Here is a 56,092-nt window from a genome sequence, read left to right on the forward strand (position 1 = left end):
GCCGCCGCCCGAACGGGAGGCCGCGTCGCGCGCCCCGGACGGCTGCCACGGCAACCTCAACGCGTCCGCCGCGAGCTCACCGGCCGCCGGGTGATAGCGCACCGACGGCAGCAGCGGCTGCGCGGCCACCGCGCCGGGGCCGACCAGCTGCTCGACGTCGAACACGCGGATCGCGTCGGAGCCGGCCTCGACGTATGCGACGACCGTATTGCTCGTGCCGAGGTCGATGCCGACCGTATAGCGCTTCATCGTGCTCAGGCGGCGCCGCGCACGTCGAACTCGACCTTCCAGCGCTCGTTCGTGCCGCTCGGGATCGCCTCGAGTTCGAGCGTGCCGGCTTCGGTCACGCGCGCGTGCAGCTTCACGGGCACGATCTCGCCGACCGTGCGCCCTTCCGCGGGCAGCGTCGCCTGGATTTCCTCGAGCTCCTGAAGTTCTTCCGGCGACCAGTAGTCGAGCAGCGTGCCGACTTGGTCCTGGCGGCGCACCGACGAGCCGAAGAAGCGGAACTGCACCGGTTCGCCGACGACGAGGCCGAACTCCTGCGGCGGCAGCGCCGCGTCCGAGCCTTCCTCCATCCCGAACGGCGCGACGCACAGCGCCTGCACCGGCGGTTCGAGCCCCGGCACCGCGGGCATCGCCGATTCGATCGCGACGTAGTACGCACGCGCCGTGCCGCCGCGAATGCGCACGCCACGGCCGCGCTTCACGTAGCCGTAATAAGCCGCGCCGCGCGCGACCGCGAGATCGAGATCGGCGCCTTCGAGCAGGCGCGCGGGCGGCGCGCCTTCGGCGGCCAGCCAGCTGTTGAGCGTATCGAGCACGCGCTGCGTGAGCAGCGCCGACTTGAACACGCCGCCGTTGAACAGCACGGCCGTCGGATGCAGGAACGTCGCGCCCTGCGGCAGCGTACGCTGCACGCCTTCGAGCGTGTCGAGCGCCGCGACCTGGCGGCCGAGGAACGCCGCGAGATGGCGCGTGATGCCCGCGTCCTGCGCATACGGCAGGCCGAGTTGCGTCAGGCCGACGCGCGCGCGGCTCACCGGGCGCGCGGCCGCATCGACCTGCGGGAAGAAGCCTTCGAGGATCGTCTGCGTGAGTTCCGCGCGCGTGAGCTCCGTGCGGATCGAACCGCCGATCAGCTTCGAGCCGCGGCTCGGCACGACGAGCGGCACCGCGTCGGTCGTCGGGTCGGACAGCAGCGTTTCCTTCGCGGCGCGGCATGCGTAGGTGAGCGCGCGCAGTTGCCACGGATCGGCCTGCGTGCCCTGCTGCGCGAGCTTGCGCGCGACCACGTGCGCGAGCGCGAGGTCCATGTTGTCGCCGCCGAGCAGGATGTGCTCGCCGACCGCCACGCGATGCAGTTCGAGATTGCCGTCGCGCTCGACCACCGCGATCAGCGACAGGTCGGTCGTGCCGCCGCCGACGTCGACGCACAGGATCAGGTCGCCGACCTGCACCTGCTTGCGCCAGCCCCCTTCGCTCTTCTGGATCCAGCTGTACAGCGCGGCCTGCGGCTCCTCGAGCAGCGTCATCCGCGTGTAGCCGGCGGCAAGTGCGGCCTCGGCCGTCAGTTCGCGCGCGGCCGGGTCGAACGATGCGGGGATCGTCACGGTCACGTCCTGGTCGGCGAACGGCGCGTCGGGATGCGCGTGGTCCCACGCTTCGCGCAGGTGCGTCAGGTAGCGGATCGAGCTTTCCAGCGGCGACACGCGCGACACTTCGGGCGGCGCATCGCTCGGCAGGATCGCCGCGCGGCGGTCGACGCCCGGGTGGCACAGCCAGCTCTTCGCGCTCGACACGAGGCGGATCGGCGTGCCGGCGCCGCGCGTGCGCGCCATCTCGCCGACCGCGAAGCCGCGCGAAGTCGTCCACGGCAGCGTCAGGTCGCCCTGCGTCAGTTCGCTTTCATGCGGCAGATAGAGGAACGACGGCAGCAGGTCGCGCGATTCCAGCGCGCCGGGCGCGGTGAGCTGCGCGATCGGCAGCACCTGCTGCGTGATTGTTTCGCCGTCGCTTGCGGCGCTGTCGACATACGACAGCGCGCAGTGGGTCGTACCGAGGTCGATACCGATCGAATAGCGCGGATCGCTCACAGTTCCACCTCCGCCGGTGCGACCACCGATGCGTCGTGGCTGCCCGTCAGCTTCGGCAGGCGCACGTCGGACACGCGCCAGCCGCGATGGCTGACGGTGCCCGTGAACGGCGCCGAGCCGACCACGTTGCCGGTCACGCGTACGGCCGTCGCGTCGAAGCCGGCCGGCAGCGTCACGCGGCTGCCTTCGGCTTCGTCGCGCACCGGCACGATCGTGAAGTGTTCGCGCAGCGCGGCACGGCAGCCGTCGTGCACGAGACGCGCAGCCGCGCCGATGTCGGCGTCCGCGTAGCCGGCGATGTCTTCCTCGACGAAGTCGATGAAGCGCGCATCGCGCTGCAGCAGGCCGAGCAGTTGCAGCGCGGCCTGCGGGCTCGCTTCGCGCAGCTCGGGCGCCGGGGCCTTCACGGGCGCAGGTGCGGGGGCCGGGGTCGGTGCGGCCGCGGGTGCCGGCGCGACCGGTGCCGGGGCGCCGTCGCGCACGCGCAGCACGCCGGCCGCGAACTCGCGGTTGCCGAGCACGGAGAAGAACGTGCCGACGGCAAGCGACAGCCGGCCGAAGAAGGACAGGTTGGATTCGGGCATGGGGTCTGGACTCCTGTGGGCTCGCGACACGGCGAGCAATCTTGCCTGGGCGCCCGGGGGCGGGGTGGGCAATTCGCACAGCCCCCCCCCGGCGCGTGATTCGGACGCGCCCTCGCGGGTGCGGAAAACCCGTATTTTGCCCTGTGGCGGGCGAACCGGGCAGAAGTTGGGGGACAGAACATTGCGGCGCGACGGTTTGGGCCGCGCCGGATCGCGCCGGATTGCACGTCAGGCGCGATCGATCGTGATGCTGCGGCGCGTCAGCGCGTGTAGCCCCGCAGCGCAGCCTTCGCTTCGAAATCGCGCGACAGCATGCCAAGCGTGACTTCGCCGAAGCGCGCCAGCAGCGACGCTTCGGCGTCCTTAAGCGTCGCCGACAGATGCGCGTTGACGGCCTGTTCGACCAGGCATTCGGGCTCGTCCTCCGGCACCAGATCGGAAAACAGCGGCGGCTCGCCCACCGCGCGATAGACGTCGAGCAGCGTGATGTCGTCGAGCGCGACGCTCAGCACCCAGCCGCCGCCGTGCCCTTTCTCCGACTGCACGTAGCCGCAATCGCGCAAGCCGCCGAGCAGGCGCCGCACGACGACCGGATTCGTGGCCAGCATCGTCGCGATCGCCTCCGACGTCAGCGGGCCGTCGGCCTGGTCCATGTGGATCAGCGCATGCAGCATGCGCGACAAACGGCTGTCGGTTCTCACGGGCGGTGCTCCACTCTCTCGAAACTTCTGAAGTTGCATGAATGATACCATCGCCCTATCATGCAACTTCACGTGTTTCATGAGTTGACCGCCATCGGGACACGTCCGTCATTCACGCAGGTTCAGGAAAGGAGCGGATGCATGCATAACCATCATGAAGTGATCGTGGTCGGCGGCAGCTTTGCGGGGCTGTCGGCCGCGATGCAGCTGGCGCGCGCACGACGCCGCGTGCTCGTGATCGACGCCGGCCGGCCGCGCAACCGCTTTGCCGAGCACGCGCACGGCTTTTTCGGGCAGGACGGCAAGCCGCCCGCGCAGATCGTTGCCGAAGCCGTCGCGCAACTGGATGCGTATCCGACCGTGCAGCGGATCGACGGCGAAGTGCGCACGGCCGAGCGCGATGCCGACGGCCGCTTCCACGTGACGCTGTCGGACGGCCGCCGCGCGAGCGCCGACCGGCTGATTCTCGCGACCGGCATCCACGATGAACTGCCGGCGCTGCCGGGGCTCGCGGAACGCTGGGGCATCAGCGTGCTGCATTGTCCGTATTGCCATGGGTACGAGGTGAGTGGCCAACGGCTCGGCGTGCTCGCCACGCATCCGCTTTCCGTGCACCAGGCAATCCTGATTCCGGACTGGGGCCCGACGACGTGGTTCACGCAGGGCGTGGTCGAAGCGAATAAGGAAGAAGCCGCGTTGCTCGACGCTCGCGGCGTGCGCATCGAGCGGTCGCCGGTTGTTGAAATTCTTGGCGATGCGCCGCGTATCGAAGCGCTGCGGCTCGCCGACGGGCAGGTCGTGCCGATCGATGCGCTGTTCGTCGGCGTGCGCACGGTAATGGCGAGCGATCTCGCGGAGCAGCTCGGGTGTGCATTCGACGAAGGGCCGCTTGGCTCCGCGATTCGCGTCGACACGTGGAAGCAGACGAGCGTCGCCGGCGTGTATGCGGCCGGCGACGCGTCGAGCCTGATGACCAACGCGACGTTCGCGTCTGCGTCGGGGGTGGCGGCAGGAGTTGGTGCGCACCGGTCGTTGATTTTCGGGCTGCACGCTTGACGGGAATGCGTGCAGCCGGGTGTGACGCGACGCGCGGCGCTTTCGCCGCGTGACGAAGGTCAACCTGTCGAGCCTGGCACGTGCTCGCACACGGTCGGTCATCGCACGCATTTGCCGCGATCCGCAGCCGCATCGATGGATTCGCGGCGTGATGTGCGGTTTAATGCTCGGCAACACCAGCATTAAGAGACATGAAATGCTCGATCTCGACGACCTTCGACTCGTGCGCGCGATCGGCGCGTCGCGCTCATTGGCCGCTGCCGCGCGCCTGCTCGACCTCACGCCGCCCGCGGTCACGATACGCCTGCAGCGGATGGAGGCGCGATTGAGCGCACGGCTCGCCGTGCGGCAGTCGAAAGGGATCGCGTTGACCGACGAAGGGCAACGGCTGTACCAGGAAGCCGTCGATATTCTCGAGCGCGTGGAGGCGCTGCCGGTCAGCATCTCGGGCGATCACGGCGACGTGCAAGGCACGCTGCGCGTCGTCGCCCCGTTCGGCTTCGGGCGCAAGTACGTCGCGCGGATCGTGCGTGACGTGCAACGCGCGCATCCGAAGCTCGAAATTTCGCTCCATCTGTCGGAGAGCCCGTTGACGAGCGCGTCGGCTGCCGACGTGGTCGTGCACGTCGGCAGCCTCAAGTCGTCGTCGTGGATCGGCTATCCGCTCGCGCCCAACGAGCGTTTCCTGTGTGCAAGCCCCGGCTACGCGCGTCGCATCAAGGAATTGAATCATCCGTCCGACCTCGCCCGATACGACTGCCTGTGCCTGCGCGAGAACGACGAGGACATTCCGCGATGGCGCTTCTCGCCAAGCGGCGACGGTCAACGCGAGTCCGGACGGTCAACCGTGATCCGCGTCACGGGCGCGCTGTCCTCCAACGACGGCACCGTCATCACCGATTGGGCCTTGGCCGGGCTCGGGATCGTGGAGCGCTCGGAATGGGACGTCGCCCCGCTGCTGGCGAGCGGCAAGCTCGTCCGGCTGCTGCCCGACTGGAGCCTGCCGCCCGCGCCTGTCACAGCGTTGTTGCCGTCGCGCACGGGTCGGTCCGCGCGCCAACGCGTTTTTCTCGAAGCGGCACGGCAGTTTCTCGATCCGCCACCGTGGCGCGGCAAGGCATGAGGCGCACCGCGGCCCGCGCGATTCAATCGATTAAATCGCGCTTAATGGTGGATTAGCCATGCGTTAAACACGGTGTCCGCCGGCTGCCCTACTGTGTTCGCTGTCGACAACATCGCAACCCAACGCATCGTGGACATTCAAACCCTCAACACCCCGGCCGCCTTGATCGATGTCGGCCGCATGCGTCGCAACATCGACCGCATGCAGGCACATCTGGACGCACTCGGCGTCAGGTTCCGGCCGCACGTCAAGACCACCAAATGCCGGCAAGTCGTCGATGCGCAAATCGCGGCGGGCGCGCAGGGCATCACGGTGTCGACGCTCAAGGAAGCCGAGCAGTTCTTCGCCGGCGGCGTCCGGGACATCGTCTATGCGGTCGGCATGGTGCCCGCGAAGCTGGGCCAGGCGCTTGCGCTGCGCCGGCAAGGCTGCGACCTGAAGATCGTCGCCGACAGCCTGCAGGCCGCACACGCAATCGCCGAATTCGGGCGGGAGCATGGCGAGCGCTTCGAGGTCTGGATCGAGATTGACGTCGACGGCCATCGCTCGGGCGTCCCGCCCGAGGACGACCTGCTGATCGACGTCGGCCGCGCACTGGTCGACGGCGGAATGGCGCTCGGCGGGGTGCTGGCCCACGCGGGCTCCAGCTACGAGTACGATACGCGCGAAGCGCTGGCGGCGATCGCCGAACAGGAGCGCAGCCGCACCGTGCGGGCCGCGCAGCGCCTCAGGGCCGCCGGGTTGCCCTGCCCGGTCGTCAGTATCGGTTCGACGCCCACCGCCCTGTCGGCGGACAACCTCGACGGCATCACCGAGGTCCGCGCCGGCGTGTATGTGCTGTTCGACCTCGTGATGCACAACATCGGCGTGTGCGAGCTGTCCGACATCGCGCTGTCGGTGCTGACCACCGTCATCGGCCACCAGGAAGAGAAAGGCTGGGCGATCGTCGACGCGGGCTGGATGGCGATGAGCCGCGACCGCGGCACGCAGCGTCAGGCCCGCGATTTCGGCTACGGGCAGGTCTGCACCGAAAACGGCGAAGTGCTCGGCGACTACGTCGTGAGCGCAGCGAACCAGGAGCACGGCATCGTGTCGCGTATCGGCTCGCCCGACACAGGCGTCGCGCAGCGGTTTCCGATCGGCACGCGCCTGCGCATCCTGCCGAATCACGCGTGCGCCACCGGCGCGCAACATCCCGAATATCAGGCCATCGGCGAAGACGGGGTCGTACACACGTGGCCGCGCTTCTACGGGTGGTGAGCGGAGCGTGGCCTCCACGCCCTGTCCGGCCCAGGATTTGACTATTTGTCTAAATATGGACACACTTTAAACCTTCCCGATTCGCCCTGGGCCGGAAAGCCAGACCTGACATGCCGACAGACGCCCGACTCCTTCTTCTCGACCGCGATGCCGTCGAACCCGCCCTTCAGGCCGAACAAGTGATGGCCGCGGTGCGGGAAGCCTTCGTGCTGCACAGCCAAAGGGCAGGACGCGTGTTCCCGGTGGTCCGCGAGAAGCTGCACACCGGCGGCGTATTCGGCATCAAGTCCGGCGACGTCGCGAGCCAGGATCTTCTCGGGTTCAAGGCGGCCGGATTCTGGCCCGGCAACCGGAGCCGCGGCGGCGAGCCGCATCAGGCAACCGTTGCGCTGTTCGATCCGGCCACGGGCCGCCCCGTCTGCATCATGGACGGCAACGCGATCACCACCGCGCGGACCGGTGCCGCCGGCGGCCTCGGGCTGCAACTGCTGGCCCGCCGCGACAGCGCGCGGATCTGCGTGTTCGGCACGGGCGTGCAGGCGCGCGTCCAGCTCGAATACGCACTCAGGCTGCTGCCGCAACGTTGCGCGGTGCGGTACGTGAACCGCAGCGGCGAGCCGGACCCGGTGTTCGAATCGGCCTTCCATGAACGATGCGAAATCCGCGTCGCTCGCGACCGGAACGACGCGGTGGCCGATAGCGATGTGGTCATCACGGCAACGCCGGGCGGCGGTGCGTTGTTCGATGCGGATGCGGTTCAGCCGGGTACCCACCTGACCTGTGTGGGCGCCGACACCGCGGGCAAGCGCGAACTTCCGGCAGGCGTGCTGGAACGTGCGCGCATTTTCGTCGATGACCACGATCAGGCGCGCAGCATCGGCGAGTGCCAGTGGGCGCCGGATCTGCCGCGCACCGAAATCGGCGACCTGCTCGCCGGAACGGTGTCGATCGACCGCTCGCCGAGCGACGTCACCGTATTCGACATGACAGGGCTCGCGCTCCAGGATCTGACCGTTGCGCGTTTCCTGTTTGAGCAGGCCCTTGAAAACGGCACGGGAACCTCAGTACCATGGCCGTGGTGAACGCCCTCCACCCCGCACCGTCATCCGCCATGCGCCTGCCTGACGTATCCGCCCTCTCGTTCGACCTGGACGACACCCTGTGGCCGTTCGGACCTGCCGTCGAACGGGCCGAAGCGGCGCTTCGCGCATGGCTGATCGAGCACGCTCCCGATACCGCGAGCGTGCTGCCCACGCAACAGACGCTGAGCGAGCTACGTGAGGAATACGAACGTTTGTGCCCGGACCTCGTCAGCGACTATCGCGCGTTGCGAATCGGCTCGATCCGGCTTGCGCTGGAGCGCGCGAACGAAGATGTCGCGCTGACCGAGCGCGCCTACGACGTTTTCTATGCCGCTCGGAACAACGTCGAATTCTATGAGGACGCGTTGCCGGCGCTGGCATGGCTGAGCGCGCGGTTTCCGTTGATCGCGGTAACGAACGGCAACGCGGATCTCCGGCTGACCGGCGGCGGCGAATTCTTTCGGGAAACGCTCAGCGCGCGTGCGTTCGGGATCGCGAAGCCGGAACCCGAAATATTCCATGCGGCAGCGAAGGCACTCGACGTGCGGCCGGCGGAATTACTGCACGTCGGGGACGACTTCCACCTCGATATCGTCGGTGCATTGAATGCGGGGCTTCAGGCGGCATGGGTGGTGCGCGACCATCAGCCGGAAGTGGAGCACGATCCGCAGCATGTCGCGACGCCGCACCTCACCCTCCGCAACCTGTCGATGCTGTGTCGCGCGCTCGGCGGGCCCGACAACCTGTCGTGACCGCATGCGCGCGCCGCGCTCACGCTGCGTGCTGCACCGCTGTGAAACGCGGCTGACCACCGGTTGTCCGTTGCGCAAACATCACGGTCGGCCATGCCAATCCAGCGCATGACCGACCACCATCCCGTCACGCCGCCTTGCGCGCCTCCGCAATGCGCTGCGGCGCCTTCGGCCGCGAGTAAAGGCGTTCGAGATACGCCCGCAGTTGCGGAAACGGTTCGATCAGGTTGCATTCGCTGGCCCAGTCGATCAGGTAGGCCGTCACGCAATCGGCCACCGTCAACGTATCGCCGACGATGAACTCGCGCCCTTCGAGGTGCTTGTCGAGGATCGCGGCCATCGTCGCGAAATCCTCGCGCGCCAGTTCGATGTCGGCCGGCGAACGCTTCTCCGGCGGATAGATGAACGAATGCCGCGTGATCCGCCACAGCGGCTGCTCGAGCTCCGTCACCGCGAACATGACCCACCGATAGGCCTGGGCACGCAGCGCCGAATCGACCGGCAGCAGCGCCTTCTCCGGGTACTTGTCCGCGAGATACAGCACGATCGCGGCCGACTCGGGAATCACGAGATCGCCGTCCACCAGCACCGGCACCTTGCCGGCCGGATTGAGGCGCACGAATTCGGGCTGCTTGTGCTCGCCCGTAAGCAGGTTGACCGACACGAACTCGAAATCCGCATCCAGTTCCTTCAGCCCCCACAGCGCGCGTTGCGTGCGGGTGCCGGCAAATCCGTAAAGCTTCATCGCCAGTCTCCATCCAGAATGTCGGGGAAATCTCCGCATGCCGGCCACGGCACATCGACGCAACGCGATGCGCAGCGCGCCGGCATCGTTCACGCGCCGGGAATCGCCAGCACCGGCATCACGTCGATCGTCTCGCCCGGGAAAATCGTGAAATGCGGATGGCCTTCGAACATCGCGGCCGCCGCATCGTGCGAAGCCGCCCGCACGACGGTGAAGCCGCTCAGCGCGTTGGCCGTGTCCTTGATGCCGCCCGCATCGATGGTCTTGGTCTTGCCGAGCGGCCCGCCCAGCTCGACGATCGCATCGCGATGGCGTTCGACCCATGCCTTCCATGCGGCGATGCCTTCCTGCTCTTTCGCGCGCCGCTCCTGGTCCGAAAGCGCGACCCACGCCTTCATCTGCGGGCTGTCCTTGCTGCCGAGGAATACGGCGAGATACAACTGCTGTTGAGCACTCATGCTTTCTCCTCCGGTGACGGGCGCGGCGGGCTGCCGCGCCTCGACCTTGACAAGATAGGTTGATATCAACACAATTGCAACATGGCACGAAAAGAAAAGCTTCCCTTCGAAACGACGCTGATGGTGCGCGATTGCTGCCTGTGCCTGCACATGCAGCGCGCGGCGCGCAATCTTGCGCGGATCTTCGACGACGTGCTGCGCCCGCTGGATCTGACCAACGGCCAGTTTTCGCTGCTGATGTCGCTGAACCGGCCGCAGCCGGCCCCGATGAAATCGGTCGCGTCGCTGCTCGCGATGGACCGCACCACGCTGACCGCCGCGCTCAAGCCGCTCGAGCGGCGCGGGCTCGTCACGATCGCGCAGGATCCGGACGACGGGCGCAGCCGCCTGCTCGAACTGACGCAGGCCGGCCACGATCTATTGGCCGAAGCGTTTCCGCTGTGGCAACAAACGCATGCCGACATCGAACGGCAATTCGTGCCGGGAGAAGTCGATCTGTTGCGCGGCCAGTTGCGCGCGCTGTCGGAGGATCCGGCTGCGCGCGGCTGAACCGGCGCGCGGATCGCGGCCGTGTGCCGCGTTACTTCCTGCCCTTCTTCGGCAGCAGCAGTTGCGCGAATTCCTGCAGGAAATGCACGGGGCCGCGCTCGTGCAGCGCACGCCCGCTGCTCAGCGCACCGTCGATGACGGTCGCGAGCCGCAGCGCGAAAATTTCCGGTTCGTCGATCCGCATCGCGCTCGCCAGCTCCGTCAACCGGCGCCGCAGTTCCTGCTTGTGCGCGACGGCGACCTTGCGGGCCGGATGGTTGTCGTCCGCATATTCGGCGGCGATGTTGATCTGCGGACAGCCTCGATAGCCGGGGCGCGCAATGCGCTCGCCGATCCATCGAAGCTGCGCATCCAGTTCCTCGCGCGGCGTGCGCTTGTACTGCTGCGCCACCGCATCCCAATGCGCCCAGAAATCCGCGTCCTCGCGCAGCAGGAACGCCTCGATCAGATCGTCCTTCGTCGTGAAGTGGCGATAGAGACTCGTCTTCGCGACGCCCGCCTGCGCGACGATCAGGTCCACGCCGACCGCGCGCGTGCCTTCCCGGTAGAACAGCTCGCTGGCCGTTTGCAGAATGCGCTCGCGTGTATCGAGCGCGCCCCCGTGTGTGTCCGTTCCCTTTTTCATCCAAGCCCGGCCGCCGAGGGCCGCCCGTACCGCAACAGTGAACCGATCATAGCATCGCGGAGTTGACGACGCTACAGGTCTGTACTATAAAACAGACCGTTCTGTAGCGGAGTTGATCATGGACGATCGAAAAACGGTTGCGGTCTATGGCGCCACGGGTCATACCGGGCGGTTCGTCGTCGCCGAACTGGCACGGCGCGGTGTTGGCGCGATCCGCATCGGCCGCGATGCCGCGCGGCTCGCGGAAGGCGGCACAAGCGACGCCGCACGTTCGCGCGTCGCGGCGATCGACGATCCGGCCGCGCTCGATGCCGCGTTGCGCGGCGCGGATGCGGTGATCAACTGCGCGGGCCCGTACCTCGATACCGCGCTGCCGCTGGCCGATGCCGCGCTGCGGGCCGGCATCCCCTATCTCGACCTGACCGCCGAACAGCCGTCGGTGCTGGCGCTGGCCGAACAGGTCGATGCCCGTGCGCGCGCGGCAGGCGTGACCGTCGTTCCCGCCGCGGCGTTCTACGGCGGCCTGGCCGACCTGCTCGTCACGGCCGTCGTCGACCAACGCAAGCCGATCGATCGCGTCGATATCGCGACCGGCCTCGACAGCTGGCACCCGACGCGCGGCACGCGCGTGACGGGCGAACGCAATCGCGCGGTGCGGCTCGTCCAGAAGGACGGCACGCCGACGCCGGTGCCGTCGACGGCACGCGAACGCGTGTGGCCGTTCCCGGCGCCGATCGGCAGCGTCGACGTGACGCTGCTGCCGTTTTCGGAAGTGATGACACTGTCGCGCCATCTGCGCATCGATACGATCGAATCGTGGCTCGCGACGCTCGCGCTGCGCGACGTGCGCGATGCCGCCACGCCGCCACCCGAGCCGACCGATGCGCTGGGCCGCTCGGCGCAGCAGTTCGCGATGGACGCGATCGTCGTGCAGGGTGGCACGACGCATCGCGTGACGGCGTCGGGACGCGACATCTACGCGGTCAGCGCGCCGATCATCGTCGAGGCGGCCGTGCGCTTGACGACGGGCAAGGCCGCGGTTTCAGGCGGCGTGCGCAGCCTCGGCGAATTGTTCGATGCGCGTGATTTCCTTGCGGCGCTCGATACGGTGGCAGTATCGTTCGGCACGACCACCGATCCGGTTTTCACAAGGAGAGACAAGCATGACGAGCAATGAGAAAGGCGCGTATTTCCGGTCGCTTCACCGCGCGGGCCAGCCGCTGGCGCTGTTCAACGTGTGGGACGCCGGCAGCGCGCGCACTGCGGCCGACGCGGGCGCCGTCGCGCTGGCGACCGGAAGCTGGTCGGTAGCCGCGGCCAATGGTTTCGGCGATGGCGAGCAGATGCCGCGCGCGCTCATGATGGAAGTGCTCGAGCGGATCGCGCGTGCGACGGACCTGCCCGTCACCGTCGATCTCGAAAGCGGGTACGGCGAGCGGCCCGAGGATGTCGCCGAGACGATCGCGCTCAGCATCGAGGCCGGCGCGGTCGGCTGCAATCTCGAAGACAGTTTCCCGGCGACGGGCGAATTGCGCGACGTCGAAGAAGCGGCAGCGCGTCTCGCGGCGGCACGGCAGGCGGCCGATCGCGCGGGCGCCGACTACTTCATCAATGCGCGCACCGACGTGTTCTTCAAGGCGCCGGCCGACACGCACGACGAACGCCTGCTCGACGCCACGCTGACGCGCGCACGCGCTTATGCGGCGGCCGGCGCCGACGGTCTCTTCGTGCCGGGCCTTCGGTCGCCTGCGCTCATTCGCGCGCTGACGGCCGCATCGCCGCTGCCGGTGAACGTGATGCGCGTCGCGGAAACGCCGACGCTCGCCGACCTCGCGGATTACGGCGTGGCCCGCATCAGCCACGGACCGTATCCGTATCTGCAGGCGATGAAAGCGCTTGCGGCGATGGTCAAGCAAGGCGGCTAGCGGATTCACGGGACGGCCGGGCGTCGAACGATTACATCCGATGTAATCGGCGCACGGCCCGACCGTCCCTACGCTTCCGGTATCGCGCCGCCATTCCGGCGACGCTCGTCGCCCGGCAGACATCACGCCGGCCCGCAACGCTCAGGATGCCTTGATGAAATCGATGAACGCGCGCAGTGCCGGCGGCACGAGACGGCGCCCGGGGTAATAGAGGAAGGGCCCCGAAAACGGCCGCCACCACGGTTCGAGCACGCGTTCGAGTGCGCCGCTGTCGAATTGCGGGCGCAGCCACTCTTCGAAGAGATGCACGATGCCCGTGCCGGCGATCGCCGCATCGACCAGCAGGTCCGTCGCACCGCCGATCTGCACCAGCAGCGGCCCGGGGGCCGGCTCGACCCGCACGACCTCGCCGTCGCGCTCGAACTCCCACGGCGGCATCGCGCCGCTCGCGAAGCGTCCGCGCAGGCAACGATGGTCGAGCAATTCGCGCGGATGCCGCGGCCGGCCGTGACGGTCGAGATAGCCGGGGGCGGCCGCGGTCGCAAACCGCTGAATGCGCGGGCCGATCGGCACCGCGATCATGTCCTGTTCGAGCCGTTCGTCGTAGCGGATGCCCGCGTCGCAGCCGGCCGCCAGCACGTCGACGAAACTTTCGTCGGCGATCACTTCCAGCCGTATTTCCGGGTACGCATCGAGGAAGCGCGGCACGATCGCGGGCAGCACGAGCCGGGCCGCGCTGAGCGGCACGTTGAGCTTCAGCGTGCCGGCCGGTCTGTCCCGGAATTCGCCGATACCGTCGAGCGCCGCCGCCACTTCGGTCAATGCGGGCCCGAGACGCGCGAGCAGGCGCTCGCCGGCTTCGGTGGGCACGACGCTGCGCGTCGTGCGGTGCAGCAGCCGCACGCCAAGCTGCGCCTCCAGCCGGCGCACGGCCTCGCTCAGCCCCGACGCGCTGAGGCCCGTCATGCGTGCGGCGTCGCGGAATCCGCCGGCGCGCGCCACGGCCATGAACGCATTCAGATCGCCCAGATCGGTTTGCATTGTTCGCCTTTTCGTACAACCCGTGCGGATTATGACGGCTTATCGCGCACGCGACCAATGCCTATGCTGGGCGCATTCATCGACAGATCCACAGGAGCACAATCATGTCCGACATTCGGCACACCGCCGCCTTCAGGCTCGGCGATCGCCACGTCAAACGAATCGGCTACGGCGCGATGCAGCTCGCGGGGCCCGGCGTATTCGGCCCGCCGAAGGACCGCGACGCGGCATTGAACGTCTTGCGCGAGGCCGTCGCGTCCGGCGTCGACCATATCGACACCAGCGACTTCTACGGTCCGCACGTGACCAACCGGCTGATCCGCGATGCGTTGCATCCTTATCGCGACGATCTCGTGATCGTCACCAAGATCGGCGCGCGACGCGGCGACGACGCATCGTGGCTGCCCGCGTTCGCACCCGACGAACTCGAACGGGCCGTGCACGACAACCTGCGCAACCTCGGGCTCGATGTGCTCGACGTCGTCAACCTGCGCATCATGTTCGACACGCACGGGCCGGCCGAAGGATCGATCGAGGCACCGCTGAGCGTACTCGCCGAACTGCAGCGGCGCGGGCTCGTCCGCCACGTCGGCCTGAGCAACGTGACGCCCGCGCAGGTCGCGCAAGGCCGGCGGATCTGCGACATCGTCTGCGTGCAGAACCACTACAACATCGCGCATCGCGGCGACGACGCGCTGATCGACGCGCTGGCACGCGACGGCATCGCGTACGTGCCGTACTTTCCGCTCGGCGGCTTCTCGCCGCTGCAGTCGTCGACGCTGTCCGGCGTGGCGGCCCGCGTCGGCGCGACGCCGATGCAGGTCGCGCTGGCGTGGCTGCTGCGCCGTGCGCCGAACATCCTGCTGATCCCGGGCACGTCGTCGGCCGCGCATCTGCGCGAGAATCTCGCGGCAGCCGATCTCGATCTGCCGGACGATGCGCTCGCGGAACTCGACCGCATCGCGGACACCGGCGCTGCCTGACGGACGGACGACCGCCGGCGGGCCGCGAAGCGCGAGCCGCCCGGCAGGTCAGGACACCACCACGCCCACCCGCTTCGGCACGCCGGTCACGATCGTCGCGACCGCGACGGCCAGCACGACGGCCGCACCGACGAACACGCCGGCCGCGCCGTTCGCATCGAACACGACGCCGCCGACCGCCGCGCCCGTCGCGATCGCGAGCTGGATCGCCGCGACGATCAGCCCGCCCGCGCTCTCGGCCTCGTCGGGCACGGTGCGCGTGACCCACGTCGACCACGCGACGGGCACGCCGCCGAACGCCATCCCCCACAACGCGACGAGCACCGCGTCGAGCATCGGCGCGCGGCCGAGCACGACGAGCGCGATGCCGAGCACGACCATCAGCGCGGGCATCCCGATCAGCATCGGCCGCAGCCGGTGTTCGAGCACGCGGCCCGCGAGCGACGTGCCGACGAAGTTCGCAATGCCGTAGCCGAGCAGGATCGCCGACAGCCCGTTCACGCCGACGCCCGCGACCTGTTCGAGGAACGGCCGCAGATACGTGAAGAACGCGAAATGCCCAGTGAACACGAGGATCGTCGCGAACATCCCGAGGCCGACGGTCGGCCGGCGCAGCACGTCGATCAACGTGTGCAGCCGCGTCGTGCCGCTCGGCGGCATCGACGGCAGCGTCATCACCTGCGACACGAACGCGACGCCGCCGAGCCCGGCCGCGATCAGGAACACGTTGCGCCAGCCGATCAGGTGACCGAAATAGCTGCCCATCGGCGCGGACGCGATCGTCGCGACCGCCACGCCGCTGAAGATGATCGACAGCGCGCGCGGCACCATCGCCGTCGGCACGAGCCGCATCGCGGTGGCCGTCGCCATCGTCCAGAAGCCGCCGAGCGCGACACCGAGCACGACGCGGCCGATCAGCAGCGTCGTCAGGTTGGGCGCGAACGCGACCGCCAGATTCGATGCGACGAGCAGCACCGAGAACGCGAGCAGCACGCGCCGCCGGTCGATCGTGCGCGTCAGCGCGGAGATCAGCAGGCTCGTGACGAGCGCGACCGTCGCGGTGGCCGTGACGGCCTGCCCGGCCACGCCTTCGGTCACGCCGAGGCTGTCGGCCATCGGCGTGAGCAGGCTGGCGGGAAGAAATTCGGCCGTGACGAGCCCGAAGACGCCGAGCGCCATCGCGAATACCGCGCCCCAGGCCGGTTCGCGGGTGGCCGCCGTCGAGGCGACCGGGGAAATTCCGGGATTCATGCGTCGTTCCGTTTTCGTCTAGGGAAAGTACTGATGACGACGTATCGTAAGGAACGGCAGCAGGACGGTCTATGACATACAATCCGCTCTTGTTGATCGATCGTCCGAATCTCGCCATGTCCGAGCCGCTGCTTCCCCCCGTCCCCGACGTGCACGACCTCGTCAGCGAGTTGCTGCTGGGGATGCGCCTGAGCGGCGTCCAGTACCGCCGCATCCAGGTCGCGCGGCCGTTCGGGCTGAATTTCGGTCAGGCGCCGGGCCGCGCGCAGTTCCATTTCGTCGGGCGCGGGCCCGTGCTGCTGCGCGATGTGTCAGGCGAAACGATGCGGCTCGAGGCCGGCGACGCGATCCTGCTGCCGCACGGCCGCATGCATGCGCTGGTGTCCGATCCGGATGCGCCGTGCCGCGAGATCAACGGCTTCGAAGTCGCGAAGATCTGCGATACGGTCGCGTCGGTGGCGTCGGCCGGCACGTCGCCCGCGGCCTGCGCGACGACGGAGCCGGGCGCCGGCGATGCGCTGATCTTCAGCGCATGCATGGAGCTCGATCTCGGCGGCATGCAGCCGCTGGTCGGCACGATGCCCGAGTTCATGCACGTCGGCACGCTGCTCGCGCGCTACCCGGAAATCCGTCCGATGCTCGACGCGATGGAGCGCGAATCCTGCTCGGCGCGCGCGGGCTTCGCGGGCATCCTCGCGCGGCTCGCGGACGTGGTCGCGGCATTCATCGTGCGCGGCTGGGTCGAGTGCGGATGCGGCGACGCGTCGGGCTGGGTGCAGGCGCTGCGCGAGCCGAAGCTTGGCCGCGCGATCGTCGCGCTGCATCGCGACCCGGGCCGCAACTGGAGCGTCGCGGAGCTGGCCGCCGAAGCGGGCGTGTCGCGCTCGGTGTTCGCCGAACGCTTTCTCGCGGCGACCGGGATGACGCCCGTGCGCTACCTGACCGAGCTGCGGATGCGGCTCGCCGCGCAGTGGATCGCGCGCGACCGCGAGGCGATCGAAGCCGTCGCGTACCGGCTCGGCTACGGTTCGCTGGCGGCGTTCAGCCGCGCGTTCAAGCGTGTGATCGGAAAGCCGCCGGGCGCCGTGCGTGCGGACGGCGAGGCGCGCGTCGAAGCGTAATGCCTGACGCTTGACGTGCGACGCCGACCCGGCCGCCACGCGTTACTGCGCTCCGCAGTCGCACGCTCGCCGGCGTCGCGCAAGGCGCCGCCGCGTGTGACGCCTTTCCGCGTTCAGCCGCTGAGCGCTTCGAGCTTGTCGACCAGCGCCGTCGCGCACTGCACGGCGAGCGCCGCGCACTGCTCCGCATCCACGGCCGCGCCGTTCGCGACGGTGCCCTGCACGATCCGGCCCAGCAATTCCTTCGAGAGATCGGCGATCTCGTAGTCCCGTTCCGTCATGATGTCCCTCCTGCGCGTCGACCGATGACGGCGACGCGCTCACTGTCGCTGCCCGTTCAACGCCCTTTCGCACGCACGACGATCTGCGCCTGCGTATCGCGCTCGATGCGTTCGAGCGACGCGCGCAGCGCCGTGAATTCGTCGGGCGTGCATACCTGCCGGCCGAAATCAGCCTTCATCCGCCGCGTGACCTGCACGACACGCGCGGCCGCGTCGAACACGTAATGCGACGTGAAATCGACGAAGCGGTCGTGCACGGCCGCGTCGGCCGGCAGGTCGGTCACGACGACGTCGGCCGGCAGCGCGATCTGGCCGGTTTCGTCGAACGCGCCGCCGATGCAGCCCCACGGCTGCGTGCGCACGGGTTCGGCCAGCCAGCTCTCGACCTGCGTCGCGATGCCGCCCGAGAGGCTCGACAGCGCGGGCAACGCGGTCGTGCCGTCGGGCCACACGAAATGATCGAGCGTGCCCGACACCGTCACGTCGAACGGCCCGTCGGTCACGCGCCGGTCGCTGGTCGACAGTTGCGCGCGGCCGCGCAAGCCGCTTTGCCGCAGGCGTTCGGTCGCGAGCTGCTCGATGCGGTCGTGCGTCGCGCGGCGAAACAGGTTGCGTTCGAGTTCGGCGGTCCAGCCGTCGTCCTCGATGTACGCATGAAACCGCGCGGCGCCGGGCTGCGCGGCATCGATCGCGAGCCGGGCGATGCGGCCGCGCGGCTGCGTGGCCGGCGTGCGCGACAGCACGCCCGTGTCGACCAGCAGCGCGGGGCGATCCATCACGATCGGCGGCAGGTAGCCGAACGCGATGCCGGCCGTCGTCGTATCGGCGTAAAGCGCGAGATCGGGCAGCCACGTGATCGCGTGATTGATCGCGCCGCCGCCGTAACCGGGCACGGACGGCAGCGTGTACGCCGAACCGAGATTGATCAGCACCGGTTCGCTGCGGATGCCGACCGCCGCGAGCAGCGCGCCGAACAGCGCGACATGGTCCTTGCAGTCGCCGTAGCGGTTGCGCAGGATGTCCGTCGCACGATGCGGCGCGGCGGCCGTTTCGCCCAGAAACAGCGCGACGTAGCGCACGTTCGCCTGCACCCAGTCGTACAGGATGCGTGCCTTGTCGCGCGGATCGGCGGCAGCCGCGGTGAGCGCGCGCGCCAGCTGCACGACGGCCGGATCGTCCACGCTCGGGTCGACGGCCGCGTTGCGGTAGCGCGCGGCGAATGCCGCGTAGTCGGGCAGCGTCGACACGACGAGCCGGTCGCCGTAGGTCGGGTAGCCGACCGCGCCGTTCTCGATGCGGTCGTACGGGCCGTGCCGGTAGTCGAATTCGTAGCGCGTGCGGCCGTTCGCCGTGACCGGCGGCAGCGCGACATAGCCGCGCGCGTCCGCGTACAGCGGCATGTCGGCCGGCACGTCGAAGATCAGCCGCTGATTGTCGACGGGCTCGCGCGACGGCTCCACGTAGTAGCCGAAGTAGCCGCGATTGACGGGCTTCGTGCGCGTCTTGCGGAACGCCACGCGCGTGCTCGACCCGGCTTCGACGCCGGGAAACACGACGGTGCGCAACAGCCCGTCCTGGAACGTCGGCGCGCCGGCCGAGCGCGGCTCCTGCACGTCGCGGATGCCGTCCGCGCCGACCGGATGCGCGACGCCGTCGCGGTCGATCGTCTCGGCCGCGAGCAGGTCGACCCGCTCGAGATTCTTGTCGAACCACACGTAGCGCTGCGCGACCGCGTCGATGCCGTTCGCGTTGTTCGCGCGCAGCGTCGAATCGTCGTGCTCGTCGAGCGAACCGTCGTGCCGGATCACGAATTCGTGGACATCGCTGACGAGCGTGACGGGCGCTTCGTCGGCAACGCCGTTCGCGCCGTCCGCCGCCGTGCCCGCGCCCGGCGTCGCACCGACGGCGTTCGATGCGACGAACGCGGCAGCGCATGCCAGCATCCAGCCGGCCAGGCCGACAGAAAAGCGCACCACATCGCACCTCGTCGCGGTTCACGGAAAGCGCGGCCGCGCAGCGGACAGGGTCAACCGCGCGACGCTCGTGTCGGCCAGTGTGGGCGACGCATACGCACGCGTCAAGCCGGTGCCCGCCGGCCTACAATGAGGCATGGAAGCATCGTCGCGTGCGGCCGCCGGCATATGCTCGATCGCCGAACGCCGGCGAAGGATCGTCCGTCCGCGAGCGGGAGGCACCATGGAAAACGGGATCGTGGAAGTCGTCGTGCTGCTGGCGTTTGCCGCACTCGCCGTGCTGTTCTTCGCCAAGCGTCCGGGGCGCGACCGGCTGAGGGCCAAATTCCATCATCCGCCGCTGCGGCGGCCCAACCGCCCGCATCGGCATCATCAGCCTTGACGGCTGCTACCGGCAGTCGCCCACGCGCTTGCCGCGCCACGTCCACGCGCGCGTGTGCGCGCCGGCCTGCGCATGCTGCCCGCGCAATAGCCCCTTCGAGTCGTAGCTCGTCGGCGTGACAGCGCCCGTCACGGTGCCGTTGCCGCGCCACCGCTAGCCGACGTTCATCGGCAGCAGCACCATCTGCTTGCCCTCGACATGCAGGCGCGCCTGCAGCTCGACGGGCGTCTGGTTGTGCAGCCACGCGGTCAGGAAATTCACGCGCCGGAAGATCAGCTTGCTCGCGAAGCACACGGCATTCGGATACGCGTCGAGCGTCGACGACGCGAGGTTCATGAATTCCACGACCGGATTCGTGCCGAACGCGATCCGGTAGTCGGCCGCGATGCCGTTGCGGCGGCAATGCGCGACATAGTAGTCGAGCGCTTCGGTGATCGAGTGACGCAGCCGTTCGAGATGTTCGTGCCCGTCGTACGCCTTCGCATCGACCTCGCCGACCGCAAGGAAGATCACGTTGCGGAAGTGCCCGGGAAACAGCCGGTTGACCCACAGCAGCGCATGCATGCTCGCGCCGCGATGCTTGCCGACCAGCAGCACGGCCGTCGGTTGCGACGGATCGGGCTTGCCCGGCGCGCTCGCCTCGTCGACTTCGGGCGGCTTGCCGGAGAACAGCGCATCTTCCTTCGCGAGCTGCGCGCGCGTGTACGCGTAGTGGCGGTTGATCATGAAGCACAGCGCGATCACCGCGCTCGTCACGAGCACCGTGAGCCAGCCGCCCGCCGTAAACTTCTCGACCAGCGTGATGACGAGCACGGTCGCTGTCACGCTCAGCCCGAGCGCGGACAGGAAGAAGTGCTTGAACCAGCCGCGCTCGCTGCGATGGCGCCACCAGTACGTGCACAGCCCGAGCAGCGACATGCTGAACGTAAGGAACACGTTGATGCTGTACAGCACGACGAGCACGTCGACGCTGCCGTGCGTCCACAGCAGGATCAGCAGGCTCGACAGGCCGACGACGATGATGCCGTTCTGCCGCACGAGGCGCGTCGACAGGTCGCGGAAATGGCGCGGCACCCACGAATCCGACGCCATGTTCGACAGCACGGCCGGCCCGTCGAGAAAGCCCGTCTGCGCGCCGACCATCAGCAGCCCGGCCTCGAACGCGAGCACGGCCGCGAGCAACGCATGCCGCGCGAACGCCGAGCCGAGCCCGAGATGGTCGATCACGCTGCCGAACACGACCGCGTTGAGCGTCTCGCCTTCGACGGGCCGCGCATGCCACAGCATGTACAGCAGGATGATGCCGCCGGCCGTGAACGCGAGCGACGTCGACATGTACCACATCGTCACCTTGCCGTTCGGCACGCGCGGATCGGCGAGCATGTTCACGTTGTTCGACACCGCCTCGAGGCCCGTATAGGTGCCGCCGCCGAGCGAGAACGCGCGCATCAGCAGCGCGAGCATCACGAACACGCCGAGCGACTGCGACATCCCGTGCGCCTCGTGCACGGCATCGGGCACGATCATCGCGAGGTTGCTGCCGTGCACGGCGACGCCATACACGATCAGCCCGAAGTGCAGCACGACGAAGCCGATGAAGATCGGCAGCAGCACCATGATCGACTCGCGCATCCCGCGGAAGTTGAGCCCGGTCATCAGCAGGATCAGCGCGATCTCGGTCGTGAGCTTGAATGCCTGCGCGCCGACCGGCAGCAGGCTGAAGAACGCGTCGACGCCGCTCGCGAGCGAAGTCGCGACGGTCAGCACGTAGTCGACCAGCAGCGCAGCACCCGACACGAGCCCCGGCTTCGCCCCGAGCAGCGCGGTCGCGACGCGGTAGCCGCCGCCGCCCGTCGGGAACAGCTCGATCACCTGGTTGTAGCCGAGCGCAATGATGAACACGGTCGCCGCGGTCGCGAGCGCGAGAAACAGCGCGAGCGGCGTGTGGTGCGCCAGCGCGAGGAACGCCTCTTCCGGGCCGTAGCACGACGACGACAACCCGTCGGCGCCGAGCCCGACCCAGGCCAGCAACGGCGTCACGGCGATCGCATGGCGCGTGCGCGGATCGAGCGGGTCCAGCGGTTTTCCGACCAGCAACTGCCACACCTTCCGGAATGCGGTCATGGTCCCCTCCCGGCACACCCGGCACGGCGGCGCGATCCCTTAAAGCTAATCGACGCACGCTCGCGGCGCCAGTCCGCATATTCCATAGGGGTCGCCCGCCGGCCCGGCGCCGCTTTCAGCGCGTAAGCGACCGACGCCGGCGCCCGTGCGCAGGAGCGGCCGCCTGCACGTGTTGGCCCGGCGCGGCACAACGGCCTCCCGGCCGCGTTGCGGCTCGCCCTCCCGCTCTCCCGCTCTCCCGCTCTCCCGCCCTCCCGCTCTCCCGCCCTCCCGCCCTCATCGACCGCGCCCGCCGCACTGTCCGCCGCCTCCGATATACGTCTCGTCGCCCGTCACTCCCCGTCTCGTCCGCGCGCATGCGATCCGCGCCCGCGTCCCAGTCGTGCGTTGTTCCCCGCAATTCGGCATTTGTGCGCGCGCAACAATGGCGATGCCTCGCGCCCGGCGCCAGGCGGGCAACCCGATTCCCGCATGGCGCCGGGCGCGATGGTCTTCGAAAACCACATCTCACGAGGACATACCATGCAACTCCAATCCCATCCGGCGTGCCGCCCGTTTTATGAAGCCGGCGAACTCACGCAACTGACTGCCTTTTACGAAGAAGGCCGCAACGTCATGTGGATGATGCTGCGATCGGAGCCGCGGCCGTGCTTCAACCAGCAACTCGTCACCGACATCATCCATCTCGCGCGCGTCGCACGCGACTCGGGCCTGCCGTTCGACTTCTGGGTGACGGGCTCGCTCGTCCCCGAGCTGTTCAACGTCGGCGGCGACCTGAGCTTCTTCGTCGACGCGATCCGCAGCGGCCGGCGCGACCAGCTGATGGCCTATGCGCGCTCGTGCATCGACGGCGTGTACGAGATCTACACGGGCTTCGGCACCGGGTCGATCTCGATCGCAATGGTCGAGGGCAGCGCGCTCGGCGGCGGCTTCGAAGCGGCGCTCGCGCATCACTACGTGCTCGCGCAGAAGGGCGTGAAGCTCGGGTTCCCCGAGATCGCGTTCAACCTGTTCCCGGGCATGGGCGGCTATTCGCTCGTTACGCGCAAGGCGGACCGCGGAATCGCGGAATCGCTGATCTCGACCGGCGAAACGCATGCGGCCGAGTGGTACGAGGATCGCGGGCTGGTCGACGAGACGTTCGACGCCGGTGACGCGTATCTCGCGACGCGCACCTTCATCGACGTGACGAAGCCGAAGCTGAACGGCGTGCGCGCGATGCTGCGCGCACGCGAGCGCGTGTTCCAGTTGTCGCGCTCGGAGCTGATGGACATCACGGAAGCGTGGGTGCATGCGGCGTTCACGATCGAGCCGAAGGACCTCGCGTACATGGAACGCCTGGTGATGCTGCAGAACCGGCGCGTGTCGAAGCTGCGCACGGTGTAATGCGGCGGGGGGGGGGGGGGGGGGGGGGGGGGGGGGGGGGGGGGGGGGGGCGGGGGGCGGGGGGGCGGCGGCGGGGGGGGTGTTTGGGGGGGGGGCGGGCGCCGGGCCCCCCCCCGCTCTCCGGAACGGAGCTCAGGCGATCAGCCTGAGCTTTCTCGTCTCGGCGAGCCACGCCTCGAATGCCTGCGCCGGCATCGGCCGCGCGTAGTAGTAGCCCTGCGCGTGATCGACGTCGAGCTGCTTGAGGAAATCGGCTTCCGCATGCGTCTCGACGCCTTCGGCGACCACCGCGAAATTCAGCGCCTTCGCGAGCGACACGACCGAGCGCACCAGCGCCTGCGAGCGCGGATTGCGGTCGATGGCCGTGATGAAGGTGCGGTCGAGCTTGATCGCGTCGAGCGGCAGGCGCGACAACTGCGACAGCGACGAATAGCCGGTGCCGAAATCGTCGAGATGGATCTGCGCGCCGAGCTGGCGGAACTGCCGCATCAGGCTGTTGGCGGAATCCTCGTCCTCGATGAAGCAGCTCTCGGTCAGTTCGATGTCGAGCAGGCCGGGCTTGAGCCCCGCGCTGTCGAGAATCGATGCGAACTGATGCACGATGTTCGTGTCCTGCAACTGCCGCGCGGACACGTTCACCGCGATCCGGATGCCGAGCCCCTTCGCCTTCCACGCGGCGGCCTGCGCGGCCGCGGTGCGCATCACCCAGCGCCCGAGCGGCGCGATCAGCCCCGACTCCTCCGCGAAGCGGATGAACTCGATCGGCGCGACGAGCCCGCGATCGGGCGACTGCCAGCGGATCAGCGCCTCGACGCCGCGCACGTCGCCGGTCGCGATATCGACGACCGGCTGGTAGTGCAGCACGAACTGCTCTTCCTCGAGCGCCTTGCGCAGGTTCGTGTCGAGCCACATGTACTTCGCGACCTTCTGGTTCATCTCCAGCGAGAACACGCGGTACGTATGCTTGCCCTCCTCCTTCGCGACGTACATCGCGGTGTCCGCGCTGCGGATCAGCGTCTCGAGCGAATCGCCGTGCTGCGGATGCATCGCGATGCCGATCGAACAACTCGTATAGACCTCCATCAGTCCGAGGTGGATCGGCGTGCGCATCCGTTCGAGGATGATCTGCGCGGTCGCTTCGAGCAGCGGCCGCGTGCCGTGCTCGAACAGCACGAGGAATTCGTCGCCGCCGAGCCGCGCGAGCGTCGCGCCGGACGGCAAGCAGCCGCTGATGATCTTCGACACGTCCTGCAGCAGGCGGTCGCCGGTGATGTGGCCGTAGTGATCGTTGACGCGCTTGAAGTTGTCGAGATCGAGGAACAGGATGCCGACCTGGCCGCGCGACACGGCGCTCTCCGCGGCGATCGCCGCATGGATGCGCTCGCTGATTGCATGGCGGTTCGGCAGCCCGGTCAGCACGTCGGTGTTCGCGAGTTCGGTGAGCCGCTGCTGCGCGTTGCGCTCCTCGGTGATGTCGATGCCCGAGCAGATCAGGAACTGCTCTTCGACGCCGCTGCCGCTCTGCACGAACTTGTTGCGGAACTGGAACAGGCGCGGCCCGTTGACCGTGTTGATGTAGCGCTCGACCGCGAACGAGCGGTTGCTCGCGAAAAAGCCCGTGATGTTGCTGCGCGACTGCGCGCCCTGCTCGGGGCTCATGAACAGTTCGAACGCGCTGCGGCCGATCACGTCGACCTCGCGCTTGCCCGTCACTTCCTCGCACAGGTGGTTGAAACGCTGCACCATCCCGTTGCGGTCGAGGATCACGACCAGCGAATTCACTTCGGACACGACCTGCTCGGCGAACGCGAGCCCGTGCGAGAGATCTTCCGCGACAGACACGGCATCGGAATACGCGGAGGCCGTGCCGGCCCAGTCGGTCGTGTTGACCTTCCTGCCGACGAGATGGAGGCTGACCGACTCGCCGAACAGCGCGATGTCGAGCACGAGGTGCGACGTGACGCCCGTCAGCGCACGGATGCGCGCGGCCTGCTCGACCGTCAGCGCGATGGCGACGTTGGTCAGGCCGCGGACGGCGGCGAGTTCGAGCGCATTGCTGTCGCTGCCGAGACGCCAGCAGGGGCTGCGCGTACCGACATGCGCCTCGAGCACCGCGCTATCGTTTTCGTCATCCATGGACACGCCCCGATCCAGAAAAAAAACGCACAGTGTAGACGGAGGCGAGCTGGCCGCCCGCCTTCCCGGGCCGCGCAGCGCGCGTTCCCGGCAGGGCAACCGTGATTGCCGTGACAACGGCCCTCGTCTCGTACTTGTTTCCAGCTAATGCGACCGGCGTTCGCGCGTGAAGCGCGCAGGTTCTGCCTAACGAATGATGAGAGCCATCTTATCAAATGACGATGAGGATTGGCACTCACATTTAGAGCGGAGTGTCAAGGAATCGGGACTCGATTGGCAAGCCGGATTTTTCATGATTGGCGGCATGCTCGAAAGCAGGCGAGGCAGTGCGAAACGGGGCTGGCCGGATAGTCGGAGCGCCTTGCTCCGTATGGGTTTTCTGGAAATCGCAGAATGTAGGGACAGATAGTCTTCAGGACTACGGCGGCAGGGTCGGATCGTGTTCCGGCAACGCGAAATCCGGTCAATTTGTTTCTGTTCGAGCGTGAATGCACCGCTTTATTCCACAGTCGGTTGCAATATCGCGCCGGCTATCGAAGCGGCATGTTTTATCGGATCCCGGCGGCGGGTCGACAACGCCGGTGAACCCGGTACGGCCGCCGTCGCGACCGGCGCGCGAGACACGCGGCGAGCGTCCGCCGTTCCGCACGAACGCCCGCCGTCGCCGCTGCCGCGCGTGGGTCGCGGCTCAGCCCGCCGCGCCGTACCCGCCGCCGCCCGGCGTTTCGACGACGAACACGTCGCCCGGCGCCATCTGCGCGCGGCCGATATGCTCGAGCGCCTCGACCGTGCCGTCCGCGCGCTCGATCGTGTTGCGGCCGAGCGCGCCGGCTGCGCCGCCCGCCGCGCCAAACGGCGCGTGGATCCGGTTGTTCGACAGGATCGACGCGGTCATCGGCTCGAGGAAGCGGATCCGCCGCACCGCGCCGTCGCCGCCGCGCCAGCGCCCGCCGCCGCCCGAGCCGGCGCGGATCCGGTGCGAATCGAGCCGCACCGGGTAGCGCCATTCGAGCACCTCCGGATCGGTGAGCCGCGAGTTCGTCATGTGCGTCTGCACCGCGCCGACGCCCGCGAAGCCGTCGCCCGCGCCGCTGCCGCCCGCGATCGTCTCGTAGTACTGGTAGCGATTGTTGCCGAATGTGAAGTTATTCATCGTCCCCTGGCTCGACGCGACGCAGCCGAGCGCGCCGTACAGCGCGTTGGTGATCGCCGACGATGTCTCGACGTTGCCCGACACGACCGCCGCCGGATACTCGGGGTTCAGCATCGAGCGCGCCGGCACGATCACCGTGAGCGGCTTCAGGCAGCCGGCGTTCAGCGGGATGTCGTCGCCGACCAGCGTGCGGAACACGTACAGCACGGCGGCCATGCAGACGGCCTTCGGCGCGTTGAAGTTGTTGTCGAGCTGCGCGGACGTGCCGGTGAAATCGATCTCCGCGCGCCGGGCCGCGCGATCGACGCGGATCGCGACGCGAATTTCCGCGCCGTTGTCGAGCGGATAGCGGTACGCGCCGTCCTGCAGCGCGCCGATCACGCGCCGCACCGCCTCTTCCGCGTTGTCCTGCACGTGCCCCATGAACGCGAGCACGACGTCGCGGCCGAACTGCGCGACCATCCGGCGCAACTCGTCGACGCCCTTCTGGTTCGCGGCGACCTGCGCGCGCAGGTCGGCCATGTTCTGCTCGACGTTGCGCGCCGGGTAGCGGCCCGATGCGAGCAGCGCGCGCGTGTCGGCGTCGCGCAGCACGCCGGCCGACACGAGCTGCCAGTTGTCGATCAGCACGCCTTCCTCGTCGATATGCGTCGAATCGGGCGGCATCGAGCCCGGCGTCGTGCCGCCGATGTCGGCGTGGTGGCCGCGCGAGCCGACGTAGAACAGCGGCGCGTCCGAGCCGTCCGCGAACACCGGCGTGATGACCGTCACGTCCGGCAGGTGCGTGCCGCCGTGATACGGGTCGTTCAGCATGAACACGTCGCCGTCGCGCATGCGGCCGCGGTTGCGCTCGATCACCGTGCGGATGCTCTCGCCCATCGAGCCGAGGTGCACGGGCATGTGCGGCGCGTTCGCGATCAGGTTGCCGTCGCCGTCGAAGATCGCGCACGAGAAGTCGAGCCGCTCCTTGATGTTCACCGAGTACGCGGTGTTCTGCAGCCGCAGCCCCATCTGCTCGGCGATCGACATGAACAGGTTGTTGAAGATCTCGAGCCGCACCGGATCGGCATCGGTGCCGAGCGAGCGGCGCGTCGGCAGCGGCGTCGTGCGCGTCAGCACGAGGTTGCCCTGCGCGGTCATCCGCGCGCGCCAGCCGGGCTCGACGACGGTCGTGCCGTTCTTCTCCGCGACGATCGCCGGGCCGTCGATCGCGTCGCCTGCGAGCAGCGTGTCGCGCACATAGAGCGACGCGTCGTGCCACTGGCCGCCGGAATGGAAGCGCACGGCGGAATCCGCGCGCGGCGCAGCGCCTTCCCCGCGCGAGGCCAGCGGCGCGATGTCCACCGGCGCGTCGGAGCGGCCGATTGCCTCGACCGACGCCAGTTCGGCGACGAGCGGCGTGCCGGGCATCAGGAATGCGTAGCGCTGCCGGTACGCGGCCTCGAACGCCTGCTGCATCGCGTCGACGCTGCCGGCCGGCACGTCGAGCGCCGAATCGGTGCCCTGGTAGCGCAGGTGCACGCGCCGCTCGGTCGCGATCCGCTCCGGCGGCACGCCCTGTTCGAGCAGTGCGCCAACGGCCTCGTCGGCCAGCCGGTCGAGCGCCGCGTTCAAGGCCGGCAGCGATGCATCGGACAGCACGGCCTCGACCGCGCGCTCGCGCATCGCGGTCTGGTCGGCCAGGCCCATCCCGTATGCGGACAGCACGCCCGCGAGCGGATGCGCGAACACCTGCGTCATCCCGAGCGCGTCGGCCACGCCGCACGCGTGCTGGCCGCCCGCGCCGCCGAACGTCGTCAGCACGTAGCGCGACACGTCGTGCCCGCGCTGCACGGAGATCTTCTTGATCGCGTTCGCCATGCTGCCGATCGCGATTTCCAGGAAACCTTCGGCGAGTGCTTCGGGCGTTTCGCGCCGCCCCGTCGCCGCATGGATTTCATCGGCGAGCGCCGCGAACTTCGCGGCCACGCCGTCGCGGTCGAGCGGCTCGTTTGCATGTGGGCCGAACACGCGCGGGAAATGATCGGGCTGAATCTTGCCGAGCATCACGTTGCAGTCGGTCACCGTCAGCGGGCCGCCGCGCCGGTACGCGGCCGGCCCCGGGTTCGCGCCGGCCGATTCGGGTCCGACGCGCAGCCGCGCGCCGTCGAAGCCCAGCACCGAGCCGCCGCCCGCGGCGACCGTGTGGATGCTCATCATCGGCGCACGCATCCGCACGCCGGCCACCTGGGTCTCGAACACACGCTCGAATTCGCCGTTGTAGTGCGACACGTCGGTCGACGTGCCGCCCATGTCGAAGCCGATCACCTGACCGAAGCCGGCCGCGCGCGCGGCGCGCACCATCCCGACGATGCCGCCGGCCGGGCCCGACAGGATCGCGTCCTTGCCCTGGAACGCATCGGCGCGCGTCAGCCCGCCGCTGCTCTGCATGAACTGCAGGTTCACGCCCGGCATCTCGTGCGCGACCTGCTCGACATAACGACGCAGGATCGGCGACAGGTACGCGTCGACGACGGTCGTATCGCCGCGCGACACCATCTTCATCAGCGGCGACACTTCGTGCGACACCGAAACCTGCGTGAAGCCGATGCGGCGTGCGAGCTCCGCGAGCGCGCGTTCATGCGCGGTGTAGCGGTAGCCGTGGATCAGCACGATCGCGAGCACACGCACGCCGGTGTCGAACACGCGGCGCAGCGACGCTTCGGCATCCTGCACATCGAGCGGCACGACGACGTCGCCATGCGCGCCGATGCGCTCATCGATCTCGACGACGCTCTCGTACAGCGCATCGGGCAGCACGATGTCGAGATCGAACAGCCGCGGCCGGTTCTGGTACGCGATGCGCAGCACGTCGCGAAAGCCGCGCGTCGTCGCGAGCGCGGTGCGTTCGCCCTTGCGTTCGAGCAGCGCGTTGGTCGCGACCGTCGTGCCCATCTTCACCATGTCGACGCGCTCGGGCGTGATCGGCTCGCCGTCGGCGAGGCCAAGCAGGTGGCGGATGCCGGCCACCGCCGCGTCGCGGTACTGCTCGGGGTTCTCCGACAGCAGCTTGTGCGTGACGAGCGTGCCGTCGGGCCGGCGCGCGACGATGTCGGTGAACGTGCCGCCGCGGTCGATCCAGAATTGCCAGCGTGCGGCGTCGGAGGGAACGGGAGAAAGGTGTCGGTCGGTCATGATGGTCGATGCGTCGTGAAATCTCGGAACGAGCGCCGCCGCACGGCGCGCGTCGCGCGCCGTGTCACGGTGTCGATGAAAGGGGAAGAAAACGAAGGGCGGGCCGCCCCGCCGCTTACGCGGCGTCGAGTTCGCGGCCGCGCGTCTCGGGCAGCGTCAGCGCGGCGACGATCACCACGCCGTATGCGGCAACGGCGAAGATCCCGATGCTCGTGCCGAGCCCGTATTGCTTCGACAGCGCGCCGATCAGGAACGGGAACAATGCGCCGATCGCACGGCCCACGTTGTAGCAGAAGCCCTGGCCCGAGCCGCGCACGCGGGTCGGGAACAGTTCGGTGAGGAACGCGCCCATCCCCGAGAAGATGCCCGACGCGAAGAAGCCGAGCGGGAAGCCGAGCCACAGCATCGACGCGTTGGTCAGGTTCAGCGACGTGTACGCGAACGCGATCGCCATCGAGCCGACCGCGAACAGGATGAAGTTCGGCTTGCGGCCGAGGCGGTCGGTCAGGTATGCGCTCGTCAGGTAGCCGACCCACGAGCCGAAGATGATCATCGCGAGATAACCGCCGGTGCCCATCACGGTCAGGTGCCGCTCGGTCTTCAGGAAGGTCGGCAGCCACGTCGTGATCGCGTAGTAGCCGCCCTGCGCGCCGGTCGTCAGCAGCGCCGCGCGCAGCGTCGTCGTGATCAGCTTCGGCGCGAAGATCTCGGTGAGGCGCGGCGCGTCGGCCACCTTCGCCTGCGCGGCCTTCTCCTTTTCGTAGACGTCCGGCTCCTTCACGTAGCGGCGGATCGCGACGACCAGCAGCGCGGGCGCCAGCCCGACGAGGAACAGCGCGCGCCACGCCTGCTCGGCCGGCAGCACCGAGAACAGCAGCGCATACAGCAGCGCGCACAGCCCCCAGCCGATCGCCCAGCCCGATTGCACCAGGCCGACCGCCCTGCCGCGATCGCGCGCGCGGATCACCTCGCCGATCAGCACCGCGCCGGCCGTCCACTCGCCGCCGAAGCCGAAGCCCATCAGCGCGCGCGCCGCGAGCAACTGGTGATAGTTCTGCGCGAGCCCGCACAGCGCGGTGAACACCGCGAACCACAGCACCGTGAGCTGCAGCGTGCGCACGCGGCCGATCCGGTCGGACAGGATGCCGGCGATCCAGCCGCCGAGCGCCGACGCGAGCAGCGTGATCGTGCCGATGAAGCCGGCGTCCGCGAGCGAGATGCCCCAGGTCGCGACGAGCGTCGGGATCACGAACGACAGCATCTGCGTGTCCATCCCGTCGAGCATGTAGCCGACCTTGCAGCTCCAGAACGCGCGGCGCTCGCGCGGCTGCGCGTATGCGTACCACGAGAACAGGCCGCTACGCTCGGGGCTCGCGGGCTCGGCGGCGGGTGCCGCGAGGGTCTTGCTTTCCATGGTGGTGCTCCTGTCGTTATGCGCCGTCAATTGTGTGCGTGTGTCGTGTGTGCGTCGCCGCGATGCCGGATCAGAACACGGCCAGCGACGCGTTCGTGATGTCGGTCATCAGCATGTGGCCGGGCGTATGCGCGATCGCGATCGGCAGCTTCGCGTCCATCAGCGCGGTTTGCGGCGTCACGCCGCACGCCCAGAACACCGGCAGCTCGCCGTCGCGGATCGTCACCGCGTCGCCGAATTCGGGTGCGTTCAGATCCGCGATGCCCAGTTCCTGCGGGTGGCCGATATGGATCGGCGCGCCGTGCACGCCCGGAAAGCGGCTCGTGATCTGCACCGCACGGATCGCATCGGCGCCGCGCATCGGCCGCATCGACACGACGAGCCGGCCGCCGAAGATGCCTGCGCGCCGGTTCGGAATCGACGTGCGGTACATCGGCACGTTGCGGCCCTCCTCGACGTGGCGCAGCCCGATCCCTTCACGGGCGAGCATCTCCTCGAACGAGAACGAGCAGCCGATCGCGAACACGACGAAATCGTCGCGCCACAGCGCCTCCAGCGACTCGACGCGTTCGGTCAGGCGGCCGTCGCGGTACACGTTGTAGCTCGGCACGTCGGTGCGGATGTCGAGATCCTCGCCGAGCGCGTCGATCCGGAACGCGCCCGGTTCGCCGACGCCGAGCAGCGGGCACGCCTTCGGATTCGCCTGACAAAAGCGCAGGAAATCGTGCGCGTACGCATCGGGCAGGATCGCGAGATTCGCTTGCGCGAACGGGCCGCAATGGCCTGCGGTCGGGCCGCGGAACGCGCCGCGACGCACGGACTGGCGGAATTCGGAAGGCGTCATGAGATTCAATGGCAGATCGGGATGTGGTCGGGATGACGGTGTCGCGTCATCGGATACGGCGAAGAATAGAAAAGAAATAATTTTGTCGCCAACGAGTTTTTTTGCGCTGCGTGTATAGAATTTCTTAACGTATCTTCGGGTTTTCCCCGGTCCCGTTCATTTTTTCAGCGGGGCAAGCTGCGCGCCCAATGCCTTGCCGACCGCCATGAACACGCGTTTTCTCGAAACCTTCGTCACGCTCGCGAAGCTGCGCAACTTCCGCACGACGGCCGCCGCGCTGCACGCGACGCCGGCCGCGATCTCGCAGCGCCTGAAGGCGCTCGAGGACGAATTGCAGACGGTACTCGTCGACCGCGACAGCCGCGAATTCCGGCTCACGCCGAACGGCGAGTACCTGCTCGGCTATGCGAAAGCCGTGGTCGAGGCGACGCAGGAGCTGCAGGCCGCCGCGTCCGGCGAGAGCGCGCTGCGCGGCAAGCTGCGGCTCGGCGTGATCGAGACCGTCGTGCATAGCTGGCTGCCGCACTATATGCGCCGCCTCGCGGCCGACTACCCGCAACTCGAGATCGACCTGACCGTCGACGTGAGCGTCGTGCTGCAGCGCCGGCTGATGGCCGGCGAGCTCGACCTGATCATCCGCGTCGAGGGCAGCGACGAGGCGTCGGTCGTCTGCGACGCGCTCGCGAACTATCCGGTGCGCTGGATCGCGCGCGCGGGGCTGCTGCCGAACACGCGCACGGGCCTTGCGCGGCAGGTGCTGCGCCAGCCGATCCTGACCTACGGGCGCGGCACCGCGCCCCACCGCGCGCTCGAGGACATCGTCCGTACCCTTGCGCATGCGCATGGCGTGCCGCTGTCGGACACGCGCATTACCGGATCGCCGTCGATCTCGGTGATCGTGCAGCTCGTGCGCGACGGCTTCGGCGTCGCCGCGATTCCGGTGCTGTTCGTCGATGCGCTGATCGAGAGCGGCGAAGTCGTCGAACTGCCGCTGCAGCCGTCGCCGCCGTCGATCGTCGTGTCGATGTCGCGGCGCGCGGATGCGCCGCGGTTCGTGCACGGCGCGTCGATTGCCGCGCGGGCAGCGTGTCATGAGTACTGCGAGAAGAGTACGCGGCGGTTGGTTGAGGCGCTTTGAAGCGGCGCGGCACAGCCGGACGCCGTGCCGTCATCGGTTCGCCTGAATCAGGCAGCCAGTCACGCGGATTGAGCCGCATGCGGCTGCGCCAGCTTGCCGTCGCCGTACTCGCGGAGCACCTTCGAGATCACGACGCGATAGCCGTCGAGCCAGCGCGCCTGCTTCGCCTTCGCTTCGAGGTGCGCCGGATGCTGCATCAATTGCTGCAGTGCCGCTTCCGATTCCCAGTAGTAGACGTTCTGGATCAACCCCGCTTCGGCGTTCTCCCACGTCTCCTCGCCGAGATAGCCGGGCGTCGCGCGCGCCATGTCGGCGATCTGCCGGTCGAGCCGGTGGAATTCGTCATCGTATTGCCCGGCACGAAAAATGAAGGTCGACGCGTACATGCCCGCTCCGTCTGAAACGATCGAAAGAGCGCCAAGTGTAAGGCACGCGCGGCGTGCCGCGATCGTTACGCGGCGAGCGGATCGGCGTCGAGCCATGCGTCGATGCGTGGCGCGTCTTCACGCGTTCCGGCCGCGGGCGCAGGCATCGCCGCAAGCGTATGCCGTGCTCGTTCGAGCGCCTGTGCGAAGCCGCGCAACTCGCGTGTCGCGGGCCGGTCGTCGGCACGCCGGCGTTCGCCGATTCGCCGCTTCGGCACGCGACGGATCGTCAGCGCGCCGACGAAGCGGTGCCGAATGCCGGAACAGTTCGCGCAGCGACAGCGTCGGCGCGCTGTTGCAGCAGCGTCCGCATGCATTGCACGCGAGCAGGTACGTGTCTACCACGGCCGCCGCACCGAATCCTGGTAACGCGTGAGGATGAAGCGCGCGACGTCGTCCGAGTGATATGCGGCGACGAGCTGCGCGACCCACGGTTTCGCGCGATCAGCGTTGCGCACCGTCAGCACGTTCGCGTACGGCGAACGCGCGTCCTCGATGCCGATGCTGTCGCGCGCGGGCTGCAGCCCGACGCGGGCGGCATCGTCGCTGTCGATCGCGACGAACGCGGCCGTGTCGAGCGCGGCGTAAAGACGATCGCGGCGCAGCGCGACGAATTTCAGCCCGAGCCGGTTGCCGGTCACGTCGCGCAGCGTTGCACGCAGGCCGGCCTGCTCGCGCAGCGTCACCAGCGTGTCGTTCTGCAGCAGCACGAGCGCACGCGCCATCCCGCGCGGATCGGCGGGAATCGCGACCGTCGCGCCGGGCGGCAATTCGTTCAGGTTTTTCAGCTTGCGCGAATAAAGCGCCATCGGCAGCGTGACGGTCGGCGCGACTTCGGTCAGCGCGTAACGTTTCCGCGCGCGCGTCGCGGCAAGCTGTTGCGCATCCTCGAAGCTGGCCGCGTCGATCCGGCCGTCGGCGAGCGCCGCGTCGATGCGCGATGCATCGTCGAATTCGACGACGTCGACACCCAACCCGCGTGCAGCAGCGACCCGCTTCACTTCGTCCAGGATCTGCGCATGCACGCCGCGCGTCACGCCGACGCGCACGGCCGGGGCAACCGATTCGGCCGCAACGGCCGATCCCTGATGGACGACACCGCACGCGGCCAGCAGCCATACGGAAACGGATCGCACGATGCGGTTCCTCACGATGCATCCCTCAGGATCGTGCGAAAGCCGATGTGCGACGCGCCGAGATCGGCCTCCTGCTGTTCGCGCGATGACGCGCGATAGCGCACGCAGTAGTCGCGCGAGCACAGGAACGAGCCGCCCTTGATGACCGTCGGCGTATCGTGCCGGCGCGTCGGCGGTGCGACGGCCGCCGTGTCGCCGTTGGCGTGCGGCTGATGCGGGCCCGTGTACGCGTCCTTCGTCCATTCCCAGGCATTGCCGATCATGTCGTAGAGGCGGAAGCCGTTCGCCGCATAACAGCCGACGGGCGCGAGGCCCGCATGACCGTCCTCGGCCGTATCGAGCACCGGGAACGCGCCCTGCCAGTAGTTCGCGGCCGGCTTGCCCTGCGCATCGCGCGGCGCCGCGTCGAGCGAGGTATCGTCGCGGCCGGCCTTGCCCGCGTATTCCCATTCGGCCTCGGTCGGCAGATCGCGGCCGAGCCAGCGCGCATACGCGAGCGCATCGCGCTGCGTGACGAGCGTGACGGGCAGGTTGCCGAGCCCATCGACGCCGCTGCCGGGCCCGCGCGGATGACGCCACGATGCCCCCTTCACCCACGACCACCATGCGAGGTCGCGCGCATTCATCTCGTCGCGCGTCGGCATGTTGAACACCGCCGCACCGCCCTGCTGCTCGGCCTCGGTCACGTAGCCGGTCGCCTGCACGAATGCGGCGAACTGCGCGATCGTCACGTCGGTCTGGTCGATCCAGAAACCGCCGACGTGCGTGCGGCCGTCGCCGGCCGGACGCTCGTCCGCATAACCGCGCGTGCTGCCGAACACGAACGCGCCGCCGCGCAGATGCACCATCCCGGCCTTCGGGTCGTCGCGCCACTTTGCCGGCAGCCCCGAGTAGCGCTCGCACTGCCGCTCCGAGCCGAGCGGCGCGAGCGCGCGGCCGCGATTCGCGTCGTCGAAAGCGCCGCCCGCCGGCGCCGCCGGATTCGCATAGCCCACCGCGAACGCGGCGGCGAACAGCGTGGCGGCGAGCGCCGCGCCGATCGTCCAGAACCGGAACCGCATCGTGTCGTCCTTTCAAGAAAGCGCCTGCCCGCTCCAGGTTTTCCGCCCCGAAGGAAGCTCCCTTGGGGGATGCCCCGTCGGGGGCCCTGGAGCGAAGCGACAGGTCCGGGGGCGCTCAGTAATAACCGCGCGGACGCAGCGGCTCGACGCCGCCGACGTTGCTCATGTACGTCTTCCACTGGTCGACGAGCGTGCCGATCACCGACGGGTTCTGCGCCGACACGTCGGTCGTCTCGCCGCGATCCGATGCGAGGTCGTAAAGCTGCCAGTGACCGTCGAGCGGCCCGAGCGGCGGCTCGGTCCACAGCGCCTTCCAGCGCCCGTCGGCGCTGCGCAGGTACGCGCGGCCGTATGCTTCGTCGCCGAACGGCGCCGTATGCACCTCGCCCGTCGCCGAACCGGTGAGCACCGGCAGCAGCGACTGGCCCGTGACCGGGTACACGTAGCGGTTGTTGTAGATCACCTTGCCCTTGTTCTGGTCGACGCCCGTCAGCGTGTTGACGAGCGGCGGCGCCGGCTGCGACGGCGGCGTGACGCCCGCGACCGCGAGGAAGGTCGCCGTGTTGTCGGTCACGTGCGTGAACGCGCGCAGCGTCGGCAACTGCTGCGACTGGCCCGGCAGGCGCACGATCGTCGGCGTCGATACGCCGCCTTCGGCCGAGTAGCCCTTCGTGTGCCGGAACGGCGACGCGCTCACTTCGGCCCAGCGCAGCCCGTACTGCAGGCGCTGCGCGTTCTGCTTGCCGTTGTCGGTGCCGAGCGCCGAATAGGTCGGCTCCCGCGCGTTCGCGGTGTCGGTCGCCGTCGGGTCCGCGCCGGAATCGATCGGCCAGCCTTCCGCGCCGTTGTCCGACTGGAACATGATGAACGTGTTGTCGTATTCGCCGATGTCCTTCAGGTGCTGGATCAGCAGGCCGATGTTGTAGTCGAGGTTCTCGACCATCCCCGCGTAGATCTCCATGTAGCGCGCCTGCGCACGGCGCTCGGCCGGCGACAGGCTCGACCACAGCTTGTCGACCTTGCCGGTGCCGTAGTCGCTGTAGCCGTCCGCGGCCGGATGCACCGCGCTGATGTATTTCGCGCTCGCGGTGCCGTTGTTCGCGGTCGCGGGCGACGCCGCCGTCGTTTCGGGCACGCCGTCGAACGGCTTGAAGTCGGCGGGAATCAGGCCGAGCGCTTTCTGCCGCGCGATCCGCGCGTTGCGGATCGCGTCGTAGCCGGCGTCATAGACGCCCGCGTACTTGTGCAGCCACGGTTCGGGCACCTGCAGCGGCCAGTGCGGCGACGTGTACGCCGCATATGCGAAGAACGGCTTGCCGTCGCGCTGGTTCGAATCGATGTACGAGATCAGCTTCTGCGTATAGAAATCGGTCGAATAGAACACGGCCGGGCTGCCGCCCGTACCGCCCGGCTGCCCGGGCTGACCAGGCTGCACGTAACGGCCGTCCTCCGTGTAGTTCGACGAGCCGGCCGGCTCGTGCGCGAAGTGGTTGGTCGCCGCGCCGCCGAGCAGCACGTAGCTGCGCTCGAAGCCCCACTGGTCGGGCGTCTGCCCACTGCCCGTCGCGCTGCCGACGATCCCCGAGCCGATGTGCCACTTGCCCGCGATATAGGTGTGGTAGCCGGCGTCCTTCAGCAGTTGTGCGAACGACAGCGCGCGGTCGTTCAGGTAGCCCTCGTAGCCGGGCAGCCCGCGCCGCTCGTCGGCCGGCACGCCCATCGTGCCTTCGCCGACGAGATGGTGATCGGTGCCGGACACCAGCATCGCACGCGTGATCGCGCACACGGTGCCGGTGTGATGGTTCGACAGGATGCGGCCCGATGCGACGAGCGCGTCGAGGTTCGGCGTGTTGATCTCGCCGCCGAACGCATGGATGTCGGAATAGCCGAGATCGTCGGCCATGATGTACAGGATGTTCGGGCGTTTCGCGGCCTGCGGCGGCGTTGTATTGGCCTGCGGAGGCGGCGAATCGCTGTCGACGCCGCCGCACGATGCGAGCGACACCGCGCCGGCGATCGCGGCGCAGACGACACGGAAACGGAAAGCATGCAACGGCGACGCGGACTTTTTCATTATCGTGAACGCTCGATCTACGGGATCGGCGATCTTATCTTCGCGCGCGCGGCGCCCAAAGTCGGATTCGTCACATGCTAACGGGGTGCGGGAATATGCGATGCGGGCCCGATGCAGGCCGTTTGGCGCGGCCCGCGCCGCGATGCGTCAGCTGCGCCCGCCGAGGCTGCCGCCGCCGTCCACGGCCAGCACCTGCCCCGTGACGAAACCGGCTTCGTCGGACAGGAAGAACGCGATCGCGGCCGCCACGTCGTCGGGCGTGCCGAGCCGGCGCGCGGGAATCGTCGCGAGCACCTTGCGTTCGGCTTCGCTGCCGACCGGCCGCGTCTGTCGGAACAGTTCGGTCTCGATCGGGCCCGGCGCGACAGCATTGACGGTCACGCCATGCTCGGCGAGTTCGAGCGCCCACGTGCGCGTGCAGCCGACGAGCGCGCTCTTCGCGGCCGAGTATGCGGTGCGATCGAGGCTGCCGAAAATCGCGCGGCTGCAGATGTTGACGATGCGCCCGTGACCGCGCGCCTTCATCGCGTCCGCAAAGTGCTGCGTGACCTGGATCGCGGCCCGCACGTTCAGATCGAACACCGCCTGCAGCGACCCGAAATCGATCTGCCCGAGCGGCTGCGGCAACACGATGCCGGCGTTGTTGACGATGCCGTCGACGTCGTGCCGCTCGCTGATGTGCGCAAGCGTTGCCGCCGTCCGTTCGATGTCGGCAAGATCGCACGCGAGCAATTCGCCGGGGAAATCGATGCCCTGCGCATGCCGCGCAAGGCCGATGACGCGATGGCCGCGCTGCGCCAGAAATGTGCTGACCGCGAAGCCGATGCCGCGCGACGCGCCTGTTACGAGATAGGTGCGGGATGACATGATTCGTGCCTGTGTGGAAGGAATCGAAGAAGTCGCGATGCGTACGCAGCCACGCGACGCATCCGCGTTCCGGACGATTGTGCATCGGGTCGAAAAAACGCGTACGGTCGCCGGCACTCGCACCGTTCAGCCGCTCCGCCCGGATGCGGTGCGCGCTTGTGCGGGCCGCCTTCCCGCCTCAGTCATCCGACGCCAGCATCCGCGGAATCTCGTCGACGAGCGCATCGATGACGACCCGCACCTTCGACGGCACGTGGCGCGACGACGGCCGCACCGCGAACACCTCGGCGCCCGACACGCTGTTGCTGTCCATCACGAGCACGAGGCGGCCGTCGCGCAGGTAAGGCGCCATCAGCCAGCACGGCAGCCACGCGAGGCCCGCGCCGGCAGCGGCCGCATCGGCGATCGCCTGCAGGTCGTCGAACCGCAGGCGGCCGGCCGCGCGGTGGTCGTGCACCGCGCCGTCCGCACCGATGATCCGCCATGGTGCCGGCTGCCCGCCGCGCGAATATGCGATGCCGACGTGCGACGCGAGTTCGTCGAGCCCCGTCGGCCGGCCGTGACGTTCGAGATACGCGGGCGATGCGCAAATGCCCATCCGCTGTACGCCAAGCCGCCGCCCGACGAGCGTGCTCGTATCCGCAAGCTCGCCGATGCGCACCGCGACGTCGAAACCGTCGTTGATCAGGTCGGCCAGGCGATCGCTGAACGACACGTCGATCTCGAGCCGCGGATGACGCTCGACGAGGCGCCGCATGACGGGCGCAACGCATTGCCGCCCGAACAGCACGGGCACGCTGATGCGCAGCCGCCCCGACGGCTCGCGCCGGCCCGCGTCGAGCGCGGCCTCCGTTTCGCCGAGATCGGCCAGCAGCCGCCGGCACTGCTCGTAATAGACGAGCCCTTCGTCGGTCAGGCTGAGCTGGCGCGTCGTGCGCTGCAGGAGCCGCGCGCCGAGACGGCGTTCGAGCCGCGCGACGACCTTCGCGATCGCCGAACGCGTGACGCCGATGCGCAGCGCCGCCGCCGCGAAGCTGCCCGACTCCACGACGTCGACGAATTCGGCGACGCCTCTCAGACGCTCGTCCATGCGATTCCGCTCCGGTTGGATGACAGATTTGTGTCCATGACGGCGACAGTCAGTGGCCGAATTCTCGCCAATGCGTCCCCGTGCGCAACACTATGATAGTTCGACCTATCTCGAAAAGGAGTCGACATGCACGCATGGCAAGTCAAACCCGGCGACGGCGCTGCCGGGCTCCGGCGCATCGACGCGACACGCCGGCCCGTCGGGCCGACCGACGTCGTCGTGAAGATCCACTCGGCAGGACTGAACTACCGCGACCTGATGTTCGCGCGCGGCGACTATCTCGGCATCGGCAAGGACGCGTTGATTCCTGTTGCCGACGGCGCCGGCGAAGTCGTCGAAACCGGCCGCGACGTCACGCGCTTCAAGCCGGGCGATCGCGTGATCAACACGTACTTCCCGCGCTGGATCGACGGGCCGCCCACGCCGCAGAAGGTCTCGGGTTCCCCCGGCGCGCAATTCGACGGCGTGCTGGCCGAGCACTTCGTGTCCGACGAAGCGGCGCTGGTCGCGATTCCCGCGCATCTCGACTACGACGAAGCGGCGACGCTGTCGTGCGCGGGCATCACCGCGTGGAATGCGCTGTTCGCCGACGGAGGCGCGGGGCCGGGCTCAACCGTCGTGCTGCTCGGCACGGGGGGCGTCTCGATCGTCGCGCTGCAGCTCGCGCACGCGGCGGGGTTGCGCACGATCGTCACGTCGTCGAGCGATGCGAAGCTCGAACGCGCCCGCGCACTCGGTGCGGATGCAACGATCAACTATCGCGCGACGCCCGAGTGGGAGCACGAGGTGCTGCGGCTCACCGGCGGCGCGGGCGCGGATCTCGTCCTGGAAGTCGGCGGACACGACACGCTGCCGCGCTCGGTCGCCGCGACGAAGCTGGGCGGCATTGTGTCGGTGATCGGCGGCGTCAGCGGCTTCGGCGGCCCCGAACTCGGGCTGCTTTCGCTGATCGGCGGCATTCGGCAATTGCACGGGATCATGGTCGGCAGCCGCGCGATGCTCGACGACGTCGTGCGGTTCGTCGATGCGAAGCGGATCAAGCCGGTGGTCGATCGCGTGTTCGGCTTCGACGAAGCGCCGCAAGCGTATGCGTACCTGCAGTCGGGACAGCATTTCGGCAAGGTCGTGATTCGCGTCGCTTCGTGATGGATGAAGGCGGCGGGCCGCCGCCTTCTTTCCGGCGGGTTCCATCAGAACTTGTGCCGAATCCCCGCGTGCACCATCAACTGCTTCGACGTCGACGACAGATCGGCCGCGCCCGGGATATACGCCTGATCGAGCGACGAGCCGGTCGCGTCTCCTGCGATCCGCTGATACGCGCCCATCAGATACACATCCGTTCGCTTCGACAGGTTGTAGTCGGCCATCAACCCGATCGAATGAATCTTCGGCTTCGCGGCGCCGGTCGTCGCGTCGTAGCGCACCGTCGTGTACACATACTGCGCGCCGACGAAGAACGCCGGCGTGAACTGATACTTGCCGTTCACTTCGAAGTTCTGATACTTGATCGACGTCACCGTACCGCCCGCAAGCGGCCCGGTCACCGGTGCGATCGTTTCGTCGCCGAACAGGTAGCCGACGTTCGCGGTCGGCCGCGTGACGTTGCTGTTGGTGTACGCGAATCCGACCGTCGCGGGCCCTGCGGTGTAGTTGATGCCCGCCCCGAAGATCCGCAGCCGTGCCGACGCGAAGTTCGCATCAGCGCCGACCGACCCCGAACCCGCGATCGCACCGCCCGATGTTGCGCCCGGGTTGTCCGCGTTCAGGAACGCCGCACCGACGAGCAGGCCGCCCTGCTCGTACTGCGCGCCGACGCTCCAGACCCGGTTGTTCGCGAAACCCGTGTCGTTGCTGAAGCTGTACGTGCCGCCGAACGAGAAGCCGGAGAAATCCGGACTCGCATACTTCACGGTATTGTTCGTGCGGAACGTGTTGCCGGTGTTGTCGTTGTCGAGCGGGTGCGAGAACGGATAGACGCCCCAGCTCCCGTTCGCGGTCGTCGGCGCGAGATAGTCGACGACCGAATCGTATTGCCGGCCGAGCGTCAACGTGCCGAAGCGCGTGCTGCCGAGCCCCACGTAGGCCTGACGCCCGAACATGCGGCCGCCCTGCGCAAGCGTGCCGCTGTTCACGTTGAAGCCATTCTCGATCTGGAACAGCGCGCTGTAGCCGCCGCCCAGGTCCTCGGTGCCCTTCAGCCCCCAGCGGCTGCCCTGCGCGAAGCCGCTCGCCATCTGCCACGCACTGTGCCCGCCAACGTTGTTCGTATAGTCGATTCCCGCATCGACGAGGCCATAAAGCGTGACGCTGCCTTGCGCGAACGCGGGCGCTGCGCACAGCGCCGGAAGCGCGACAAAAATCGATCTCCAGTTCATCCGTAATCCTTATTTATGGTCGATCGCGCACATTTCGTGCGCTGCTGCTTACTTCGTGCCGTAGATATCGAAGTCGAAATACTTCCGGTTGATCCGCTGGTACGTGCCGTTCGCGAGAATCGTTGCGAGCGCGCGGTTGAATGCGTCGCGCAGGTCGTGGTCCTGCTTGCGCAACCCGAGGCCGTCGCCCTGCCCGAAGTACTTCGCGTCGTCGATCGGCGCGCCGGCGAACATGAAGTCCTTGCCCTGCGGCTTCTTCAGAAAGCCGTCGCTGGCCGCGATCGATGCCTGGAACGCCGCGTCGAGCCGCCCCGTCACGAGATCGGCGTACACCTGATCCTGGTTCGGGTACGACACGATCTGCACGCCGGCCGGCTGCCAGTTCGCGACTGCGTAGTCGGCCTGCGCGGAACCCTGCTCGACGCCCACGCGCTTGCCTTTCAGCGATTCGGCCGTCGGCAGCAGCGGCGTGCCCTTGCGCGCGATCAGCCGGGCGGGTGCATTCGAGATGCGGTTCGTGAACGCGATCTGCTGCATCCGCTTCGGCGTGATCGTCATCGACGACGCGATCACGTCGAACTTGCGCGCGAGCAGCCCCGGGATCATCCCGTCGAAGCTCGACTCGACCCACACGCAGCGCGCGTGCAGCTCCGCGCACAATGCATTCGTGATATCGATCCCGAAACCCGTCAGCGTGCCGTCGGGCAGCTTGTATTCGAGCGGCGGGTAAGTCGGATCGACCGCGAGGCGGATCTCCTTGCCCGTCCAGTCGCCCGCATGCACCGATCCTGCCGCCAGCGCCACCGCGAGCGCCGCCATCCACTGTTTCATTGCCCGTCTCCTTGTGTAAATCGTGAATCGTGACCCGAAATCGTGCAGCCGCATCACCCGAGGTATCGCTCAGCGAGCGCGGTCCAGTAGCTCGCACCCGTCGCGAGGCAAGCATCGTTGAAGTCGTAGCCCGGGTTGTGCAGCCCGCATCCAGCCGTGCCGTCGCCGTTGCCGATCGACAGGTAGCTGCCCGGGCACGCCTCGAGCATGAATGCGAAATCCTCGCTCGCCGCGATCGGCCGCAGATGCGGCATCAGCGCCGCGTCGCCGCCCCATTCGCGGGCCACGTCGCGCGCGAACGCCGTTTCCGCCGCGTGATTGACGAGCACCGGATAGCCGTATCGATAGTCGATCTCGGCCATCGCGCCGTAACTCGCGGCCTGCCCATCCACGATCTCGCGGATGCGTCGCTCCAGTAGTGCGCGCACGTCCGGCGACAGCGCACGCACGCTGAGTTCAAGGTCCGCATGCGGCGGGATCACGTTCGATGCGGTGCCCGCATGGATCGAGCCGGCCGTGACGATCGCCAGTTCCTGCGGATTCACGTTGCGCGACACGACCGTCTGCAACGCCATCACGATCGACGCGCACACGACCACCGGATCGATCGTCGTGTGCGGCGCGGCGCCATGCCCGCCGCGCCCGATCACGCGCACGCACACCTCGTCGGCCGACGCCATCGCCGCCCCGTCGCAGAAGCCGAGCACGCCGGCCGGCAGGCCCGGCACGTTATGCATCGCGAACACGGCATCGCACGGAAATTGCGTGAACAGTCCGTCGTCGATCATCCGCTTCGCGCCGCCGAGCCCTTCTTCGGCCGGCTGGAAAATCAGGTTCAATGTGCCCGCGAAGCGCGCGCGCCCCGCAAGACAGCGGGCCGCCGCAAGCAGCATCGCCGTGTGGCCATCATGGCCGCACGCGTGCATCACGCCGTCGCGCCGGCTCGCATGCGGCAGCCCGGTTGTCTCGCGGATCGGCAGCGCGTCCATGTCCGCGCGCAATCCGAGCCGTTTCCCGGCGCCGCGCGTCAGCGTGCCGACCACGCCCGTGCCGCCGAGCCCGCGCGTCACCCGATAACCCCACGTTGTCAGGCAATCGGCAACGAGATCGCTTGTCGCGTGCTCCTCGAAGCCAAGTTCGGGATGCGCGTGCAGCCGGTGACGCAGCGCGATCATCTCCGCCTCGATGGCCGTTATTTCCGGATGAATATGTTTCTGGTCCAACCCCGATTCTCCTGAATGCATTCCGGTCGTCGATCGCCCGGATGACCGATCGTGGCCGAATCGTATGCAGCGAAAATCCCGGCGACCAGCCGCGGTTTCGTTATGATGACAACCTTTCGTTGTCGGGTATCGCACCATGAGCAACATCAAGCTGCATCAGTTGCAGGCGCTCGTCGCGAGCGCGGAGGCCGGCAGCATCCGCGGCGCGGCACGCACGCTCGGGCTGTCGCAGGCGGCCGTCACGCGCGCGCTGCGCGAGCTGGAGGCGAGCGAGCGCCTGCCGCTGCTCGTGCGTGCGCCGGAGGGCATCGGCTTCACCGAATACGGAAAGACGCTGCTCACGCACGCGAAGCTCGTGCTGAAGCAGCTCGAACACGCGCAGAGCGATCTCGAACGCATGCGCGGCCGCGTCGAGGGCCGGCTGAGCATCGGCGTCACGCCGTGGCTCACGATGACGTTCCTCGCGGAAGCCGTGCTGCGTTTTCGCGAGCAGATGCCCGACGTGCGCCTCGAACTCTACGAAGCGCTGATGGCCGTCGCACAGCCGCTGCTGCGCGACGGCAGCATGGACTTCGCGCTCGGGCACGTGCAACCGGGCGGCACGCAGGAATTCGCGTTCGAGCCGATGCTGCGCTACGAGACCTCGGTCATGGTGCGCGCCGGCCATCCGCGCGAACGCGCACGATCGATCCACGACCTGCTCGACAACGACTGGGTGCTGAATTTCGCGGCCGACGGGCAAGCCGCGCTCGTCGACTACCTGTTCACGCGCCACGGCGCAGGGATCGACGAACGGCGCATCGTGCGCGCGCAGTCGGTCGCGATGCTGCAGACGATGCTCGAGCAGGCCGACATGTGCACGTGGTGCCCGACAATACTCGCGGCCGTGCCGCCGTTCGGCGAACGGATGCGGCCGTTGCAACTGAAGGAGACGTTCGAGCCGCGCGACCTCGGGATCGTCACGCGCCGCAGCAGCACGCTGAGCGACGCCGCTCGCTGCTTCATCGACTGCCTGCTGCACGTGATCCGCAGGCATGCGCGCTCCGCGCGCAAGGAGGATCTCGCGCTGTTCAGGACGGTATCGCTGCTGATCTGATCTCCGCCCGGCCCGTCTCCCGTCCATAGCGCATCCGCGCGAATGCTTTTCCGAATCCGTTATTGGATCGCGCCGCCGAGCGTTTTTATACTCGTCAGCACTCTCTCCCAAAGAGTGCCAGCCAACTTCGACAGAACAGCACAGGACGAAAAGATGAGCCTACGCCCCTTGCACGACCGCGTCATCGTGAAGCGACTCGACCAGGAAACCACCACCGCGTCGGGCATCGTGATCCCCGACAGCGCCGCCGAGAAGCCCGATCAGGGCGAAGTGATCGCCGTCGGCCCCGGCCGCAAGGACACGGACGGCCAGCGCATCGTGCCCGACCTGCAGGTCGGCGAGCGCGTGCTGTTCGGCAAGTACGCGGGCCAGGCCGTCAAGGTGGACGGCAATGAGTTCCTCGTCCTGCGCGAGGAAGACATCGTCGCGGTCGTCAATCAATAACGGAGCGCAATCATGGCAGCGAAGGAAATCATTTTCAGCGACGTCGCACGGGCGAAGCTGACCGAAGGCGTGAACATTCTCGCGAACGCGGTGAAGGTCACGCTCGGGCCGAAGGGCCGCAACGTGGTGCTCGAACGCAGCTTCGGCGCGCCGGTCGTCACGAAGGACGGCGTATCGGTCGCGAAGGAAATCGAACTCGCGGACAAGCTGCAGAACATCGGCGCGCAGCTCGTGAAGGAAGTCGCGTCGCGCACCAGCGACGCGGCCGGCGACGGCACGACGACGGCCACCGTGCTCGCACAGGCGATCGTGCGCGAAGGCCAGAAATACGTCGCGGCCGGGCTCAACCCGCTCGATCTGAAGCGCGGCATCGACAAGGCGGTCGCAGCGGCCGTCGACGAGCTTAAGAAGATCAGCAGGCCGACCACCACGAGCAAGGAAATCGCGCAGGTCGCGACGATCTCCGCGAACGGCGAGGAATCGATCGGCCAGCGCATCGCCGAGGCGATCGACCGCGTCGGCAAGGAAGGCGTGATCACCGTCGAGGACGGCAAGTCGCTCGCCGACGAGCTCGACGTCGTCGAGGGGCTGCAGTTCGATCGCGGCTACCTGTCGCCGTACTTCATCAACAATCCCGACAAGCAGATCGCCGAGATCGAGAACCCGTACATCCTGCTGCACGACAAGAAGATCTCGAACATCCGCGACCTGCTGCCGGTGCTCGAACAGGTCGCGAAGTCGGGCCGGCCGCTGCTGATCATCGCGGAGGACGTCGAAGGCGAGGCGCTCGCGACGCTCGTCGTGAACAACATCCGCGGAATCCTGAAGACGGTTGCCGTCAAGGCGCCGGGCTTCGGCGATCGCCGCAAGGCGCTGCTCGAGGACATCGCGATCCTCACCGGCGGGCAGGTCATCGCCGAGGAAACGGGCCTGACGCTCGAGAAGGCGACGCTCGCCGAACTCGGCCAGGCGAAGCGCATCGAGGTCGGCAAGGAAAACACGACCGTGATCGACGGCGCGGGCGATGCAAAGAACATCGAAGCGCGCGTGAAGCAGATCCGCGTGCAGATCGACGAAGCGACGTCGGACTACGACCGCGAAAAACTGCAGGAACGCGTCGCGAAGCTCGCGGGCGGCGTCGCGGTGATCAAGGTCGGCGGTGCGACCGAGATCGAGGTGAAGGAGAAGAAGGATCGCGTCGACGACGCGCTGCACGCGACGCGCGCGGCCGTCGAGGAAGGCATCGTGCCGGGCGGCGGTGTCGCACTGATCCGCGTGCGGCAGGCGATCCGCGAGCTGAAGGGCGTGAACGCCGACCAGGATGCGGGCATCAAGATCGTGCTGCGCGCGCTCGAGGAACCGCTGCGCCAGATCGTCGCGAATGCGGGCGAGGAAGCGAGCGTCGTCGTCGCGAAGGTCGCGGAAGGCTCGGGCAACTTCGGCTACAACGCGCAGACGGGCGAGTACGGCGATCTCGTCGAATCGGGCGTACTCGATCCGACCAAGGTCACGCGCACCGCGCTGCAGAACGCGGCATCGGTCGCCGGGCTGCTGCTGACGACCGATGCAACCGTGTTCGAAGCACCGAAGGATGCGGCGCCGGCCGCGACGCCGGGCGGCCCCGGTGCGGGCGGGCCGGGGTTCGATTTCTGACGATGCGCCGCGCGTAACGGTTCGCCGGCATGCGCGCTGCCTTGCGGAAACATGCAACGCGTGGCGACGGAAGTCGTCACGCGTTTTTGTTTGGAATCGACGCAACACCGTGGTGCGCAGGCCCGTTGCAGCGCTCGGGTAAGATAAAGGCCCATCCCGCCGCGCCGTCTTCCACGCCATGTCGACCACCGTCAACGTCTTGCTCCCGCTCGCCGGCGTCCTGCTGCTGAGCGTCGCCAGCCCGGGCCCGAACTTCGTGATCGTCACGTCGACCGCGGTCGCGTCGCGCCGCGCCGGCGTGATGACGGGGCTTGGACTGGCCGCCGCGTCCGGCACCTGGGCCGCGATCGCGATCGCCGGGCTGAGCCTGCTCGTGACCCACGTGGCGTGGATACACACCGCACTGCGGCTTGCGGGTGCCGGCTACCTGATCTGGCTCGGCCTGAAAATGATTCTGACCGCACGCAAGCCATTGCCCGTTTCCGCACCGGCCACTGCCTCCGACTGGCACGCCGCGAAAAAGGGCTACGTCGTCAGCATGACGAACCCGAAATCCGTCGCGTTCTACGGCAGTATCTTCGCGCTGATGGTGCCGACCCACGCGCCGGCATGGCTCGATCTCGCGGTCGTCGCGTTGTCGATCGCGATATCGTGCGCATGGTATTGCGCGATGGCGCTGCTGGCGTCGCACCCGTCGGTGCGCCGGCTGCTGGTTCGACGCAAGGCCGTGCTCGACACGACGGCCGGCTTGCTGCTGATGGGCGTCGGCGGCCGGATGCTCGCCGGGCGTTGAGCGACGTGCCTGACGCATTGCCCTCACACCTTTACGACCTTTTTACTTGCGCCCGCGTGTGCGTTCACTAGAATGTGTTCGCAATCCACCACCGAGCACGCGACATGCGCATCCGAAGTCCTCGTCCCCCGAGTTGCTTTTCTGCCTGACAGGCAGGGCGCCTGCGTCTCTCTTTCCCGAGCCGCCGTCCTGCCGACAGGCGGACGGTGCGCGCCGTAGTCACATCCGCGCACGCTTGAACACGACGTCGATGCGGTAATCGCGCATCGTGCGCTCAGGCGTGTGCTCGCGGCAAATCCCCTGCAACGACGCGCGATCGATCCGCCGCCCCGGCAGTGATCGATCGCCTGCCCGCATCCGGCATGGCGATCCGGTCAGTCGTCAGCGAACCGCCGACCGCGCCACTCGACTGCGCGCCTTACGTGCGCAACAGCGGCTTCACGTCCGGGCAAATCTCACGCGTGCTGAAGCTCAGGCGCTGCTGACACGTTTGCACGGCGCATCGCGCGCCGCGTCTCGGTCGTCTTTCATACAGGAGCAATCATGCTTGGCTTGACGTTCTGGAAACACGTGATCGGCGCGCGGGCCGATGCCATCCGCGAAGACAAGGCAACTGCACACGACCGGCACCGCCGCCGGTCGAGAGCGCTCGTGCTGACCAGCGCCGCGGTGGCGTTCGCCGCCATCGCGTTCGGCGCGCCGGTCGTCGGCATTTCGGTCTTTCTGCTCACGACGCTGCCGTTCGTCCTGTCGGGCACGTGAAGACGTCCGTATCGGGCACGCGGCGCAAGCCGCGCCGCAATCGATACGAAATTTTAATACCGGGCCCCCGCGTCTCTGACACCGTCTTTACGCGGATGTGTCTAGGATTTCCTTGTCATCACGACACGGAGAAATCCGCATGCAAACGCAGCAGGCCGCCGTCGGCGGCCAACCCGACCTTCCCCATCGACGCGGCGGCTTGCCGCTCGCGACCCGGCTGGCGGATGCCTGTCCGCCGGACAACATCCTGCTCGACGTGCCGGTCGAAAGCGCGATCCAGTTGTTCGACCTCGCTGCACGATACGTCGCGCGCAGCAGCGGGGTTTCCGCGGAACGGATCCGGACCGAACTGGCGAAGCGCGAACGGCTCGGTTCGACCGGCCTCGGCCAGGGCGTCGCGATTCCGCATGCGCGTGTCGACGGGCTCGGCTCGGCCGTCGCGCTGTTCGTTCGCGCGCTGGCCCCGTTCGCGTTCAATGCGCCTGACCGCAAGCCCGTGCGCGAATTCATCGTGCTGGTCCTGCCGAAAGAGGACGACCGTGCGCACCTCGAACTGCTCGCCGACGCCGCGCGGTGCTTCAGCGAACGCCCGTTCCGGCAGGCGTCGCGCGACGCGCTGACGCCCGGCGAGATTCACCGGCTCATGCAACGCACGCACTGACGCCGCGTCGTGCGGCGACAGGCACTTCCCTCATTATTTCGAATTCCCATGTTCCCAGACCCTGAAAGTCCCGCTCTTGCGTCACGGCGCGTGGCCGGCTTGGCTCGCTTGCTGCCGTTCATGCAGGCCCTGCACGGGCAGACCGTCGTCATCGTCGATGGCGGCGCCGCGAGCGATACGCACGCTCGCCAGGCATTCGCGCAGGATGTCGCGCTGCTCGCGCTCACCGGCGTTCGTCCGGTCGTCGTCCAGGGCGGGCCGGCCGCGTCCGGCGCGCAGTCCGTCCAGGCCGCACGCGCCGCGATGGCCGACATCAACCACGAACTGGCGCGCGCGATCGGCAGCCACGGCGTCAAGGCGATCGGCATCGACGGCCACGACGGCGGCCTGCTGGTTGCCGGCGTCGAATCCGATCGCGCGAACACGAGCCCGGTCGCGCAATTCGACGGCACCGCGTTGAACGCGTTTCTCGGGAACGGGCTGGTGCCCGTCGTGATGCCCGTCGCGCCGGACGACGCAGGCCAGGATCGCCTGCTGCGCCCCGAACGCATCGGCAGCCTCTTCGCGCAGCGCACCGGCGCCGTCACGCTGGTGATGATGGTCGAAAGCGCGCTGCTGCGCGAACTCGGCGAACTCGCGGGGCTGTACGGCATCACGGAACTCGAGCAATGGCTCGCCGAGCATCCGGCAGCCGATGCGGCGCCCTGCGTACGGGAGGCGCTCGATGCGCTCGCGCACGGCGTGCAGAACGTCCATCTCGCCGATATCGGGCAACCCGAATCGCTGATCGACGAACTGCTGACCGAGGAAGGGTCCGGCGTGGTGTTCTGCCGTCGCGGCAATACCGACCTGCTGTCGGAAACGCGCCGCTACTTCGCCGATTCCGCGTGCGTGCTGCGCGACGGCTTCAGCGTCGAGCAGAAGCAGGTCGTGCGTTTCTGATCGGGTAGCAGGAAATCGCTTGCGGCAACCCACGAGGGCCGCCGCAAGCGAACGACGTCAGCGGTCAGCGCCGTGTCGCGAGACGCCGCACCACACGAACGAGCGCATCGACCTCGTCGCACGTGTTGTAGAACGCGAGCGAAGGCCGCACCGTTGCCTCGAGCCCGAAACGCCGCAGGATCGGCTGCGCGCAGTGATGCCCCGAGCGCACCGCGATGCCCTCTTCGTTCAGCGCCTGCCCGACTTCCTCGGTCTCATAGCCCGTCAGCACGAACGACAGCACGCTCGCCTTGTCGCGCGCGGTGCCGACGAGCCGCACGCCCGGCACCGGCGCGAGCACGCTCGTCGCATACGCGAGCAGGTCGTGCTCGTAGCGAGCGATGTTCTCGATGCCGACACGGTTCACGTAGTCGAGCGCCGCGCCGAGCCCGACCGCATCCGCGATGTTGCCGGTGCCGGCCTCGAAGCGGTTCGGCGGCGGCTGGAACACCGTACGCTCGAACGTGACGTCCGCGATCATGTTGCCGCCGCCCTGCCACGGCGGCATGTCGTCGAGGATCGCGCGCTTGCCGTACACGACGCCGATCCCGGTCGGCCCGTAGATCTTGTGTCCGGAGAACACGAAGAAATCCGCATCGAGCGCCTGCACGTCGACGCGCATGTGCGAGATCGACTGCGCACCGTCGACGAGCGCCTTCGCACCCGCGCGATGCGCGAGCTCGACGATCTCCTTCACCGGCACGACCGTGCCGAGCGCATTCGACACCTGCGTGACGGACACGATCTTCGTGCGGTCGTTGAGTAGCTTCCGGTATTCGTCGAGCAGCACCTGCCCCGAATCGTCGACCGGAATCACGCGGAGCTTCGCGCCCTTTTGCGCGGCAAGCTGCTGCCACGGCACGATGTTCGCGTGATGCTCGAGATGCGACACGACGATCTCGTCGCCTTCGCCGACGTTCTGCACGCCCCACGTCTTCGCGATCAGGTTGATCGCCTCGGTCGTGCCGCGCACGAACACGATCCCGTCGGGCGACGACGCGCCGATGAAACGCCGCACGGTGTCCCGCGCATGCTCGTAAGCATCCGTCGCGCGACCGGCCAGCGCATGCGCGGCGCGGTGGATGTTCGAGTTCTCGTGCGCGTAGAAATACGCGAGGCGGTCGATGACGGCCTGCGGCTTGTGCGTCGTCGCCGCGTTGTCGAACCAGATCAACTGCTTGCCGTTCACGCGCTCCTGCAGGATCGGGAAATCGCGGCGGATCGCGTTCACGTCGAACGGCGGGTGCGCGCCGCGATGCAGGTTGCCGTGCGGCTCGACCGTATGCGTATCGTCGATGAAGTAGCGCGGCACGTCCGCGCCCGATGCGCGCGACACCGGCACGTCGCGATGCACGGCGAGCAGGTCGCACAGCGCAGCGTCGCCCGGCAGCCCGAACGCTTCCGGCGACGCGAGGCCGTTCGACGGCACGACGATGTCCTGCGGCGTCGCCTGCCAGCCCTGCAGCGAACCGTCGGTGAAGTAGTACGGCGACGCAGCCGGCGCTGCCTTCACCGCGCCTTCCGACGCCGCCGCATTGCCCTGCGGCACGCCGAGCGCCGCGCCGCCGATGCGCGGCTCGAGCGCGGGCGCGATCGACACGACGGCGTCGGGCAGCCCGTTCTGCGCGGCCGCATGCGGCGCGAGCGCGGGCACGCGATTGCCGAGCGACAATACGTGCGTCGGTGCGGACGGCGCGAGGTTCGTGCCGGGCGCCTTGCCCTGCGGCAACGCGAAACCCGGCACGCCGGTGCCGGTGCCGCCCGGCCCCGCGAGCGGCGAGCCGGCCGGCGCCGGGTTGCTCACCGACGCGAGGATCGGCGCGGCGGCCGGCAATGCCGACGGCACGCCGCCGACCGCACCGCTGCCCGCCGACAGCCCGGGCGCGGTGGCCTGCCCGGGCGGCGTCGAGAAGAACTCGGACGCAAGCCGCGCCAGTGTCGCGGGATCGGGCAAGCCTGCCGGCAGCGGCGCGTGCGGCAGCGCGTGCGCGTCGCCGCCGGCCAGGCCGGGATTAACGGTAGGTGTCGGGATAGTCATGGAACTTGGCGATTTCGACGTCATCGAGGACAGCCAGCGCATCCGGCGAATGGACCGCGAGCGAGCAATACAGCGAGATCAGGTACGACGCGATCGCCTGGTTGTTGATCCCCATGAAGCGCACCGACAGGCCCGGCCCCTGCTCGCCCGCGACGCCCGGCTGATAGAGGCCGACGACGCCCTGCCGCTTGTCGCCGACGCGCAGCAGCAGGATCTTGGTCTTGCCGTCCGCGACCGGCACCTTGTCCGACGGGATCAACGGAATGCCGCGCCACGTGAGGAACTGCGAGCCGAACAGGCTGACCGTCGGCGGCGGCACGCCGCGCCGCGTGCATTCGCGGCCGAACGCGGCGATCGCGAGCGGGTGCGTGAGGAAGAACGCGGGCTCCTTCCACACCTTGGTCAGCAGCTCGTCGAGATCGTCCGGCGTCGGCGCGCCCGTCAGCGGGAAGATTCGCTGTTCGTCGGTCACGTTCGCCAGCAGCCCGTAGTCGGGGTTGTTGATCAGCTGGCTCTCCTGCAGCTCCTTGATCGTCTCGATCGTCAGGCGCAGCTGTTCCTTGATCTGGTCGTGAGGACTGCTGTAAAGATCGGAGATCCGCGTATGCACATCGAGCACCGTGCTCACCGCGTTCAGGAAGTATTCGCGCGGTTGCTCCTCGTAAGGCACGAAGGTCTGCGGCAGCACGCTTTCGTCCTCGAGCTGCGTGCATGCGGCACGCACGGCTTCCGGGTTCTTCACCTGGTTCAAGCGGTAGATGCCGGCCTCGACCGGCACCCACTGCAGCAGATGGGTCAGCCAGCGCGGCGTGATCGTGGAAAGCTGGGGGACGGTCTTGGTAGCGTTCGCTAGTTGGCGGGCGGCGTGATCGCTCAGCGCGGCCGTGCCGCTTGCAACGGTCGACATGTGTGGCTCCGGGTTCTTAAGATGAAAAACGGGATTGCTTATGACGCGAGGGGATTATCGGAAGCACGCCCCTGCCGGCTCAACATGCTATAGCCGTCATGTCGTGCAACCGAAAGGGAAACGAAACGGGGCGGCCTCAGGTGACGTACGCGCCCGGCAGCAGCGTCGAGATCGACACGTCGAACGCGCGCGCGATCTTGTCGGCCGTGACGATCGACGCGATCGCCTCGCCGCGCTCGATCTCGCCGACATACGAGCGGTTCAGCCCCGCGTGCTCGGCAAGCTGCTCCTGCGACCACGTGCGCGCTTCGCGCAGCTTGCGCACGTTGGCGCCGAAGTGATGGATGAGGTCGCTCATCGCGCCTCCCAGGCGACACGCGCCGCCGCGCGCGGCGCGGCGTTCGCTTCGCTGCGCAGCACGGCCTGCGTAACGTTCGCGCCTGCCGGCACGTCCTGCGTGAGCCACACGTTGCCGCCGATCACCGCGCCGCGCCCGATCGTCACGCGGCCGAGGATCGTCGCGCCCGCATAGATCACCACGTCGTCCTCCACGATCGGATGGCGTGCAAGCCCTTTCTCCAGATGGCCGGCCGCATCGCGCGGAAAGCGCTTCGCGCCGAGCGTGACGGCCTGGTACACGCGTACGCGCTCGCCGATGATTGCCGTCTCGCCGATCACGACACCCGTGCCGTGGTCGATGAAGAAACCCGCGCCGATGCGCGCGCCCGGATGAATGTCGATGCCCGTTTCCGCATGCGCCTGCTCGGCGATGATCCGTGCGAGCAGCGGCAGGCCGAGCCCGTATAGCTCGTGCGCGAGCCGGTGGTGAATCATCGCGAGGATGCCCGGGTAGCACAGCAGCACTTCGTCGACGCTGCCGGCCGCCGGATCGCCGTGAAATGCAGCGAGCACGTCGCTGTCGAGCAGCCGGCGAATCTCGGGCAGCCGCGCGGCGAACGCCTGCACGGCCGTCGACGCTACCGCGTCGACGTTGTCGATCGGCCCGTCGGCGTTGCGCTGCCGCGCCGCGTAGCGCAATTCGAGCGTTACCTGCGCGAGCAGCGCGTTCAGCGCCGCGTCGAGCGCATGGGCCACATGGAAGTTCTCGCTCTCCTGGCGCAGGTCGGGCGGCCCGAGCCGCATCGGGAACAGCACGCCCTTCAGCGCGCCGACGATCTGCGCGAGCGCCTCGCGCGCCGGCAGGTCGCGCCCGCCCGGCTCGAGCGAGCGACGCTGCTTCTCGCGCCACGCGCGGCGGACGGTCTGCAGCGATTGAACGATATCGTCGATGTCGAATGCGGCCATGCTGACTTCTCCCCTTGTCGGCCGTGAATCAGTCCTGCGCCCACGGCAGGCCGCGAAAGCGCCAGCCGTTGCTGCCGCCGCGATGCCGCCCTTCGTCGAGGTCGCCTTCGAACCCTTCGAGCACGTTGAATACCTGCGTGAAGCCGCCCTTCGTCGCGGCCTCGGCCGCCTGCGCGGACCGGTTGCCGCTGCGGCACAGGAGCAGCACCACCGCGTCCTTGCCGGTCTTCGCTTCCAGTTCGCGCACGAAGCGCGGGTTGCGCGTCAGGCTCGTGCCGGTCGCCCACGGCACATGCAGCGACTCCGGCACGTGGCCGACGAATTTCCGTTCTTCGGCGGTGCGCACGTCCACCAGCAACGCGTCGCCGGCCGAGAACAGCGCCCACGCGGCCTGCGGCGCGACGCCGCCCGCGTAGGGCGTGCCGGCCGCCGCGGCCGCCGCGCGGGCGTCTTCGAGCGCCTGCTGTGCAGCGGTTCGTTGTTCCAATGCAACCGTCATGACACTTCCTTGTTTTCGCAGATTCGTATGATCAAAAAACACCGGGAATGCGGCCGTTGCAGCTTGCGTGCTGTCTATAGCCGTCAGCGCCACTATGCGAGTGCGTATCTGGAAGCAGAACCAATAAAAATTCATTTCCTAATCAGCGCCGCGCGAAATGCAATAGCAGACGCGCGCTATCGGCTCGGGCTCGCTTGCGGTCGGGAAATGCGGAACGATGACCGTTCGATGTCGTGCATCGAAGGACTTTGAAGGGAATGGCGGGAGACCAGCAACGCGGCGTGCACCGCGTTGTCATGGAATCCGAAATGGAGCGCATGCGTCGTTGCGCATGCCAGGATGATTCGAAGAAAGGCAACCGGCGAGCGACACGCATCGGCGTGATGCCGGACGGCATCGCCGATGCGCTCGCCTGCCCGTCAATCCATCACTGCACCGGATCGACCGGCGCGACCGGCACGCCACGCGCTTCGATGTCGCGCCCCGCGAGCAAACACAGATCCTCGCGATGATG

The 56,092-nt window shown here is 68.2% G+C and carries 53 protein-coding genes and 1 pseudogene (1 of these 54 cut by a window edge); 21 read left to right on the forward strand and 33 right to left on the reverse strand.

The window, feature by feature from the left end:
• The 4 genes from ACPUER_RS18735 to ACPUER_RS18750 all read right to left on the reverse strand — a co-directional run.
• A partial coding sequence (locus ACPUER_RS18735) for a hypothetical protein (RefSeq protein WP_425131835.1) occupies positions 1–249 on the reverse strand: 249 nt, incomplete at its 3' end.
• A 5-nt stretch (positions 250–254) separates the two neighbouring features.
• Positions 255–2,096 carry an Hsp70 family protein gene (locus ACPUER_RS18740; RefSeq protein ID WP_425131836.1) on the reverse strand — a complete coding sequence of 614 codons (1,842 nt, stop codon included), beginning with the start codon at positions 2,094–2,096 and terminating at the stop codon, positions 255–257.
• The gene (locus ACPUER_RS18745) at positions 2,093–2,680 is read right to left on the reverse strand and encodes a DUF2760 domain-containing protein (protein ID WP_425131837.1); all 588 of its coding nucleotides are present in this window, start codon (positions 2,678–2,680) and stop codon (positions 2,093–2,095) included. The genes ACPUER_RS18740 and ACPUER_RS18745 overlap by 4 nt, the downstream gene beginning before the upstream one ends.
• A 260-nt stretch (positions 2,681–2,940) precedes the next feature.
• Complete coding sequence (locus tag ACPUER_RS18750) at positions 2,941–3,381, reverse strand: Rrf2 family transcriptional regulator (protein WP_072442206.1); 441 nt, start codon at positions 3,379–3,381, stop codon at positions 2,941–2,943.
• 141 nt (positions 3,382–3,522) lie between these two features.
• Here ACPUER_RS18750 and ACPUER_RS18755 point away from each other — a divergent pair, with 141 nt between their 5' ends.
• The 5 genes from ACPUER_RS18755 (at position 3,523) to ACPUER_RS18775 (ending at position 8,654) form a co-directional block, all read left to right on the forward strand.
• Positions 3,523–4,437: an NAD(P)/FAD-dependent oxidoreductase gene (locus tag ACPUER_RS18755; RefSeq protein ID WP_425131838.1), complete on the forward strand. Its 915-nt coding sequence runs from the start codon at positions 3,523–3,525 to the stop codon at positions 4,435–4,437.
• A gap of 163 nt (positions 4,438–4,600) precedes the next feature.
• On the forward strand, positions 4,601–5,560 hold the full coding sequence (locus ACPUER_RS18760; protein WP_072442210.1) for a LysR substrate-binding domain-containing protein: 960 nt from the start codon (positions 4,601–4,603) through the stop codon (positions 5,558–5,560).
• 129 nt (positions 5,561–5,689) lie between these two features.
• Positions 5,690–6,820: a DSD1 family PLP-dependent enzyme gene (locus ACPUER_RS18765; protein ID WP_425131839.1), complete on the forward strand. Its 1,131-nt coding sequence runs from the start codon at positions 5,690–5,692 to the stop codon at positions 6,818–6,820.
• A gap of 110 nt (positions 6,821–6,930) precedes the next feature.
• Complete coding sequence (locus ACPUER_RS18770; protein WP_425131840.1) at positions 6,931–7,902, forward strand: ornithine cyclodeaminase family protein; 972 nt, start codon at positions 6,931–6,933, stop codon at positions 7,900–7,902.
• Between the two features lie 29 nt (positions 7,903–7,931).
• On the forward strand, positions 7,932–8,654 hold the full coding sequence (locus ACPUER_RS18775) for an HAD family hydrolase (protein ID WP_425131841.1): 723 nt from the start codon (positions 7,932–7,934) through the stop codon (positions 8,652–8,654).
• A gap of 127 nt (positions 8,655–8,781) precedes the next feature.
• On the opposite strand, the gene ACPUER_RS18780 is transcribed toward ACPUER_RS18775, so the two are convergent.
• Both ACPUER_RS18780 and ACPUER_RS18785 read right to left on the reverse strand, forming a co-directional pair.
• Positions 8,782–9,399: a glutathione S-transferase family protein gene (locus ACPUER_RS18780; protein WP_425131842.1), complete on the reverse strand. Its 618-nt coding sequence runs from the start codon at positions 9,397–9,399 to the stop codon at positions 8,782–8,784.
• Positions 9,400–9,488: 89 nt separating this feature from the next.
• Entirely contained in the window at positions 9,489–9,857 is a 369-nt protein-coding gene (locus ACPUER_RS18785; RefSeq protein WP_310131103.1) for a hypothetical protein, read from the reverse strand.
• An 81-nt stretch (positions 9,858–9,938) separates the two neighbouring features.
• Here ACPUER_RS18785 and ACPUER_RS18790 point away from each other — a divergent pair, with 81 nt between their 5' ends.
• A complete protein-coding gene (locus tag ACPUER_RS18790) occupies positions 9,939–10,406 on the forward strand; it encodes a MarR family winged helix-turn-helix transcriptional regulator (protein ID WP_425131843.1) in 468 nt (155 codons plus the stop codon).
• A 31-nt stretch (positions 10,407–10,437) separates the two neighbouring features.
• Here ACPUER_RS18790 and ACPUER_RS18795 read toward each other — a convergent pair whose 3' ends face one another.
• Positions 10,438–11,031, reverse strand: coding sequence for a TetR/AcrR family transcriptional regulator (locus ACPUER_RS18795; protein ID WP_425131844.1), 594 nt, complete (start codon positions 11,029–11,031; stop codon positions 10,438–10,440).
• 118 nt (positions 11,032–11,149) lie between these two features.
• Here ACPUER_RS18795 and ACPUER_RS18800 point away from each other — a divergent pair, with 118 nt between their 5' ends.
• Together ACPUER_RS18800 and ACPUER_RS18805 are read left to right on the forward strand one after the other, a co-directional pair.
• A complete protein-coding gene (locus ACPUER_RS18800) occupies positions 11,150–12,208 on the forward strand; it encodes a saccharopine dehydrogenase family protein (protein WP_425131845.1) in 1,059 nt (352 codons plus the stop codon).
• Positions 12,195–12,956 carry an isocitrate lyase/PEP mutase family protein gene (locus ACPUER_RS18805; protein ID WP_425131846.1) on the forward strand — a complete coding sequence of 254 codons (762 nt, stop codon included), beginning with the start codon at positions 12,195–12,197 and terminating at the stop codon, positions 12,954–12,956. Before ACPUER_RS18800 ends, ACPUER_RS18805 begins: the two co-directional genes overlap by 14 nt.
• A 141-nt stretch (positions 12,957–13,097) precedes the next feature.
• Here the strand turns inward: ACPUER_RS18805 and ACPUER_RS18810 are convergent, their stop codons facing one another.
• Complete coding sequence (locus tag ACPUER_RS18810) at positions 13,098–13,997, reverse strand: LysR family transcriptional regulator (protein ID WP_425131847.1); 900 nt, start codon at positions 13,995–13,997, stop codon at positions 13,098–13,100.
• Between the two features lie 104 nt (positions 13,998–14,101).
• Here ACPUER_RS18810 and ACPUER_RS18815 point away from each other — a divergent pair, with 104 nt between their 5' ends.
• On the forward strand, positions 14,102–14,980 hold the full coding sequence (locus ACPUER_RS18815; RefSeq protein WP_425131848.1) for an aldo/keto reductase family oxidoreductase: 879 nt from the start codon (positions 14,102–14,104) through the stop codon (positions 14,978–14,980).
• 48 nt (positions 14,981–15,028) lie between these two features.
• Here ACPUER_RS18815 and ACPUER_RS18820 read toward each other — a convergent pair whose 3' ends face one another.
• Positions 15,029–16,231 (reverse strand): MFS transporter, encoded by a 1,203-nt coding sequence (locus ACPUER_RS18820; protein ID WP_425131849.1) that lies wholly within the window; start codon positions 16,229–16,231, stop codon positions 15,029–15,031.
• Between the two features lie 71 nt (positions 16,232–16,302).
• Here ACPUER_RS18820 and ACPUER_RS18825 point away from each other — a divergent pair, with 71 nt between their 5' ends.
• Positions 16,303–17,352 (forward strand): AraC family transcriptional regulator, encoded by a 1,050-nt coding sequence (locus tag ACPUER_RS18825; RefSeq protein WP_425131850.1) that lies wholly within the window; start codon positions 16,303–16,305, stop codon positions 17,350–17,352.
• 113 nt (positions 17,353–17,465) lie between these two features.
• On the opposite strand, the gene ACPUER_RS18830 is transcribed toward ACPUER_RS18825, so the two are convergent.
• Both ACPUER_RS18830 and ACPUER_RS18835 read right to left on the reverse strand, forming a co-directional pair.
• Positions 17,466–17,633 carry a hypothetical protein gene (locus ACPUER_RS18830; RefSeq protein WP_310131079.1) on the reverse strand — a complete coding sequence of 56 codons (168 nt, stop codon included), beginning with the start codon at positions 17,631–17,633 and terminating at the stop codon, positions 17,466–17,468.
• Between the two features lie 56 nt (positions 17,634–17,689).
• Entirely contained in the window at positions 17,690–19,609 is a 1,920-nt protein-coding gene (locus ACPUER_RS18835) for a DUF3857 domain-containing transglutaminase family protein (protein WP_425131851.1), read from the reverse strand.
• A gap of 220 nt (positions 19,610–19,829) precedes the next feature.
• Here ACPUER_RS18835 and ACPUER_RS18840 point away from each other — a divergent pair, with 220 nt between their 5' ends.
• On the forward strand, positions 19,830–19,988 hold the full coding sequence (locus ACPUER_RS18840) for a hypothetical protein (protein WP_175960757.1): 159 nt from the start codon (positions 19,830–19,832) through the stop codon (positions 19,986–19,988).
• Positions 19,989–19,994: 6 nt separating this feature from the next.
• On the opposite strand, the gene ACPUER_RS18845 is transcribed toward ACPUER_RS18840, so the two are convergent.
• Together ACPUER_RS18845 and ACPUER_RS18850 are read right to left on the reverse strand one after the other, a co-directional pair.
• Entirely contained in the window at positions 19,995–20,120 is a 126-nt protein-coding gene (locus tag ACPUER_RS18845) for a hypothetical protein (protein ID WP_275557390.1), read from the reverse strand.
• A 21-nt stretch (positions 20,121–20,141) separates the two neighbouring features.
• Positions 20,142–22,112 carry an APC family permease gene (locus tag ACPUER_RS18850; protein WP_425131852.1) on the reverse strand — a complete coding sequence of 657 codons (1,971 nt, stop codon included), beginning with the start codon at positions 22,110–22,112 and terminating at the stop codon, positions 20,142–20,144.
• 522 nt (positions 22,113–22,634) lie between these two features.
• Between ACPUER_RS18850 and ACPUER_RS18855 the strand changes: the two genes are divergently transcribed.
• Positions 22,635–23,498: a crotonase/enoyl-CoA hydratase family protein gene (locus tag ACPUER_RS18855; protein WP_204422376.1), complete on the forward strand. Its 864-nt coding sequence runs from the start codon at positions 22,635–22,637 to the stop codon at positions 23,496–23,498.
• Positions 23,499–23,630: 132 nt separating this feature from the next.
• Here the strand turns inward: ACPUER_RS18855 and pdeR are convergent, their stop codons facing one another.
• The 4 genes from pdeR to ACPUER_RS18875 form a co-directional block, all read right to left on the reverse strand.
• Positions 23,631–25,634, reverse strand: coding sequence for a cyclic di-GMP phosphodiesterase (gene pdeR / locus ACPUER_RS18860; protein ID WP_425131853.1), 2,004 nt, complete (start codon positions 25,632–25,634; stop codon positions 23,631–23,633).
• Between the two features lie 688 nt (positions 25,635–26,322).
• The gene (locus ACPUER_RS18865) at positions 26,323–29,961 is read right to left on the reverse strand and encodes a hydantoinase B/oxoprolinase family protein (protein ID WP_425131854.1); all 3,639 of its coding nucleotides are present in this window, start codon (positions 29,959–29,961) and stop codon (positions 26,323–26,325) included.
• Positions 29,962–30,076: 115 nt separating this feature from the next.
• A complete protein-coding gene (locus tag ACPUER_RS18870; protein ID WP_175960761.1) occupies positions 30,077–31,375 on the reverse strand; it encodes an MFS transporter in 1,299 nt (432 codons plus the stop codon).
• Positions 31,376–31,445: 70 nt separating this feature from the next.
• Entirely contained in the window at positions 31,446–32,219 is a 774-nt protein-coding gene (locus ACPUER_RS18875) for a putative hydro-lyase (RefSeq protein ID WP_034182034.1), read from the reverse strand.
• Between the two features lie 205 nt (positions 32,220–32,424).
• Between ACPUER_RS18875 and ACPUER_RS18880 the strand changes: the two genes are divergently transcribed.
• Positions 32,425–33,357 carry a LysR family transcriptional regulator gene (locus tag ACPUER_RS18880; protein WP_065502871.1) on the forward strand — a complete coding sequence of 311 codons (933 nt, stop codon included), beginning with the start codon at positions 32,425–32,427 and terminating at the stop codon, positions 33,355–33,357.
• Positions 33,358–33,416: 59 nt separating this feature from the next.
• Here the strand turns inward: ACPUER_RS18880 and ACPUER_RS18885 are convergent, their stop codons facing one another.
• The 7 genes and pseudogenes from ACPUER_RS18885 to ACPUER_RS18915 all read right to left on the reverse strand — a co-directional run bounded on the left by ACPUER_RS18885 (position 33,417) and on the right by ACPUER_RS18915 (position 40,010).
• On the reverse strand, positions 33,417–33,743 hold the full coding sequence (locus ACPUER_RS18885) for an antibiotic biosynthesis monooxygenase family protein (RefSeq protein WP_175960762.1): 327 nt from the start codon (positions 33,741–33,743) through the stop codon (positions 33,417–33,419).
• Between the two features lie 212 nt (positions 33,744–33,955).
• Positions 33,956–34,127, reverse strand: a pseudogene (locus tag ACPUER_RS18890) (flagellin N-methylase); the annotation flags it as partial.
• A complete protein-coding gene (locus ACPUER_RS18895) occupies positions 34,121–34,933 on the reverse strand; it encodes a MetQ/NlpA family lipoprotein (protein WP_425131855.1) in 813 nt (270 codons plus the stop codon). The pseudogene ACPUER_RS18890 and the gene ACPUER_RS18895, both read right to left, overlap by 7 nt.
• Complete coding sequence (locus tag ACPUER_RS18900) at positions 34,930–35,979, reverse strand: formylglycine-generating enzyme family protein (RefSeq protein ID WP_425131856.1); 1,050 nt, start codon at positions 35,977–35,979, stop codon at positions 34,930–34,932. Before ACPUER_RS18900 ends, ACPUER_RS18895 begins: the two co-directional genes overlap by 4 nt.
• Positions 35,980–36,094: 115 nt before the next feature.
• Entirely contained in the window at positions 36,095–38,053 is a 1,959-nt protein-coding gene (locus ACPUER_RS18905; protein WP_425131857.1) for an arylsulfatase, read from the reverse strand.
• A gap of 147 nt (positions 38,054–38,200) precedes the next feature.
• Entirely contained in the window at positions 38,201–38,920 is a 720-nt protein-coding gene (locus ACPUER_RS18910) for an SDR family oxidoreductase (RefSeq protein ID WP_175960765.1), read from the reverse strand.
• Between the two features lie 178 nt (positions 38,921–39,098).
• Positions 39,099–40,010, reverse strand: a complete 912-nt coding sequence (locus ACPUER_RS18915; protein WP_175960767.1) for a LysR family transcriptional regulator — start codon at positions 40,008–40,010, stop codon at positions 39,099–39,101.
• Positions 40,011–40,136: 126 nt separating this feature from the next.
• Between ACPUER_RS18915 and ACPUER_RS18920 the strand changes: the two genes are divergently transcribed.
• A complete protein-coding gene (locus ACPUER_RS18920; RefSeq protein WP_175960769.1) occupies positions 40,137–41,156 on the forward strand; it encodes a zinc-dependent alcohol dehydrogenase family protein in 1,020 nt (339 codons plus the stop codon).
• Positions 41,157–41,200: 44 nt separating this feature from the next.
• On the opposite strand, the gene ACPUER_RS18925 is transcribed toward ACPUER_RS18920, so the two are convergent.
• From ACPUER_RS18925 to ACPUER_RS18935, 3 genes are read right to left on the reverse strand one after another with little or no spacing between them, the layout of a single operon-like run.
• On the reverse strand, positions 41,201–42,385 hold the full coding sequence (locus ACPUER_RS18925; protein WP_425131858.1) for a porin: 1,185 nt from the start codon (positions 42,383–42,385) through the stop codon (positions 41,201–41,203).
• Positions 42,386–42,433: 48 nt separating this feature from the next.
• Entirely contained in the window at positions 42,434–43,216 is a 783-nt protein-coding gene (locus tag ACPUER_RS18930; RefSeq protein WP_425131859.1) for an ABC transporter substrate-binding protein, read from the reverse strand.
• Positions 43,217–43,269: 53 nt separating this feature from the next.
• Entirely contained in the window at positions 43,270–44,460 is a 1,191-nt protein-coding gene (locus ACPUER_RS18935) for a M20 aminoacylase family protein (RefSeq protein WP_310131038.1), read from the reverse strand.
• A 115-nt stretch (positions 44,461–44,575) separates the two neighbouring features.
• Between ACPUER_RS18935 and ACPUER_RS18940 the strand changes: the two genes are divergently transcribed.
• The 7 genes from ACPUER_RS18940 to ACPUER_RS18970 all read left to right on the forward strand — a co-directional run bounded on the left by ACPUER_RS18940 (position 44,576) and on the right by ACPUER_RS18970 (position 50,790).
• Entirely contained in the window at positions 44,576–45,535 is a 960-nt protein-coding gene (locus ACPUER_RS18940) for a LysR substrate-binding domain-containing protein (protein ID WP_425131860.1), read from the forward strand.
• Between the two features lie 153 nt (positions 45,536–45,688).
• Entirely contained in the window at positions 45,689–45,979 is a 291-nt protein-coding gene (locus ACPUER_RS18945; protein ID WP_011694564.1) for a co-chaperone GroES, read from the forward strand.
• A 12-nt stretch (positions 45,980–45,991) separates the two neighbouring features.
• Positions 45,992–47,632, forward strand: a complete 1,641-nt coding sequence (gene groL, locus ACPUER_RS18950; RefSeq protein ID WP_425131861.1) for a chaperonin GroEL — start codon at positions 45,992–45,994, stop codon at positions 47,630–47,632.
• Between the two features lie 178 nt (positions 47,633–47,810).
• Positions 47,811–48,425, forward strand: coding sequence for a LysE family translocator (locus tag ACPUER_RS18955; RefSeq protein ID WP_425131862.1), 615 nt, complete (start codon positions 47,811–47,813; stop codon positions 48,423–48,425).
• A gap of 543 nt (positions 48,426–48,968) precedes the next feature.
• Positions 48,969–49,187, forward strand: a complete 219-nt coding sequence (locus tag ACPUER_RS18960) for a hypothetical protein (RefSeq protein WP_310131010.1) — start codon at positions 48,969–48,971, stop codon at positions 49,185–49,187.
• A gap of 139 nt (positions 49,188–49,326) precedes the next feature.
• A complete protein-coding gene (locus ACPUER_RS18965; RefSeq protein WP_425131863.1) occupies positions 49,327–49,848 on the forward strand; it encodes a PTS sugar transporter subunit IIA in 522 nt (173 codons plus the stop codon).
• Positions 49,849–49,896: 48 nt separating this feature from the next.
• Positions 49,897–50,790 carry an acetylglutamate kinase gene (locus ACPUER_RS18970; protein WP_425131864.1) on the forward strand — a complete coding sequence of 298 codons (894 nt, stop codon included), beginning with the start codon at positions 49,897–49,899 and terminating at the stop codon, positions 50,788–50,790.
• Positions 50,791–50,854: 64 nt separating this feature from the next.
• Here ACPUER_RS18970 and ACPUER_RS18975 read toward each other — a convergent pair whose 3' ends face one another.
• The 6 genes from ACPUER_RS18975 to ACPUER_RS19000 all read right to left on the reverse strand — a co-directional run.
• On the reverse strand, positions 50,855–52,867 hold the full coding sequence (locus ACPUER_RS18975; protein ID WP_425131865.1) for a family 2A encapsulin nanocompartment cargo protein cysteine desulfurase: 2,013 nt from the start codon (positions 52,865–52,867) through the stop codon (positions 50,855–50,857).
• Positions 52,842–53,774, reverse strand: coding sequence for a family 2A encapsulin nanocompartment shell protein (locus ACPUER_RS18980; protein ID WP_006479760.1), 933 nt, complete (start codon positions 53,772–53,774; stop codon positions 52,842–52,844). The genes ACPUER_RS18975 and ACPUER_RS18980 overlap by 26 nt, the downstream gene beginning before the upstream one ends.
• Before the next feature lie 136 nt (positions 53,775–53,910).
• Positions 53,911–54,132, reverse strand: a complete 222-nt coding sequence (locus ACPUER_RS18985; RefSeq protein WP_011356215.1) for a helix-turn-helix domain-containing protein — start codon at positions 54,130–54,132, stop codon at positions 53,911–53,913.
• A complete protein-coding gene (gene epsC, locus ACPUER_RS18990) occupies positions 54,129–55,079 on the reverse strand; it encodes a serine O-acetyltransferase EpsC (RefSeq protein WP_175960782.1) in 951 nt (316 codons plus the stop codon). The genes ACPUER_RS18985 and epsC overlap by 4 nt, the downstream gene beginning before the upstream one ends.
• 28 nt (positions 55,080–55,107) lie before the next feature.
• Positions 55,108–55,578 (reverse strand): rhodanese-like domain-containing protein, encoded by a 471-nt coding sequence (locus ACPUER_RS18995; RefSeq protein WP_425131866.1) that lies wholly within the window; start codon positions 55,576–55,578, stop codon positions 55,108–55,110.
• 427 nt (positions 55,579–56,005) lie between these two features.
• Positions 56,006–56,092: the final stretch of an amidase family protein gene (locus ACPUER_RS19000; RefSeq protein ID WP_425131867.1), read on the reverse strand. It continues 1,314 nt past the right edge of the window; only the last 87 of its 1,401 coding nucleotides appear in the window; its start codon lies off the right edge, out of view; it ends in the stop codon at positions 56,006–56,008.

This window comes from Burkholderia sp. DN3021 (assembly GCF_049805555.1).
Taxonomy (GTDB): Bacteria; Pseudomonadota; Gammaproteobacteria; order Burkholderiales; family Burkholderiaceae; genus Burkholderia; species Burkholderia pyrrocinia_C.

Excerpts from the sequence above, each read along its gene's own strand:
- ACPUER_RS18745 (WP_425131837.1), bottom strand. The coding sequence starts at position 2,680 with ATGCCCGAATCCAACCTGTCCTTCTTCGGCCGGCTGTCGCTTGCCGTC.
- ACPUER_RS18755 (WP_425131838.1), top strand. The coding sequence starts at position 3,523 with ATGCATAACCATCATGAAGTGATCGTGGTCGGCGGCAGCTTTGCGGGG.
- ACPUER_RS18760 (WP_072442210.1), top strand. The coding sequence starts at position 4,601 with ATGCTCGGCAACACCAGCATTAAGAGACATGAAATGCTCGATCTCGAC.
- ACPUER_RS18770 (WP_425131840.1), top strand. The coding sequence starts at position 6,931 with ATGCCGACAGACGCCCGACTCCTTCTTCTCGACCGCGATGCCGTCGAA.
- ACPUER_RS18775 (WP_425131841.1), top strand. The coding sequence starts at position 7,932 with ATGCGCCTGCCTGACGTATCCGCCCTCTCGTTCGACCTGGACGACACC.
- ACPUER_RS18780 (WP_425131842.1), bottom strand. The coding sequence starts at position 9,399 with ATGAAGCTTTACGGATTTGCCGGCACCCGCACGCAACGCGCGCTGTGG.
- ACPUER_RS18785 (WP_310131103.1), bottom strand. The coding sequence starts at position 9,857 with ATGAGTGCTCAACAGCAGTTGTATCTCGCCGTATTCCTCGGCAGCAAG.
- ACPUER_RS18790 (WP_425131843.1), top strand. The coding sequence starts at position 9,939 with ATGGCACGAAAAGAAAAGCTTCCCTTCGAAACGACGCTGATGGTGCGC.
- ACPUER_RS18795 (WP_425131844.1), bottom strand. The coding sequence starts at position 11,031 with ATGAAAAAGGGAACGGACACACACGGGGGCGCGCTCGATACACGCGAG.
- ACPUER_RS18800 (WP_425131845.1), top strand. The coding sequence starts at position 11,150 with ATGGACGATCGAAAAACGGTTGCGGTCTATGGCGCCACGGGTCATACC.
- ACPUER_RS18805 (WP_425131846.1), top strand. The coding sequence starts at position 12,195 with ATGACGAGCAATGAGAAAGGCGCGTATTTCCGGTCGCTTCACCGCGCG.
- ACPUER_RS18810 (WP_425131847.1), bottom strand. The coding sequence starts at position 13,997 with ATGCAAACCGATCTGGGCGATCTGAATGCGTTCATGGCCGTGGCGCGC.
- ACPUER_RS18815 (WP_425131848.1), top strand. The coding sequence starts at position 14,102 with ATGTCCGACATTCGGCACACCGCCGCCTTCAGGCTCGGCGATCGCCAC.
- ACPUER_RS18820 (WP_425131849.1), bottom strand. The coding sequence starts at position 16,231 with ATGAATCCCGGAATTTCCCCGGTCGCCTCGACGGCGGCCACCCGCGAA.
- ACPUER_RS18825 (WP_425131850.1), top strand. The coding sequence starts at position 16,303 with ATGACATACAATCCGCTCTTGTTGATCGATCGTCCGAATCTCGCCATG.
- ACPUER_RS18830 (WP_310131079.1), bottom strand. The coding sequence starts at position 17,633 with ATGACGGAACGGGACTACGAGATCGCCGATCTCTCGAAGGAATTGCTG.
- ACPUER_RS18840 (WP_175960757.1), top strand. The coding sequence starts at position 19,830 with ATGGAAAACGGGATCGTGGAAGTCGTCGTGCTGCTGGCGTTTGCCGCA.
- ACPUER_RS18850 (WP_425131852.1), bottom strand. The coding sequence starts at position 22,112 with ATGACCGCATTCCGGAAGGTGTGGCAGTTGCTGGTCGGAAAACCGCTG.
- ACPUER_RS18855 (WP_204422376.1), top strand. The coding sequence starts at position 22,635 with ATGCAACTCCAATCCCATCCGGCGTGCCGCCCGTTTTATGAAGCCGGC.
- pdeR (WP_425131853.1), bottom strand. The coding sequence starts at position 25,634 with ATGGATGACGAAAACGATAGCGCGGTGCTCGAGGCGCATGTCGGTACG.
- ACPUER_RS18865 (WP_425131854.1), bottom strand. The coding sequence starts at position 29,961 with ATGACCGACCGACACCTTTCTCCCGTTCCCTCCGACGCCGCACGCTGG.
- ACPUER_RS18870 (WP_175960761.1), bottom strand. The coding sequence starts at position 31,375 with ATGGAAAGCAAGACCCTCGCGGCACCCGCCGCCGAGCCCGCGAGCCCC.
- ACPUER_RS18875 (WP_034182034.1), bottom strand. The coding sequence starts at position 32,219 with ATGACGCCTTCCGAATTCCGCCAGTCCGTGCGTCGCGGCGCGTTCCGC.
- ACPUER_RS18880 (WP_065502871.1), top strand. The coding sequence starts at position 32,425 with ATGAACACGCGTTTTCTCGAAACCTTCGTCACGCTCGCGAAGCTGCGC.
- ACPUER_RS18885 (WP_175960762.1), bottom strand. The coding sequence starts at position 33,743 with ATGTACGCGTCGACCTTCATTTTTCGTGCCGGGCAATACGATGACGAA.
- ACPUER_RS18900 (WP_425131856.1), bottom strand. The coding sequence starts at position 35,979 with ATGCGGTTCCGGTTCTGGACGATCGGCGCGGCGCTCGCCGCCACGCTG.
- ACPUER_RS18905 (WP_425131857.1), bottom strand. The coding sequence starts at position 38,053 with ATGAAAAAGTCCGCGTCGCCGTTGCATGCTTTCCGTTTCCGTGTCGTC.
- ACPUER_RS18910 (WP_175960765.1), bottom strand. The coding sequence starts at position 38,920 with ATGTCATCCCGCACCTATCTCGTAACAGGCGCGTCGCGCGGCATCGGC.
- ACPUER_RS18915 (WP_175960767.1), bottom strand. The coding sequence starts at position 40,010 with ATGGACGAGCGTCTGAGAGGCGTCGCCGAATTCGTCGACGTCGTGGAG.
- ACPUER_RS18920 (WP_175960769.1), top strand. The coding sequence starts at position 40,137 with ATGCACGCATGGCAAGTCAAACCCGGCGACGGCGCTGCCGGGCTCCGG.
- ACPUER_RS18925 (WP_425131858.1), bottom strand. The coding sequence starts at position 42,385 with ATGAACTGGAGATCGATTTTTGTCGCGCTTCCGGCGCTGTGCGCAGCG.
- ACPUER_RS18930 (WP_425131859.1), bottom strand. The coding sequence starts at position 43,216 with ATGAAACAGTGGATGGCGGCGCTCGCGGTGGCGCTGGCGGCAGGATCG.
- ACPUER_RS18935 (WP_310131038.1), bottom strand. The coding sequence starts at position 44,460 with ATGCATTCAGGAGAATCGGGGTTGGACCAGAAACATATTCATCCGGAA.
- ACPUER_RS18940 (WP_425131860.1), top strand. The coding sequence starts at position 44,576 with ATGAGCAACATCAAGCTGCATCAGTTGCAGGCGCTCGTCGCGAGCGCG.
- ACPUER_RS18945 (WP_011694564.1), top strand. The coding sequence starts at position 45,689 with ATGAGCCTACGCCCCTTGCACGACCGCGTCATCGTGAAGCGACTCGAC.
- groL (WP_425131861.1), top strand. The coding sequence starts at position 45,992 with ATGGCAGCGAAGGAAATCATTTTCAGCGACGTCGCACGGGCGAAGCTG.
- ACPUER_RS18955 (WP_425131862.1), top strand. The coding sequence starts at position 47,811 with ATGTCGACCACCGTCAACGTCTTGCTCCCGCTCGCCGGCGTCCTGCTG.
- ACPUER_RS18960 (WP_310131010.1), top strand. The coding sequence starts at position 48,969 with ATGCTTGGCTTGACGTTCTGGAAACACGTGATCGGCGCGCGGGCCGAT.
- ACPUER_RS18965 (WP_425131863.1), top strand. The coding sequence starts at position 49,327 with ATGCAAACGCAGCAGGCCGCCGTCGGCGGCCAACCCGACCTTCCCCAT.
- ACPUER_RS18970 (WP_425131864.1), top strand. The coding sequence starts at position 49,897 with ATGTTCCCAGACCCTGAAAGTCCCGCTCTTGCGTCACGGCGCGTGGCC.
- ACPUER_RS18975 (WP_425131865.1), bottom strand. The coding sequence starts at position 52,867 with ATGACTATCCCGACACCTACCGTTAATCCCGGCCTGGCCGGCGGCGAC.
- ACPUER_RS18980 (WP_006479760.1), bottom strand. The coding sequence starts at position 53,774 with ATGTCGACCGTTGCAAGCGGCACGGCCGCGCTGAGCGATCACGCCGCC.
- ACPUER_RS18985 (WP_011356215.1), bottom strand. The coding sequence starts at position 54,132 with ATGAGCGACCTCATCCATCACTTCGGCGCCAACGTGCGCAAGCTGCGC.
- epsC (WP_175960782.1), bottom strand. The coding sequence starts at position 55,079 with ATGGCCGCATTCGACATCGACGATATCGTTCAATCGCTGCAGACCGTC.
- ACPUER_RS18995 (WP_425131866.1), bottom strand. The coding sequence starts at position 55,578 with ATGACGGTTGCATTGGAACAACGAACCGCTGCACAGCAGGCGCTCGAA.